Source organism: Polaribacter ponticola (genome assembly GCF_026191475.2).
Taxonomy (GTDB): Bacteria; Bacteroidota; Bacteroidia; order Flavobacteriales; family Flavobacteriaceae; genus Polaribacter; species Polaribacter ponticola.
Window position 1 is genome coordinate 1,005,687 of sequence record NZ_JAOSLC020000003.1, and the last position, 57,671, is coordinate 1,063,357.

Genomic DNA, 57,671 nt, shown 5'->3' on the forward strand with positions numbered 1-57,671 from the left:
AAGGAAGTCACTTTGTCAAATTGATTCCTTTATTGGTAGCTACTAATGCTGAAGATAGTCTTGTTAATATAAATGAAGTATTAAAACACAACGAAGTTGCAAAATGTAATAAAAAAGGAATAAAAAAAGTATTGAAAGTTTTATTCAGAATCCCAAAGATAAAATTGATATTAAAATTTGGGAGAACTCAATATACAAACCAACTCCAACAATTATTGAATTTGCTCAATCATTATACAAAGGACATGATGTAAAAGAAATATCTAGGCATGATTCTGAAAAAATAAACCTAGCTAAAACTTCTAATTATATTAATGAAGTTATAGAAAGTTCTAAATTAAATAATAAAAAGTCAATTTGCTTTATAACTGGAGTTCCAGGAGCAGGAAAAACTCTAGCTGGGTTGAATATAGCAAACGAAAGAATGAGGGCTGATGAAGATGAACATGCTGTTTTTCTTTCAGGAAATGGACCTTTAGTAGAAGTATTAAGAGAAGCTTTAGCTAGGGATTTAGTTTTATCATCAAAAGAGAAAGAAGAAAGAGTAACAAAAGACGATGCAAAAAGAAGGACAAATACTTTTATTCAAAATATACATCACTTTAGAGACGAATATCTAACTCCTAATCTAATTCCAACAGAAAAAGTTGTTGTTTTCGATGAAGCTCAAAGAGCATGGAATAAAAAACAAGTTAGTTCTTTCATGAAAAGAAAAAGAGGTCTTGAAGATTTTGAAATGTCTGAACCCGAATTTTTGATGAGATGTTATGAATCGTCATCAAGACTGGTGCACAATTGTTTGTCTTATTGGAGGTGGTCAAGAAATAAATACAGGTGAAGCTGGATTAGAAGAATGGATTAATGCTTTTCAAAATGAATTTGAAGATTGGGAAATTCATTTTTCAAATTCAATTATTAACAGCACAAATTATATAAAAACAGAGACTCAACGAACTTGGTTATTAAAAAATGGAATTTCTGAAAAAGACTTACATTTATCCGTCTCTCTACGTTCTTATAGGTCTGAACAAGTGTCTGCATTTGTGCATGAATTATTAGAATTAAATTTAGATAATACTAAAAAACTATATTCTGAAATTAAAAACTCATTTCCGTTTTTCTTAACAAGAGATATAGATACAGCAAAAGATTGGTTAAGAAAAGAAAGTAAAGGTACAGAAAGGATAGGATTAGTAGCGTCTTCAGGTGCAAGAAGGTTAAAAGCTTTAGGCCTTGACGTAAAGAATGAAATATCAGCCCCTAACTGGTTTCTAAACTCAAGTGATGATATTAGGTCTTCATCTTTTCTAGAAGATATTGCAACTGAATTTGATATTCAAGGACTCGAAATTGAGAGAACTTGTTTAATATGGGGAGCAAATTTTCATATAGTAAATAATAAATGGAAATACCAAAGTTTCAAAGGCACAAAGTGGATGAATATTAATCAAGAAATAACTAAAAGCTATCTCAAAAACACTTATCGTGTTTTATTGACTAGAGCTAGACAAGGAATGATTATCTACATTCCTAAAGGCTCAAATATAGACCATACAAGACCAGATATATTTTATGATGAAACTTATAAATATTTAAAAAAATCGGCATAGAAGAATTATTCTAAACCAACCCTTCATCCACCAAAGGCAAACTTCTATAACGCTTCCCAGTTGCATTAAAAATAGCATTACAAATTGCAGGCGCCATAATAGGAACACCAGGTTCTCCAACACCGGTTGGAGGTTCAGTGCATTTTATCTAAAATATCTATATAAATGTTTGGTGCATCTTTCATTCTTGTCATTTGGTAATCGAAGAAATTATTTTGTTCTACAGCGCCTTCTTTGGCAGAAATTTTACCGTACAACGCTAAAGACATTCCAAAAATAGCAGCGCCTTCTAATTGATTTTTAACATTGTCTTTATTTAATGCCAAACCACAATCTATAGTAGTCCAAATATTTTCAACTTTTACTTTTTTATCGTTTACAGAAACCTCAACGATGGTTGCTACATAACTATAAAAGCTATAATGGATTGCAACACCAAAACCATGATTCTCTGGTAATTTTTTGCCCCAATTTGCATTTTTAGCTGTGGTTTTTAACACCTCTTTCATTCGTTTTGAGTTGTACGGATGTTCAGATTTACCATGAATAATTCTATCTTTTCCTAACAAATCTAAATGAAACTGTACAGGATCTTTTTTAGCAGCAAATGCCATTTCATCTACAAAAGAATTATTACCAAAACCACTATGTATATTTACCACAGAACGCATCCAACCAATTCTTAAATGTGCTTCTGCTTTTACATTTTCTAATCTAAAATTATCTAATTCGTACGGATTATTCGTAAACCCTTGGTTTAATTCTAAGCCAGAAGTATAATCAGACATTGGTTTAAAAGAAGACACAATTGATGGTACTGCAACTCTTTGTAACCAACCAGAAACATTTCCTTTTTTATCTAAACTTGCTTTTAAATATTGCGCACTAGTAGAATGATAAAAACTATGTTTTATATCGTCTTCACGCGTCCAAACAACCTGTACAGGCGCATTTATTTTTTTTGATAAAGCAACCGCTTCTACCACAAAATCTGATTTAGATTTACGCCCAAAACCGCCACCTAAAAAAGTAACATTTATTGTTACGTTTTCTAAAGGAATCTCAAAGAAATGTGCAATTTCTGCTCTTGCCGTTTGCGGATCTTGCAAAGGCGCCCAAACCTCAATTTTATCATTTTGAAACCAAGCGGTAGCATTTGGCACTTCCATTGGCGCATGTACCAAAAACGGAACATGATAGGTTGCTTCTACCACTTTTTCTGCATCGCTAAAAGCAGCCGATACATTACCTCTACTTCCAGGAACTACTTTTCCGTTTACTTGTAATCTCTCTGTTAAAGTCTCTTTAAATTTATCGGTATCAAAAGAATGATTATCGCCATAATCCCATTCTATATTTAAGTTTAGTTTTCCTTGAAAAGCAGACCATGTATTATTTGCAATTACTGCAACACCGCCCAATGCTCCAAAAAACTGACCTGTTGGTGGTACAATTCTATCTAAAGTAATTACTTTCTCTACACCTGCTGTTTTTTCTGCATCAGAACTATCAACACTTTTAACGGTTCCGAAAGTTACCGGACATCTTGCAATTGCTGCAAATTTCATATTCGGTATTCTAACATCTATTCCGTAAGTTGCAGTACCGTGTGTAAAATCTTTTAAATCGACACTTTTTAAAGTTTTACCTATAAATTTAAAATCTTCTACTTTTTTAAGTTTGATGGTTGCTTCATCCGGAATTGCAACTTTTAAAGCTTCAACAACTAAATCGCCAAAGAAAATTGTATCATTTGTTTTTTTATTGATAATAAAATGATTTTCTGCTTTACAAACTGCTTCATCAACATTCCATTTTTTTGCAGCAGCTGTAATTAACATCGCTTTTGCAGTTGCTCCCATTTTACGCATCGGTTCTAATAAAGTTCTTACACTTGCAGAACCATCTGTATTCTGATTGCCATATTTGGCATTTCCTGTTGCTTGTTTTACGGTAATGTATTTCCAATCGGCTTCTAATTCATCTGCAATTGCAGATGCTAAAGAAGTTCTAATACCTTGTCCCATTTCAGATCGAGAAGCTATTAAAATAATGTTACCACTTTGCTGCATTTGCACAAATAAATTAGGCGTAAAAATTCCATCTGTTTGTGGTAAAAATTCTTTTTTATCCGAAGATATTGTACAACCTAAAATAATTCCGCTAGAAGCTAAACCAAATAATTTTACAAAATCTCTACGGTTTATTTGTTGTATGTTGCTCATATTGCTTCGTTTTTAAGTTCAATGGCTTTATGAATCGCTTTTCTAATTCTCGTATAAGTTCCGCATCTACAAATATTATCGCTCATTGCTTTATCAATATCTTTGTCTGTAGGTTTTGCTATTTTATCTAACAAAGAAGTTGCGGCTATTAATTGCCCAGATTGACAATAACCACATTGTGGCACATTACCATCGTTCCAAGCTTTACGCAAAAATTCTAAATTATTAGAAGACCCTTCAATTGTAAAAATCTCTTTTCCTATTCCGTAAGAAACAGGCATACTACAAGATTTTGTTAAATTACCATCAATTAAAATAGAACATGCTCCACATTGTGCAACACCACAACCAAATTTAGTACCTGTTAAACCAATAATATCTCTAATTGCCCATAAAAGAGGCATATCTTCCTGCACCTCTATGGAATACGATTTTCCGTTAATTGAAAGTGAAATCATTTTATTTATAAATTTTGTGCTTACAAGGTAGTCAAATTTTAAAAAATATTTTAACTCATTCTTCTTAAATAAAATTTTACTTTTTTTACCTCTTAAAATTGGTTAACCAATTAAAAATCATATATATGAAGTTATTTTTTTTAATTAGTATTTTATATATTTTAAGCATAACAAATACAAGTTCGCAAGTTGTATTATCAGCTAATGGCGCTGGCGATACCTATAAATTAATAAATTCTGTTCTTGCACCAAACTATGATGTTGTTGAAGTGCCAGATTGTAATCATGCTAGTTTTGGAAGACATATAGATGAAGTTTTTGACACAGATTTAAACAAAAATGTATTTCGTTTTTTTATACATACAGAAAATGATAACGATCGTTGTAAAAATTTTGATAGACAACGTAATGAAATTAAAACGTATGATAAAAGTCCGGAAAATTTAAAAGGAATTGAAGGCGAAAAAGTGATTTATAAATGGAAAATGAAAATTGATGCTAATTTTAAAGCGTCCTCTAGCTTTACACATTTACATCAATTAAAATCTGTTGATGGCGATTACGCATCGATACCAATGTATACTTTAACTGCTAGAAAAGGTACACCAGATAAATTAGAATTAAGACAAACAAATACCAACGACCAAGAGACTTTAATAAAAGTAGATTTATCTTTATTAAAAGGACATTGGGTAGAAATTACCGAAAAAATAGCGTTTGGAAACAACGAAACTTATTCTATAAAAATAGAAAGAATAGATAACCAAAAAGTTGTTTTAGAATATAAAAATACTAATATTGGAAATTGGCAACAAGGTGCAGAATTTGTAAGACCTAAATGGGGAATTTATAGAAGCTTAAATAATGTTGCCGACTTAAGATACGAAGAGGTTTTGTTTGCAGATTTTAGTGTAGAAGAAGTAAGCACATTAAGTTTAAATAATTTAAAAGCAAATAATCAGCTGATTAAAACATACCCGAATCCTGCAAAAGACACATTACATTTAACCGAAAACGCGAGTAATAATTATGATACTATTTTAATTTTTAACGTTTTAGGGAAACAAATAGATAGAAAACAAAACAATAATAAGTCTACAGTAGATGTATCTAATTTAAAAAAAGGATCTTATTATTTTATCTTTAAAAAGGATGAAAAAATTGTGAGTAAAAACACAGTTATTATAAAATAACACAATTTTAAAACAAAATACAAACTGGCATTGAGATAGAAATCTCATCCACAAAAGTTAATTTACCTGTTTTAAAATTTCTTTTAAAAGAAACGATATTGTCTGTATCTTGATTTGCTACTAACAAAAAATCTTCATTTGGTGAAAATGAAAAACTTCTTGGACTTTTACCTAAAACAGATTGATATCCTATTGTTTTTAGCGTTCCGTTTTCTGAATTTACTTTATAAATAGCAATAGAATTATCTCCGCGATTAGAAGCATATAAAAACTTACCGTCTTTTGTGATATGAATATCTGCTGCTTTACTAAATGCCGTAAATCCTTTTGGAAGTGTGGAAATTGAAGAATCTATATAATAATTTTCTTCTTTTTCTTTTACCAGTGAAACCGTATTGTTAAGTTCATTTAAAACATAAATCCATTTATTATTTGGATGAAAAGTTAAATGTCTTGGACCAGCTCCTTCAGCCAGTTTTAATGTTTTCTGATTGGTAAAAAAACTCGTTTTTACTTGTATCAATTGTAGAAAACCATAATTGATTTGTGCCTAAATCTACAGAAATCACTTCGTTTTTTGAGGGATGAAACCACGTAGAATGTGCATGCGGTGCTTCTTGTCTTTTGGTTGTTCCTTTTCCTGTATGTTGTTGTACAGCTACTAAATCTGATAATTCACCTGTATTTTTTGCGTTTAATAAGCCTACATTTCCGCCAGAATAATTAGCTACTAAAACCTGATTTTTATTGTTTACGGTTACAAAACAAGGATGTGCTCCTCCAGATTTGGAAGTGCTAATTAAAATTAACGAGTCGTTTTCAATTTTATAAGATTTTACAAAACCGGTTCCGTTTTTATCCGTTTCATCAACTGTAAAAAGTGTTTTAGAATCTTTACTTTTTGCTAAAAAAGAAGGATTATTGGTTGCTGCAACTAATCCTATTTTGTTTAATTTTCCTTCTTTAGAAATACTAATTTTATAAATTCCTTTGCTTTCTTTTTTTGTATAGGTTCCTACATAAAAAGTATTATTTTCTTCTAAAGTAGAAGTACAACTACTTATTAAAACTACGGCAATTAACATTGTAAATACTATTGATAATTTATTCATGCTTAAAATTTATCTGTGGAGTTTTCCAGGTTATTGAGTCTCCTAAAAGCTGATGTTTTTCGCTAACTACATTGGCTTTTTTAGGAACAAATTTTATTAAAGTATAATCTGTATCTCTATTTTTATAAAAGTTTTCCCAATCTGATTTCCAGAAATTGTCTTTGGCTTTTTTCGTATTTACAATACTTGCAACTCCTTGTAAAGTAACATAACTAACACTTTCTTTATCAAAATAATAAAGAGATACATTTTTGTTTTTTCTAATTTGCTTTACTTTTAAACTATGTGTATTTGTACCCAACCAAACTGTAAAATCTGCTTCTGGTAAAAAAGGATCCATGGTTCTTACATTTGCTACTCCTAAAGAATCTACTGTAATTAATGCGCAGTTTTTTGCGGTAATCATAATTTCTTTTGCGACTTCTTTAATGTCTTTTTTAACAACATTATTTGTATTGGTGCAACTCATAAAAAAGATTAGTAATAAAGTATTCAGAAAATATTTCATCAAAAATTACAATTTAAAAAACTTTAAAAATAGGTAAGCGTAAATGTGCTTTTTCATAATAAGGTGAATTCTTATAAATGAAATCTAGTTGCAATCTTGGGTTTTTAGCAAATTTTTCATCCGAAGTTAACTTTTCTTCAAAAGCTGTTTTTAAAGCTGTGTTTTCTTTTAATAACTTTTCTGCAACTTCTTCAAACACATAACCAGAATAGCCTTCTTTTTGTTGTAAAATAGTATCGAAAAAATTCCAATTAAAAAAGAATCTGTTGCTTCTGCTTCTAAGGTTTCTAGTAAATAACGTACGCCATTTTGGTTTGTAGTGATTAGTAAATCTCCTGCTTTAAAAGTAATTTCTTGTAATGATTTTTCTACAACTGTATTATAATGTAAATAATGACCTTCATAAGGTGCTTTTCTACTTTTAAAATCTTTAATATGGTTTACCTCTACATTAATTACTGTATCGTTTTCAAAATACGTGTATTCTATAGCGTTATTATTTAACCTATCAATAACGTTATGCCAGCCGCTTTGTAAAATATAAGCTTTTGGAATTGTAACTTCTTTGGTTACCGCAAATTCATCAAAGTATTTAACCTCTTTATCAAAAGGTAAACTTCTATCATAAAATAATCTTTTACCGTTGGTTACTTTACTATCGATTTCTTCACCTTCATATCCTTTAAAATTTAAGGTTCTAAACTTTTCTTTGTCAACTTTATAATGAATAGGATATGTTTTTTTTGCTAAAATTTCATCCGTTGCTTTAGCACGTAAATCTTTTATAACTTCTGAGTTCTCTTCTGTAAAATCGAAAGCAGAAAAAAGCAGCTCATAAGTTTGTTCTACTCTTGTTTTATAAGGTTTTAGCATGTGTGTTTCTACCATTAAACCGAGTGTATGAAACAATGTTGTGTAGCCTGTAGAATATCTTGGAGAATCGAAAAACTGAGAAAAACCTGCTTCTGGTGTTGTACCCCAAACATTTACATAAGGTGTAATATTTATATTTTTTTCTTTTAAAGACGCTTCTAATTCTGGTCGCATTTCGTTCTGTAAAAACGCACCTAAATTACCGCCTAATTTATTATGTTGTGTAAATAAATGAGTAATTGCATATTGATAATCGGCGCCATTACTTACATGATTGTCTATAAAAACATCCGGATTTACAGTATGAAAAATTTCTGCAAAAGTGGCTGCATTTTTAGTGCCTTGTTTTATAAAATCTCTGTTTAAATCGTAATTTCTAGCATTTCCTCTAAAACCGTATTCTAAAGGTCCGTTTTGGTTTGCTCTCGAATGCGAATTTCTATTTAAAGAACCGCCAACATTATACACAGGAATAACACAAATAATAGAATTTTTATATTTTTCGATTAAAGAATCATTTTGAACAATGTCTCTTAATAACAACATAGAAGCATCAATTCCATCTGATTCTCCTGGATGAATTCCGTTGTTAATTAAAATTCTATTTTTTGTCGAATTATTAATTTCATCAACATTATAAATTCCTTCTCGGTTAAAAGTTACCAAATGCAAAGGTTCGCCAGCATCTGTTTGCCCAAAAGAAAATAATGAAATCTGACTATATTCTTCGGATAGTTTGGTGTAATAAGAAATTACATCTTTGTATTCTGGTGTTTCCGTTCCTTTTGAAGTTTCGAAAAGGGTTGTAAAATCTGTATTTTCTTTAGATGATGAATCGCAAGAAATTATTAGAATACATAGTGTAATAAGAAATACTATTTTTTTCATTTTAATGAATAATTAAAAATAAATGAAATATAAATTATTTAACTCTAACAGAAGCAGGAACTAATTTTGTGTAATCTCCATCGTTTCTTATTACATCTCTTACAATTGAAGAAGAAATGTAAGAAGTACTTGCTGCTGTTAATAAAAACACGGTTTCTATTGGCGCTAAATCTCTATTTGTATGTGCAATTGCTTTTTCAAACTCAAAATCTGCAGGGTTTCTTAATCCTCTAAAAATAAAATCTACGTTATTCTCCTGACAAAAATGAACTGTTAACCCTTTATAAGTAACTACTTTAATTTTAGGTTCGTGTTTAAAGCAATCTTCAATAAATTTTTTGCGTTCTTCTAACGAAAACATATACTTTTTATCGGCATTTACACCAATAGCAATAATTAATTCATCAAACAACTTTACGCCTCTTTCTATAATATCTACATGTCCTAATGTTAAAGGATCAAACGACCCTGGAAAAATTGCTCTTTTCATATGTTTACCTATTATTTGCCACTAATTCATAAATTATCTTTACTATAAACGAACTTTAAATTTCACGAATTTATAACTATTAATTCGTGTATTTATTTCTATCCACAAGCACTAACAATTGCACTTTCAAATAACTCACTTAAACTTATATCTGCTGCTTTTGCTTGTTGCGGCAAAATACTTTCTTCCGTCATTCCTGGAACGGTATTCATTTCTAAAAAATAAGGTTCTCCATCCACAAAAATATATTCAGATCTAGAAAAACCAGACATATTTAAAATATTATACACTTTTTCTGCAACAACTTCTACCCTATTTTGTTCTTCTGCGGATATTCTTGCAGGTGTAATTTCTTGCGATTTTCCTTCGTATTTTGCTTCATAATCAAAGAAATCATTTTCAGATACAATTTCTGTAATTGGCAAAACTTTGGTTGCTCCTTTATACTGTATAACACCAACTGAAACCTCTATTCCATCTAAAAAAGATTCAATTAAAATTTCTGAATCTTCTTTATAAGCAGTTTCTATTGCAGGTAAAATATCTTCTTTTGTATGTGCTTTTGAGATACCGTAGCTAGAACCTGCATTATTTGGTTTTACAAAACATGGCAAACCAACTTTGCTTATAATCTTATCTAAATTTACAACATCGCCTTTGTTTAAATAAATAGAAACGGCTGTTTTTATTCCGTATTCTTTAACAACACTTAAAGTATCTCTCTTATTAAACGTTAATGACATTTGATAAAATGGTGCAGACGTATGTTTAAGTCCTATTAAATTAAAATACGCTAATAATTCTCCATTTTCTCCTGGGTTTCCATGAATTGCATTAAAAACACAATCGAACGTAATTTTTGTTTTATTAAGTACAAACGAAAAATCGTTTTTATTAATAAAATATTCATTATTATCATCATCTAAAGCCACCCATTTTTCTTTTAAAATATGTACTCTAAAAGCTTGGTATTTATTTTTATTTAAATGATTGTAAACAACATTTCCGCTCTTTAAAGAAATATTAACTTCGGATGAAAAACCACCCATTACAATTGCTATATTTTTTTCATCAATTCTAAAATAATAAAACAAATTTATCAAAATATAAATAGAAACAACAACGTTTAGTTTTTATATCTTTGTACGTCTTAAAAACATACTATATGAGTATCTTTCAGTTTCTTAAAAGTAAAACTTTCTTTAAACAAATTGCATTTGCAATTATTGGTTTTATCATTGTTATTTTTTCATTAAAATTTTGGTTAAATAGTACTACAAATCACGATCAAAAAATACAAGTTCCAGAATTACATAAACTTACTATTTCTGAAGCAGAAAGAACTTTAAAAGAATTAGATTTAGACTTTAAAGTAATAGATAGCGCAAGTTATAACCCAACGTATCCTAAAAAATCGGTTATAGAACAAAGCCCAGAAGCTGGCGATTTTGTAAAAGAAAAGCGTAAGATTTATTTAACTTTAAATCCGTCTAAATATAGAGATATTACAATACCAGATTTAAACGGACGTACAAAAAGGCAAGCTGTTTCAGAATTACAAGCTATCGGTTTTATTGTTGGTACAAAGTTTTCTTATGTTAGAGATATTGGAAAAGATGTTGTTAGGGGTTTAAGACACAACGGAAAAATTATAAACCCTAATGATAAACTACCAAAAAACTCTATTATTCAGTTAGTTTTAGGTGACGGAAGAAGGTAATTAGAGTTTAAGTAAACAACAAAATAAAGTAAACGATTTGCAAGAAAACAATAATCAAGAAATAGAAAATGATGATTTATACGAACATCACAGATTTACAGCTAGTGAAGGACAAGAACCTTTAAGAGTTGATAAATTTTTAATGAACTTTGTTGAAAATGCTACAAGAAATAAAGTACAACAAGCTGCAAAAGCTGGTAATGTTTTGGTTAACGATGTTGCTGTAAAATCTAACCATAAAGTAAAACCTAATGATGTTGTAAGAGTTGTTTTATCTTATCCGCCAGCAGAACAATTATTAGTTGCAGAAGACATTCCGTTAGATATTGTTTATGAAGATGATACTGTAATGGTGGTAAATAAACCAGCAGGAATGGTTGTGCATCCAGGTCATGGAAATTATTCTGGTACTTTGGTTAATGGCTTAATACATCATATAGAAAGTTTACCAACAAATTCTAATGAAAGACCAGGTTTGGTGCATAGAATTGACAAAGATACAAGTGGTTTATTAGTAGTTGCAAAAACAGAATTTGCAATGGCACATTTGTCTAAACAGTTTTTTGACAGAACTACAGAGCGTTTATATTATGCTTTAGTTTGGGGAAATGTAGATGAAGATGAAGGCACAATTGAAGGAAATATTGGACGTAGCTTAAAAAACAGGTTACAAATGTCTGTTTTTCCTGATGGAGAATTCGGTAAACATGCGGTAACACATTATAAAGTTTTAGAACGTTTAACGTATGTTACGCTAGTACAATGTAAATTAGAAACAGGAAGAACACACCAAATTAGAGCTCATTTTAAATATATTGGACACACTCTTTTTAATGATGAACGTTATGGGGGTGATGATATTTTAAAAGGTACAACGTTTACAAAATACAAGCAATTTGTACACAACTGTTTTAAAGTTTTACCAAGACAAGCTTTACATGCAAAAACATTAGGTTTTACGCACCCAACAACGGGTGAATTTATGCGTTTTAACTCTGAAATACCTAAAGACATTACAGATTGTTTAGAGAAATGGAGAACCTATTCTGAGAATTCTAAAGATGTAGAATTAGATTAAACAATTTATAGTATAAAAAAACAGCTATTTAGATTCGAATCTAAATAGCTATTTTTTTTATGGAAAAGGATAAATTACTCTAACATCCAACGGAATAGATTTTCTTTATCTATGATAGACCAACTATGCGGATGTCTTTCTCCGTTTGCTCTAAATCCTTTATTTTGTGTAGCTATATAAGTTACATTTTTATATCCCTTACTTTTTAAAGATTTTGATAAATGCTTAATATAATATGCATTTGTATGCTCATAATCAGTTCTTCTATTTTCTTTCCACCAAGCAACATCTGGTTCTGTATATAATCTTATTTTGGTATTTTTAAGATTGTCTAAATTTTTAGTATAATCAGATTCCATCGTATAAACAGCATTCTTCTCATACATTGAAATTCCGTTTTTAGGACTTCCAAGTTTATCATTAAACATCTTAATAATCCAATTGCTTTCTGCTACAGAAACTTCTGAAAAATTTTTCTTAATATTTAATTCAGATGCTTTGTAAAGCGCCAAAAGATCTATTGGTGAATCTGCTATAAAAACCCCTTTAGGATCAATATAAAACTCCTTCATTCCGTTTATATAATTACTGATAAGCATACTCACAATTCCGCCACTAGAAAAACCTCCTATAAAAATATTTTTGTTTTGTAAATTATGATTTTCTAATGTTTTTTGTAAAAGAGTTGCTAAACCTTTCTTATCATCTTCTTCTAGCCAAAGCTTACTAGAGTAATTCATTAAAAGCAAACTAACATTGTTCTTCTTAGCAATATTTGTTATTTTAAATTCTCTTTTTATGTCTTCTGGTTTTTCACCAAAACCACCAAATAGTATTAAAACAGTTTTAGAATCTTTGCTTGCTTTTATCAATTCAAAATCATCAGTTTTAACAACTTCTGTTATGGTTTCTTTTTTTACAATTGTCTTTTTTTCTAATTTACAAGAAACAAACATTGCAATAAAAAATAGAATTGTAAGGTATTTATTCATTTAAAACTTATTATAAATTCTAAAATAATAAGATAGTATTTTAAGTTACACTCTTATTATTACGATCTGTATTATTATCTCTTTTTAACAAAAAGATAAAACTAGAAGAGATTAAAAACAATAGAATTGATACAACTATTATGATAACTCTCTTAGTTTTAAAAGTTTCTAAAACTTGATTATTTCTATCTTCAATAACTTTTACAAAAATATCTAATGGGTCAATAATTCGTTTTAATGAAGAATTATAACGCTCATCAAATAATGAATTACGTGCAGATTCTAGATTTGATTTTTCTTTAAGCTCACTAAAATTAACATTTTCTTTTAAATTGTCTTTCATTGTATTAAAAGCCATTTTCTCAACCAAAACTAATTGATCTGAAAGTTCTTGAGATGACTTTAATAAATCGAATTCTATTTTCTTTACACCTAAATTTCTTAAACTATCTAATATAGATATTGTTCTACCATCTGGTCTTGGTATTGCTCCATGTGCAACTTTTAAGCTCTTTTCATATTCTTGTTCATAAAAAGAATCACCTGTCATTACATATAGTCTTGCAAAGTCTGTTAATTCTTTAGAATGTGTTCTTAACTCACTAGCAAGCTTAAAAGATTTATATCTAACTTCTTGACTTTCGGCTAAATTATCTGTATTTTTTATTAAAAAATACACTGCAAACAACATCGAAAACATTAAGCATAAAACTAATTTTTTTAGTATTCTTATTTTTTTAAATCTTTCATTTTTTTGATGTTTTTTTATAAATATATTAATTTATAATGAAAATTTAAAAAAATTTACTAAAATCAACAACTAACAACATCCAGAACCAGGAGCACAACTAGAACCTTCCATTTCAGAAAATTGTAATTTTGGCTTTTCTGCAGGAATACCACAAGCATCTAACGCTAAACAAGCAGTAATTTTAGATGTTAATAAAAAATTGGTTCCGTCAAACTCTAAATTATATTTACCAATTGTTTCTTTACCTTGGTACTCTACTTCAATTTCTAAATCTTCAAACTTAAAAATCTTTTCTGATAACTCTATAATGTTTACTAATTTTTCTGGGTGTAATCTGTGATCGTAATCATTTTCTTCCCAAAGCTGAAAATTAATAACAGTTTCACTTCTTACTTTACCTCCGCAATCTATAAAGTCTTTGGTAATTTTACCAACTTCTGTTACGTGAAAATGAGCCGGAACTAATTCTCCGTTTGGTAATTGGAACGCTATTTTTTCTAAACCACTTAAATGACTTTTAATTTCTGATAATTTCATATTATTTATTTTTTAATTTGTGAGAATATGTACAACATTTCTGTTGCTATTTGTAAACTTCTTTCTTCATATTTTTCTGCTTGCTGCTCTGTATTGTCAAACAATTTAGGATCTTCATAAGTAATTGGTATCCTTTTTTCTGCACCAGCAATAAATGGGCAATTTCCGTCTGCGTGAGAACAGGTCATAATTGCTGCAAACTCAGAAACAGGATTAAACTCATCATCATATTTTTTAGAAAAAGCAATTATAGGATGAGAATTATCATCAAACTTAATAGCATAAATAGGATTTTTTGCATCAGCAATTTTCTGAATTTCGAATCCTTGTTTCGTTAATGTTTCACCAACTTTAGGAAACATAGCTGTTGCTTCTGTTCCTCCTGAATAGGTAGTTACATTATTTATATCAAAATAATTAGCCATAGTTTGAGCCCATATTTGACTTAAATGACTTCGTCTTGAATTATGTGTACAAATAAAATTTATGTTTGCTGTTTTATTTGCATCAACTTTATCTTGAACAAAATTAATTAATGGTAGTAAAACCAATTTTCTTTCTTCTGCAATTACATCAGTTTTTAATTCTGATATTACTTTTTTAATCTTTTGATTCATTTCTTCTTTATTTCTTTTATTTCTTAACAACAACTTCCTGTTGAATTTTTATTTAAAAACTGCCCCATTAAGTTTTGTATTTCTTCCCAATTTTCATCGTGAATACAATAACAAACACTTGTACCTTCAATAGTTCCTTTTATAATACCTACTTTTTTTAATTCTTTTAAATGCTGAGAAATAGTAGGTTGTGCTAAACCAATCTCTTTTACCAAATCTCCACAAACACAAGATTCTAATTTTATTAAAAACTCTAAAATTGCAACTCTAGCAGGATGTCCTAAAACTTTTGCAATAGCAGCTATCTTATTCTGCTCTTCTGTAAATATTTCTGACTTCGTTAAACCCATCTTAATTTGTTTATTGCAATATTACGATTAATGCTTTAAATAAAAAAGGTTTTCTATATATTTTTAGATAAATCAAACATATAACCTATAGATAAGTTAAAGAAACTTGTGTTAGATAAAGTGTCTTCTGTAATGGTAGCATTGGGTAAATTTAAGTTATAACCTAACTCAAAATCCCAAGAATTAATAGTTAAAGAAACCGGAAAATTAATTTGTGTGTTTAATAAATCAAAAATATCAAAACTTGTAGTTTGCAAAAACCTTTGCCCATTAGACAAAACAATTTGTTCTGTAAATAAAGTTTGTTTTGCAATAATAAAATTGATGCTTGGTTTAAAACGAATTCCTAATTTTTCCGTTCTTTTTAATGTAAAATTTACATAAGAGTTAGATACAATTTGATAAGAATTATCAGTTCCAAAAATATAAGAAGCAGCTATTGTGCTACCTAATGTTCTTGTTTTATTTCTAATACCAAGACTAACATCAAATGAATTTGTAAAATCATCGTACTCTTCAGAATAAAAATATTTGGTGTAACCTATATTGTAAAGTACGTTTTTCTTGCTGCCAATAGAATTAAAATAACCTAAAGAAACACTTGTAAAATCCCAACTTGGAGCAAAGTTTTCATAATAAATTCCGGAAACACTTGCATTAAAACCAGAGGAATGATAATAAGAAACTTGCGGTATTAAATTAAATTGATCTGTACCAGAATCTCTACCAGAAAAATAAGTATTACTATTATAAGATACTGATGTGTATAAGAAATTATAAGAGAAACCACTTTCTACAAGTTCATCTAAAAATTGCTGATCTTCAAAAAAAGTTCATCAATTAAACCATCTAAATCTTCTAAACTTTCTTCTTGTGCATAAGAACAAAAAGAGGTTGCCATTGAAAACAATAGCAACCCAAAAACCTTAATTGTGTTTTTAAATCTTATTAAAAGATGCTTCATAAATAGTTAAAAGCTAATTTCCTCTATTTCTTTTTTCTTACCATTATTAGCATTATTTTTTCTTGGACCATCTTTAAGTTCTCCTCTATCTTTAGAAGTTCTAATTTTATCAATTCGTTCTTTTAGCATTTTTCTTTGCTCGCCCGTTAACGTTTTTCTAAAATTATCTCTAGCTTTTCTTAAACTAACTTGCTGCTTCTTTACCAAACTTTTTTGTTCTCTAGAAAAAGTAGCAACTAGTTGTTTTCTTAATTCTGCTTTAGAAATTGTTCTATCTCTTAAAATAACTAATTGTTCTTTGGTAAGCGATGCTTTAAAAGCATCTCTATTTGTTTTCATTACCAATTTTTCTTTCTCTAACAAATCTCTTTGTTGTTTTGTTAACTCTTTTTTAATTACATTAAAATTAGAGTCTTGAGCAGAAATTACTGTATTAAATAGCATCAAACTAAAAAAGCTTAAGGTTAATATGATGTTTTTTAATTTCATTTTAATAGTTTATTTACGCTAGAAAATCTAAAGTACAAATTTATAATTAACAAGCGTCTTTTGCTGCATGTTTTTCTGTTTCATTATTTATAGTTGCTGTAGTACCATCTTTATACTCGATATCTACAGGGTAATTTAATGCTGGTTTTACAGTTGCATCTGGGTTTGCTTTTCTCCACTCTCTAAGCAACTTAAAATCTGATCTTTCATTAACTTCTATTACAGATGCGTCTTCCATTGTAAAACTTACTGGTAATACTAATTTAAAACATTTTCTTTTGTCTTTTCCTTTTTTGCAAGAATCTTTAACGGTATCCAATTCATCTCTATCAATTAAAGTTTGTGTTGTACCATCTTCTAAAGTTACATCTACAGGAAAAACTAAATCTGGTCTAGTAGTTTCATCTGGATTTGTATCATACCATTCTCTAATTAAAGTCCAATCATCTTTACTTGTTAAGGTAATAGAAGTTGCATCTGGCATTATAAAATCTATAGGATACACAAAATCAAAACATTTATGTCTTCTCTTTTTTCTTCGCTCATTTGTGTCTGTTAATTTTCTTCCATCTAAAGAGAAAAATATTTCACTCGTTTTTTCTTGTCTAGAGTCGTTATCTGTTGCTATAGAAACTTTATAGCCTAATCCGTTTGCTAAAAAAGCACTTTCTGCATAACTATCTGCTAAATCTTCTGTAAAAATAGTTGCTGTTGCTGTTGGCAAATCTGTAACCGCAACAGTTGTTTTTGCAGCAACATCTATACTTTCTATTAAAGAAGTATCGTCTGACATTTCTACACCTTCAGAATCTGAACAAGATGTAAATAATAAAGCTGATAAAATAAAAGCTGTAATAGTAAAAAATAAAATACTAGATTTAAAAATGCGCTCTTTTGAAATTGAAATTTTCATAATAAGTAAAGTTTTTAATTAATAATTGTTTCTATTTATTTAGAACTACATTTTTTAAAATAGTTTGAAAAAATTATAAAATAATTGTTTCAATCATTCCTTCATTTATATAATCATCTAATAATGTGTCTTCTACAAACAAAGAATTTAAAATTAAATTATCTAATTTTTGTTCAGAAAGTTCTGCTTTTACTAAAACCTCGTTAAATAAGGTTGCATCTTCAAACGCATCTATTTCAGATTCTTCTATTAGTAAAGAGTTGATTAAAACATCATCTGAAAAAACAAAAGACTCTATTGTATTAGTTTCTAAACTATTATAATTACTAGAACTTTGCAACCAAACTGTTAAGCTAAGTATAAAAACTAAAGAAGCCGCTGCTATATATTTAAATTGAGGTTGCATCCAAATGATGTTCCCTTTTTTAGAAATAACTTCTTCTGTTACCTGTTCTTCTTTTATTTTATCTAAAATAGACATCTTAGATTTCACAAAATATCCTTCAGGAATATCTGTTCCTAAATATTTTTTATGATGTTTAGAAATATCACCTTTTAAACCTTCTTTTAGAAAGCTTTGTTTGCTGTTATTTTCTGTCGATTTTTTCATAATATATTAGTTAGACCCTACTTTTTAAAAATAGTTTGGATTTATAAAAATATTTTTTCTTCAATAATTTTTACTGCTGTGTAATAAGTAGATTTTAATGTACTTTCTGATATTTCTAATATTTCAGAAATTTGCCTAAAACTCATGTCATCAAAATACTTCATATTAAAAACCAGTTTTTGCTTTTCTTTAAAACCGTTTATAATTTTATGCAGTTTTTGCTGAATTTCACCTCCATCTAAATAGGCGTCTTCAAACAAGGAGGCTAAATTAGATTCTGAAACCTCATCAATATTATCATATCTTTTTTTGTTATTTTTTTCGAGAAATCTAATAGATTCATTGTATGCAATTCTATACATCCAAGTATGCAAACTGCTTTTCCCTTCAAACTTTATAATACTTTTATAAATTCTGATAAAAGTGTTCTGTAAAACGTCATCTGCGTTTTCATGAGTAGTTACAATTCTTCTAATATGCCAATACAAACGTTCTTGATAAGCATCAAGAAGTTCACTAAAAGCGATATCTTTTAGTGCAGGATTTTTTAACTTAATTACAAGTTCTGCGTCTTTACTCAAGTATTGTTTGGTTGGTTACTATTCTTTAGACACAAGATAAAAGAAATAGTTTGAAAAAAACTCTAAATTATATTTTGATTGGCTAAACAAACTAATTACAATCAATCTCCATAAGGGCAAGATGCAAAATAATCTTGAATGTTAAATTTTCTATCTTCAAAAAAAGAATCTAAAATTTTAAAATGCTTTATTCTATCAATTCTAAAAGCTCTATACTCGATTCTTAAATGACACCAAGCAATTAAAATCCATTTATTGTTTGTAGAATACATAGCGCAAGGTTCTATCTTTCTGAAAGATATTGATGGATCATCTGCTTTTTGATAATTAATTTCTACATAATTAAAACTAGTAATTGCTAACTGAATTTCTGACAAAGCATTACTAGAAATCTCTTCATATTTCCAATTAAAAACATGAATTTTATCGTTTAAAAGCTCACTCTTCTGTTGAATAGAACTTTTAAAAACCGATTTTATTTTTGTTAAAGCGTCATTAAAATCATGCACAAAAGAAGCATCTTGAGACTGATTTATAACATGTTGTGCAGTAATTAAAGCATTTGCTTCTTTTTCGGAAAACTGTACAGGTGCAACCGTATAATTATCCATTAAACTATACCCTTTTCCTTCTATGGTAAACACAGGAATTCCTCCTTCTTCTAATTTTTTAATATCTCTGTAAATAGTTCTTATACTAACATCGTATTTTTTAGACAATTCTGTTGCTGTTAATAATCGTTTCGATTTTAACATGGTAAGAATTGATATTAATCTAGATAATTGCGACATAGAAAAACAAAGATAGCGAACCCAAAAGGATTCGCTAAATTAAAAATTATTGCATAGAATGTAATGCAACTCTATTACCTTCTGTATCTAAAAACTGAGCAATAAAGCCGTTTTCATCAATATCCATTTTTGGCATAAATATTTTTCCGCCAGCAGCTTCAACTTTGTTTAAAGCAACATTTAAATCTTCTCCACCATTTAAATAAACTGTAGATCCGTCTGTAGATGGTTTCATTTCTGCCATTTCTACAATTGCGCCTCCTACTCCACCGTTTTCCATATCATAAGGAAACATTCCGTATTTCATATTTTTTTCTGGCATATGAAAATCAGAAATTTCTAAATCTAAAATTGTAGAATAAAATTTTTTTGCTCTTTCGTAATCTAATACAGGAATCTCAAACCAATTAATTGCATTTTTCATTTTGTATGTTTTAAATTATTATACCACAAAAATACTTGATGCTTTGACAGATAATGTCAGAGGTATTTATAATAAAATTCTTTTAATTTTAGTAAAATGACTTTATCTTTTATTACTGTACAAATACTCTGCTGCTGCAACTCCCATTTTATTATATGAATGTCCAACACCTTTTACTATCTTTTTTTCCAATTAAATTTCATCTTAAATTTATCGGCTAATACTTCTGCTGTTTTGAAAAAAATATTCCTCTAGAAAATCTTCCATCTCCTTGTATATTTGCAAGTTTAGTTTTTCTTAAATCACCTCTTTTCTCATATTTATTATCTTTCTCTCCTAATAGAACTATAAGATTAGATTTGAATGATTTTCTTAAATGATTTTTTTTAATATTAAGATCTTTTAATCCATAAGGAAATTCTGTTTCAAAATTTGGTAAAGTATACCAGCCAGAATTTGCTGCTACAATTCTATTTACCTTAGTTTTAGGATTAAAAATAGCTAAACGATGTGCAATTTGTCCGCCAGCAGAATGCCCAAAAAGATCATACTTTTTTTGTGTAGAATTAACATCTGCAACAGCTGTGCTAAATATTCTATCAAAGTCATCAAAAATCCACTCCTCATTAGAGTTTCTCTTTTTAGTTGTTTTGTTTATAAATGAAGAATTTGATAATCTACCTATATTATAATTTTTAGATTTTGGGTATTTTGTTTTGGAATATGATGGAGACAATACTAAAAGGTTGTATTTATTTGCTAAATCTATCCAATTATCTCTATAATCATCACCATTTCTTCCTCCTCCTGGAACTACAATAATAACTGAAAAATTGGGTTTGTAATAAAATATTTTTATTGAATCTTTTTCATTATTAAAGCCTCCTTTAATAGTAAAACTCCCAGAACCTGACTTAATTTTATTCTTTTTTTCTTGCCCAAAAGAAATACCTTTTAATAATAATAAAAGTAAAACTGTAATTGTAAATCGTATCTTCATTTTTTATCTGTTTTAAGAAAAAGACTTCCTATTTATAAAATAGTGACAGTTCTTATTTAAGAAATTCTTAAATTATATCAATTATATTTATATCAATATTAATTTTAAAAATTTGAAAATTTGAAATTTCTATTTGGACATTGTATTTTTACTTTATAAAGAAAATAGTAAATGAAAATCATAATATCACCAGCAAAGTCTTTAGATTTTGAAAGTAAAGTGCCTACAAGTTTACATACACAACCTCGTTTTTTAGACAAGTCGGAAAAATTGAATAAAAAATTAAAAACACTTTCTAAGAAAAAATTATCTGAGTTAATGAAAATTTCTGATGATTTGTCTGCTTTAAATTATGACAGAAATCAAACTTGGCAAACGCCTTTTACACCAAAAAATGCAAAACAAGCAATCTATTCTTTTACTGGCGCTGTTTTTCAGGGGATTGATGTAAATTCTTTATCCGAAGAAAAAATACCTTTACTTCAAAATAACTTAAGAATTCTATCTGGCTTATATGGTTTGTTAAAACCTTTAGATTTAATACAACCTTATAGATTAGAAATGGGTACAAAGTTAAAAGTTGGTAGAACAGAAAACTTATATAAATTTTGGGATAACACTGTTGCAAATGCATTAAATGAAGAACTAAAAGACGATGAATTACTAGTTAACTTAGCTAGTTCAGAATATTTTAAAGTGATACCTAAAAAAGTTTTAAAAGTACCAATGATTACACCTGTTTTTAAAGATTTAAAAAATGGTGAATATAAAATTGTGATGACATATGCTAAAAAAGCCCGTGGCTTAATGGTGCGTTATATTATAGACAACAACGTTAAAACCATTGAAGATCTAAAAGGTTTTAATGTTGATAATTATCGTTATTCTGAAGAAATGTCTACAGAAACCGAATTATTATTTACTCGCTAAATGAATTTAAATTGGTTTAAAATAATAAAAAAAACAGCTCTTATAGGATTCATTCTATCGGCTATTACTATAATTTTATCCAACTTAGTTGTTAACCAAAATGCTAAGGAAAAAGTTTTTACAGATACTTCTAAAATACCCAAAAATAAAGTTGGTTTACTTTTAGGAACTTCTAAAATACTAGAAGGCGGCGAAGAGAATTTGTATTTTATTTATAGAGTTAACGCGGCAGTAAAGTTATTTAAATCAAAAAAAATAGATTTTATACTAATAAGCAGTAGTTACGAATCTAAATACAATGATAATCCGCAAGATTTTAAAATTGAATTATTAAAAAAAGGGATTCCAAAAAATAAAATTTTACTTGATTATGGTGGTAATAGAACTTTAAATTCTGTAATTAGAATAAAAGAAATATACAACCAACAATCTGTAACAATGATTTCTCAAGAATTCCATAATGAAAGAGCTATTTTCTTAGCCGAAAGTTATGGTATAAATGCAGTTGGTTTTAATGCCAAAGATGTTACAAATAGATTAGGCTTAAAAACACAGACCAGAGAATATTTTGCAAGAGTTAAAGTTTTTGTAGATATCTTTTTTAAGCTACAGCCTAAATTTCTTGGAGAAAAGGTTAAAATTAAATAACAGATTGCTTCGTAAAAACTCGTAATGACACTTATTAATTATTATTTAGCTTTACTGAAAACTGCCAACTAAACATCAACAATCTACAATTCTAACATTTACTGCCAAACCTCCTTCTGAAGTTTCTTTATAGTTTTTATTCATGTCTTTAGCGGTTTCCCACATGGTGTCAATCACCTTATCTAATGATACTAAAGAATCTTTAGGATCTGTTTCTAAAGCAATTTCTGCTGCATGTATTGCTTTTATTGCGCCCATAGAGTTACGCTCTATACAAGGTACTTGCACCAAACCTGCAATAGGATCGCAAGTTAAGCCTAAATGATGTTCCATAGCAATTTCTGCTGCAGATAAAGCTTGTGCTGCTGTACCACCTAACAACTCTGTTAAAGCTCCTGCTGCCATTGCAGATGAAACTCCAATTTCTGCCTGACAACCTCCCATTGCTGCAGAAATAGTTGCATTTTTCTTAAAAATACTTCCAATTTCGCCAGCAGTTAATAAAAACTTTTTTATTTCATTAAAATTGGCTTCGTGGTTTTCTATCACTAAATAGTACATTAAAACTGCCGGAATTACACCTGCACTTCCATTTGTTGGCGCTGTTACCACTCTTCCTAAAGCAGCATTCACTTCATTTACAGATAAAGCAAAACAACTAACCCATTTTAAAATTTCTCTAAACTTAACCTCATTACCTCTTATAGCTGTAATCCATTCTTTTTGATTAGAATATGTTGCGTCTTTTATCAATTTTACATGTGTATCAAACGCACGTCTTTTTACATTTAATCCTCCAGGAAGTCTACCTTCTGTATGGCAACCAATATACATGCACTCTAACATGGTTTCCCATATTCTATTCAATTCAAAATCAATTTCGTTTTCAGACCTTAACTCTAATTCGTTTTTAAGAACTATATCAGAAATTTGTAAATTTTCTTTTTCGCAATACTCTTCTAATTGAATTGCTCTATTAATTGGGTACGGAAAATTCTTTTTATTGATTTCAATTTCTTCTTCTAAATTATCATTCTCTTGTACAATAAATCCGCCACCAATAGAATAATACGTTTCAGATGATATTTCTTTTCCATCAGAAAAACCTTTAAAAGTCATTCCATTTGCATGAAATGGTAAAAAATCTCTATTAAATTTGATTGAATTTCTAAGAAAAGAAACTTTTTTCCGCCTTTAAAAAAAATTTCTTCTTGTGTATTTATTCTATCAACAATAATTACAATATCTTCAATAGGAATATATTCTGGGTCTGCTTCACTTAAACCTAATAACACAGCAACATCTGTTGCATGACCTTTACCCGTTAAAGACAAAGAGCCATATAAATTTACCTCAACTGTATCTAAACTTTCTAAAAGATTTTGCTCTCTTAATTTTTCTACCCAAGCTATTGCAGCTCTCCAAGGGCCTAATGTGTGTGAACTAGAAGGTCCAACACCAATCTTAAGCATATCAAAAACACTAATAAATTGCGACATTCGTAATATTAAATCTAAATTATGGTGTAAATGTAAAAAATCCAACTCAATGAGTTGGATTTTTTTATATTATTAAAAAAGAAGAATTTAGAAACCGTAAACAGATTCTTTATCAAATTTTTTCATTAACATGTAATAAACTACAGCTCTGTATTTTTTTCTTTCAGACTTTCCAATTCTCTCCATAACTTCCTCAATACCTGCATCTAATTCAGCACTATCTGCTAAGCCTAACTTTTTAATTAAAAAATTATTTTTAACAGTTGCTAATTCTTTAGCATCAGAACCAGAAACTGTTTCTGCATCTGCTTTATAAATAGAAGGCCCTAAACCTTTAGTTACCGCAGCTAATAATTCTGTATTAGAACGCAAATTTCTATCGTCCATAAATTGTTTGTACAAAGCAACTTTTTCGTCAAATTTACTCATGATTTTGTGTTTAATTTTTATAAAATGTTTTGATTCTTATAGAACAATCCAAATATAAGAAAATAATAATGGATTTCAAATCTCAATGATTGCTCTATACTTAAGATACATTTTGTGTCAATATGTCACAATTTATTTGTTTTTTTTTTTGCTGACATTTATTAGATAAAAAAGTAGTTGGCACACAGTTTGACTATTGTTAAAATGTAAAATTGAATTAAGAATTTTTTAAATTATAAATATATTAGTTATGAGTAAAATTATTGGAATCGATTTAGGAACAACAAACTCGTGTGTTTCTGTGATGGAAGGTAATGAGCCAGTTGTAATACCTAATGCAGAAGGAAAAAGAACAACTCCTTCTATTGTTGCATTTGTAGAAGGCGGTGAACGTAAAATTGGAGACCCTGCAAAAAGACAAGCAGTAACAAACCCAACAAAAACAGTTTATTCTATTAAACGTTTTATGGGTAATAAATTCTCTGAATCTTCTAAAGAAGTAAAAAGAGTACCTTATAAAGTAGTAAAAGGAGATAACGATACTCCAAGAGTAGATATTGATGGTCGTTTATACACGCCTCAAGAAATTTCTGCTATGGTATTACAGAAAATGAAAAAAACAGCAGAAGACTATTTAGGAACTGATGTAGCTGAAGCTGTAATTACAGTACCTGCTTATTTTAACGATGCACAAAGACAAGCTACAAAAGAAGCTGGTGAAATTGCTGGTTTAAAAGTAAGAAGAATTATAAATGAACCAACTGCAGCTGCTTTAGCTTATGGTTTAGATAAAGCAAATGATGATAAAAAAATCGTTGTTTTTGATTTTGGTGGTGGAACACATGATGTTTCTATCTTAGAATTAGGAGATGGGGTTTTTGAAGTATTAGCTACAGATGGTGATACGCATTTAGGTGGTGATGATGTTGATGAAAAAATCATTAACTGGTTAGCAGAAGAATTTATCGCTGATGAAAACATGGATTTAAGAAACGATCCAATGGCTTTACAACGTTTAAAAGAAGCTGCTGAAAAAGCGAAGATCGAGTTATCTTCTTCTGCACAAACAGAAATTAACTTACCTTATGTTACTGCAACTGCTAGTGGACCAAAACACTTAGTAAGAACTTTAACAAGAGCTAAATTTGAGCAATTAATAGACGATTTAGTTAAAAGAACAATAGAACCTTGTCAAACTGCATTAAGAAACGCTGATTTGTCAATCGATGAAATCGATGAAATTGTATTAGTTGGTGGTTCTACAAGAATACCTGCTGTACAAGAAGCTGTTGAGAAATTCTTCGGAAAATCTCCAAGTAAAGGTGTTAACCCTGATGAAGTTGTTGCTCTAGGAGCTGCAATACAAGGTGGTGTTTTATCTGGTGATGTTAAAGATGTATTATTATTAGACGTTACACCTTTATCTTTAGGTATTGAAACTATGGGGAATGTTTTCACAAAGTTAATTGATGCAAATACAACAATTCCTACAAAAAAATCTCAAGTATTCTCTACAGCAGTAGACAATCAACCATCAGTAGAAATTCATGTTTTACAAGGTGAAAGAGCGATGGTTGCAGATAATAATACAATTGGTCGTTTCCATTTAGATGGTTTACCACCAGCACAAAGAGGTGTACCTCAAATTGAAGTAACTTTTGATATTGATGCAAATGGTATTATTAAAGTTTCTGCTTTAGATAAAGGAACAAACAAATCTCACGAAATTAGAATTGAAGCTTCTTCTGGTTTATCTGAAGAAGAAATCGAAAAAATGAGACAAGATGCAGAAGCTAATGCTGATGCTGATAAAGCTGCAAAAGAAACTGCTGAAAAAATTAATGAAGCAGATTCTATGATTTTTCAAACAGAAAAGCAATTAAAAGAATTTGGTGAAAAATTATCTGATGATAAAAAAGGACCAATTGAAGCTGCTTTAGTTGAATTAAAAGCTGCTCATGAATCTAAAGATTTAGCATCAATTGATACTGCTTTAGCAACTATTAACGAGGCTTGGAAAGTTGCATCTGAAGAAATGTATGCTGCACAAGGTGGTGCTGAAGGAGCAAATCCTGGAGCAGAACAACAAGGTCAACCAGAAGCTAATGCAGATCAAGGAGACAATGTTGAAGATGTAGATTTCGAAGAAGTAAAGTAAGCAGAATGTTGAATTTGTTTTTACAAATTCTTACATATCGCTTATCCCAAAATTGATTTGGGATCTCTTAAAAGAAAAACATATTTTCTTATAATAACTAAAACGCAATCATTTATTTGATTGCGTTTTTTTTGTTTCTAAGAAATAATTAGATTTTTTATAAATAAAAATATATTTAAAAACTAAATTTACATCTAACTAAAAACATTATTTCTGTTTTAATAAAATGAATAAACTAAAAAAAACATTTAAGTCAATAATTGAAATTGGTTTACATCAAAATATAAATCAGAAAGAGCTAAAGAAAATTAAGATCTTAAATTTCTCTAGCTTTTTCATGGGAATCACACTTATAATCTCTTTAATTTTAAAACATATTACGAGTGACTTTTCTAACTTTTTAACTATTATTTTTTTAATTGAATCAATACTTTATTTTTCAATTCTTATCTTTAATTATTTTAAATATTATATCACAGCTAGGTATCTTTTCTTTATTTATTTTACTTCAATTTTATTTTTACACAATAACTTCTTGTTTATTGGTGAGTATACAGAGTATTATTATTTAGTAATTCCAATAGGGTCTTTACTCTTTTTTGACAGTAAATATGTTCATTATTCTTTATTAATCATAGTATTAATTTTGTTTTATCTACCAAATCATTTTTTAAATTTATATGAAGAAAATAATTTTGGTTTTTTTCATGTAGCTCCTTTTTTATTGGCGTTTTCATTGCTGTACAGTATTACAGAAATGAAAACTTAAAAAACGAAAGTAAACTTAAAGAAGCTTATATAGAATTACAAGAGCGTAAAAAAAGCGAATATGCAGACTTAAAATTAAAATCCTTGAGAGCACAAATGAATCCACATTTTATGTTTAATGCTCTAAATTCTATTCAAGACTTAATCTTAAAGCAAGATACAGACGCTTCTTATGATTATATTGTAATGTTTGCTCAATTAATAAGAGACTCATTAAATTATTCTAATCATGATTTTATTACGTTAGAAAAAGAATTGGGCTTCTTAAAAATATATTTGGAATTAGAGAAATTACGTATTGGAAATGATTTTAATTATACTATTGATCTTAAGGAAGATGAATCTATTGAAGTACCTTCTTTATTAATACAACCTTTTATTGAAAATGCTTTAGTACATGGTCTAATACATAAAAAAGGAATTAAAACTCTTAAGATTAATTTTAATATTATTAATAATATTTTAGAATGTACTATTACAGATAATGGTATAGGAAGAAAAAAAGCAAAAGAAATATTAAATAGACAAGGCAATCATCACCAATCTTTTGCTTTACAAGCAATAGAAAAACGATTAGAAGTTTTTTATAAAAAATACAATAAAAATGTAGGTTATAAAATTACTGATTTATATGAGAATGAAACTCCGATTGGCACAAAAGTAGTCTTAACAATACCATATAATGCTCGTTTTTAAATTAAAAAATGAAAACCTACAATCAAACCAATTTTTTTAAATATACTTTCTGTGAATTTACGCAAGACACCAGTTTTGAGTTTCCAGAAAACAGCAATTATAAAAGCAAGTCTGATAGCACTTATTTTTACACAAAAGAAGGTGTTTATAGAAAATCGAATCATTGGGGAAGAGTTGCTAATTGTAGATGGAAACTAATTTCTAACGAAGATTATAAAAATCAACAAATAGTTGTTGGTTTTGCAAAATGGAGCAACTTCTACCCTATTAATTCTACTGAAGAAATATTTTTTATTGAAGTCGATTTTGATAAAAAAAATGCCATTTTAAAAGCTAATGAAAAAGCAAACAATAAATTTTCGTTTTCTGAAGCACAAAAAAAATTAAAGATATAAATCAATTCTTTAAAAGTGATAAATGGGCTACATATTATGAAGAAGACATTAATATATTAAGAAGGAAAATTATATCAGAATATTTAACTTCTAATAAAACAATACAAGAGATTAAATTGGGTTTCAAATAAAAATCATTCTTATTTATTTCGTAAATTCGCTCTAGATTAAAATCATAAAAATCTAGATGAACATTCCACAAACTAGCTTTCCAAGAGTTGTTATTATTGGTGGTGGTTTTGCAGGTTTAGCAGCTGCAAAAGGACTAGAAGAACAAGAATTACAAGTTGTTTTAATAGACAAACACAATTACCACACTTTTCAACCTTTACTTTATCAAGTTGCAACTGGTGGTTTAGAACCAGATTCTATTGCTTTTCCACTTAGAAAACGTTTTAACGATGTAGAAAACTTCTACTTTAGATTAACAAATGTTTTAAAAATTAATTCTGAGAAACAAACAATTGAAACGACCATTGGAAATTTAGAATATGACGAATTAATTATTGCTACAGGTTCTACAACTAACTTTTTTGGTAATACAAATATCAAAAAACACACAATGGAGATGAAATCCATTCCGCAATCTTTAAACATTAGAAGTTTAATTTTAGAAAACTTTGAAGAAGCTCTTTTAACTTCTAATTTAGAAGAAAGAAAAGCTTTAATGAATTTTGTAATTGTTGGTGGCGGACCAACAGGGGTAGAATTGGCTGGTGCTTTGGCAGAAATGAAAAAAGGGATTTTACCTAAAGATTATCCAGATTTAGACATTAGGCAAATGCAAATAAACCTAATTCAAAGTTCGGAATGTATCTTAAAAGGAATGAGCGTAAAAGCTTCTGAAAAAGCAGAAGATTTTCTAATAAAATTAGGCGTAAATGTTTGGAAAAACCTACGTGTTTTAGATTATGATGGTAAAACAGTAACCACAAATGGAGAAGATCATTTTAGAGCTGAAACTGTTATTTGGGCTGCTGGTGTAAAAGGAGAATTAATTGATGGTTTAGATGCTGAATGCGTTATAGAAAGAGCTGCAAGAATAAAAGTAGACGAATATAACAAAGTCTTAAACCACAAAAACATATATGCAATTGGTGATATTGCTTGTATGTCATCAGAAAAAAACAAATATGGTCATCCAATGATGGCTCAACCTGCTATTCAACAAGGAAAATTACTCGCAAAAAATATTTTAGCAAAATTAGCTAACAAAAAACAGAAAGCATTTGTTTATAATGATAAAGGTTCTATGGCTACTATTGGTAGAAATAAAGCCGTTGTAGATTTACCTAAATGGAAATTTCAAGGAGTATTTGCTTGGTTTGTTTGGATGTTTGTGCATTTATTTTCTTTAATTGGATTTAGAAACAAAGCCATTGTTTTTCTTAATTGGGTTTATAATTACATTCGTTTTGATAGAGAAACTCGATTAATTATTAGGCCTTATAAAAACAGAAAAAAGTTTCTTAAATGAGTATTACCAGAATCATAAAATGTTCTAATTGTGGTGTTTTTAACACCAACAAAGAGTATTGTAAAAACTGTAATACCTTAATTTCTGATGCTAAAAAAAGAGAACTAAAAGCATCTCAAGTAAAACAAAAACAGATAGATGAAGTTATCTACGAATTAGAAAACCCTAGTTTAGCAGAAAGACTAAAAAAACATCCTTCTTTTTTATATAAAATTCTAGGTTGGATATTGTATTCAGCAATTTTGGTTGTCACAACAATTGGCGCTGGTTTAGCTTGGTTTATTGCAATGGTTGCAGCAGGTTAATATGAAAAAAATACTTTTATATTACTTTCTTTTTTCACTATTTACTGGTACAGCTGTTTATATTCTTCAATCTTTATCTATTCCTTTACCAAGAATTATTCGTTTTTATTTAAACGATTTTTTAATCATACCTATTATTCTTTTTATTTGTCTTCAAGTATTAAAATGGTCTAAAAATGATAAAAGCTACAACATCAGCTTGCCCATAATTTTATATTTATGTTTTTTATATAGTCTTTTATTCGAATTTATTTTCCCTACATATTTAGCAAGATATACCAAAGACTTTGTAGATGTTATTTTATACTTTGTAGGTGGTTTTGTATTCTATTATCTTCAAAAAATTAAAAAATGAATTCTAATAAAATTGCAAAAGAAAATATAGCTCGTTTAAACACTGCAATAGCATTTATAGAAAGCAATTTATCAGAAAAACTATCTTTAGAAATAATCGCAGAAAAAGCGCATTTTTCTCCTTTTCATTTTCATCGATTATTTAAAATTGTGGTTGGTGAAACGGTACATAATTTTATCAATAGAAAAAGAATAGAAAAATCTGCAGCTTATTTATTACATCAAAAAGAAATAAATAGTACAGAAATAGCAGAAAGAGTTGGTTTTAGCTCTCTATCTGCTTTCTCTAAATCATTTAAAAAATTCTACGGAATATCTCCTAATAATTTCAAGAAAGAAAGTACAGAAAAATATAGCAAGATTTGCAAAACAGATAGCAAGAATGGCAAAGTAACTATTACTTTTGAACAATATATTTGCAATATCAATAATGCTTTAAAGTGGTTACAAATGAATGCAAAAACAGAAATTAAAAAAGTACCAAGATTAGATTTAGGCTACATTTCTCATAAAGGTAAAATGGAAGCAATTGGAAGCGTCTATAATAAGTTAGTAAAATGGGCTACGCCCAAAGGTTTGATTAATGAAGAAACAAGAATGGTAACAATTTATCATGACAGTCCAAAAATTACAGATCCTAATAATTTAAGAATGAGTGCTTGTATTGTTCTTAATGATCCTATAGAACTTGATGGAGAAGTAAACTTAAAAATTTTAAGTCCCACAAAATGTATTGTATCAAGATTAGAAATTACACCTTTTGAGTTTCAACAAGCTTGGGAAGCTTCTTTTGCTTTTATGATAGAAAACGGTCACAAAAAATCTGAAGTTGATCCTTTTGAAGTTTATTACAACAATGCTGCAGAACATCCAGAAAACAAGTTTATTGTAGATTTATGTATTCCTATTTTGTAAAAGCTTAATGTTATTTGTCCGTTCGAGCGCAGTCGAGAACTCTATTAAAATCTCGACTGCTTTAACAAGACATAATTACATTATTAGAGCCATTCACCTTTTCCTAATTTATTTTTGTCAAATGAGGTATTAAAAACAACAGTTCAGTATTTGTTTTTATTCTAAGATTGAACAACACAGCATCTTTGTACTATCAAAAAACCAAACACAGATGAAACGTATTCTATTTTTCTTATTTACTATTTGTCAATTCTCATTAATTGCGCAAACTACAATTTCGGGTAAAGTAACAGACTCAAAAAACAACACTATTTTTGGTGCAAATATTTATTTAGACGGCACTTACGATGGAGCATCAACAGACGAAAATGGAGAGTTCTCTTTTAAAACTGAAGAAAAAGGAACACAAACGTTAGTAATATCATTTGTTTCTTTTGAAACGTATGTAAAAACAGCAGATGTTTCAACTCTTAAAAACTTAACAATAAAATTAAGAGACGATGTAAATTCTTTAGATGCAGTTGTAATAAATGCAGGAACTTTTGAAGCTGGAGAAAAAGCAAAAGTTACCGTTTTAAAACCTTTAGATATTGTAACAACAGCAAGTGCATTGGGCGATGTTTTTGGTGCTTTACAAACCTTACCAGGAACTACAACTGTAGACGAAGACGGACGTTTATTTGTAAGAGGTGGAGAAGCAGAAGAAACACAAATTTTTATAGACGGAATTCGTGTTTTTACACCTTATGCCGCGTCTGCAAATAATATACCTACTCGTGGTCGTTTTTCGCCATTTTTATTTAAAGGAATTTCTTTTTCAACAGGAGGTTATTCTGCAGAATACGGACAAGCGCTTTCTAGTGTTTTACAATTAAATACAGTTGATGAACCTACAGAAGAAAAAACCGATTTGTCTCTTATGACACTAGGTTTAGGTGTTGGTAACACTCAAATCTGGGGCAATAATTCTTTTAGCGTAAATACTTCTTACGTTAACTTAGCTCCTTACCAAGAAACTTTTCCTGATAGAAATGAATGGGAAAAACCAGTACAAGCTTTAAATGGAGAAATGGTTTTTAGACATAAATTTAAAAATGAATCATTATTAAAATTATATGGTGCTTTTAGTTACACAGATTTTGATGTAACACAAGATGATATTAATTATGAAGATGGATTAAGATTTGGATTAAAAAACAGAAATCTTTATTTTAATACTTCTTATAAAAACAAATTTGGAGATAATTGGAAAATTGAAACAGGTTTAAGTTTTACTAACGATCATTCTAACCTTAAAATTATAGATGATAAAATAGCAAGTAATGAAAACTCGGTACATTTAAAAGTAAAGCTTAAAAAACAATTTTCTAATCGTTTTAAAATTAGTTTTGGTTCTGAGTATTTTATAACCGATTTTAACGAAAGTTACACTCCAAATAATAGTAACAAATTCGATTACGGTTTTAACAATAACATCTTCGCTACTTTTGCAGAAACCGATATTTTCTTCTCTAAAAACCTAGCTACAAAAATAGGAGTTCGTGCAGAACATTCTCAGTTATTAAATGAATCTACAATTTCTCCTAGAGTTTCTTTAGCTTATAAAGCAGGAAAGAACTCACAATTTTCTTTGGCGTATGGTCAATTTTATCAGAACCCAAAAAATGATTATTTAAAATTTAATCAAAATTTTAAAGCAGAAAACACATCGCACCTAATTGCCAATTATCAATCTACAAAACAAGGTCAAATTTTTAGACTAGAAGCCTATTATAAAAATTATAAAAACTTAGTAATGTACGATAGTAATATACCAACTTACACAAGTAATTATAACAATAATGGAAATGGATTTGCAAAAGGTTTTGACGTTTTCTGGAGACAAAACGGAAAAATAAAAAATACAGATTATTGGGTTTCTTATTCATTTTTAGATACCGAAAGAGCATATAAAAACTATCCAACCTCAGCAACACCTAATTTTGCGTCTAAACATAATCTATCTGTAGTTGCAAAACATTTTATTACAGGTTTAAAAAGTCAAGTTGGTTTTAGTTATAATTTTGCCTCTGGTAGAAATTACACCAATCCAAACGAAATTGGTTTTTTAAATAATAAAACTAAAAACTATAATTCTGTAAGCTTAAATTGGGCGTATTTAATAGATCAACAAAAAATTCTATATTTATCTGTTAACAATGTTTTGGGCACACAAAATGTATTTGGTTACAACTATAAAAATACAGCAGAACCAAATGGAAACTTCAATAGACAAGCTATTATACCAAATGCAGACAGATTCTTTTTTGTAGGTTTCTTCTGGACAATCAGTGATAATAAAAAATCAAATCAATTAGATAATTTGTAATATTTTTAGAAGCTATTTCCTGCTTTTCGCACTCGCTTTTTTTATGCTTAATTTATTTCAGCATCTATTTATCTTATATAATTAATTTTATTTTTTAGATAAGGTATTTAATCTAGTTAAGCATAAAAAAAGAGCTCAAACAAACGCTACAATCAGGGCTAAGCATTTCTAATAACTAATTGTAAATACTAAAAATTAATAATTATTTACACACTAAATTACAACTCAGAAGCAAAAAATTACAATTGGGTATTGTTCTTGTGTAATTCACATAAAAACATCAGATATTTGAATCATCAATAAAATATAAAATAAGAATCATGAAAAATTTACTTTTATTATTTGTAATCCTTCTAAGCGGAATTCTAACAACAAGTGCACAAGAAGAAACAGTCGATTTAACGATACAAATTAGTGGTTTAAATTCCGACAAAGGAACCTTATTAATTGCTCTTTACAATAAAAAAGAAAATTTTTTAAAAAAAGCTTTTAAAGGAAACATTATAAAAATTAAAGATAAAAAATCTGAAGTTACTTTTCAAAAATTACCTAAAGGAGAATATGCTGTTTCTTTTGTTCATGACGAAAATGATAACAAAAAAATGGACACTAACTTTTTAGGAATTCCTAAAGAAGACTACGGTTGTTCTAATAATGCTAGAGGCTTTATGGGACCTCCAAAATATGATGATGCTAAGTTTAACTTAAACGCTAATAAAGAAATAACTATAAAAATAAACTAATGAACTTAAAAAAGATATCCTTTTCTCTAATTGCTATTTGTGGCGTATTAGTGGGTTTATACCCAATTGTATACTTTTTAGTACCAGACAGAAAGTTCGGTTTATTAGCAGGGAAATCTGCAGAACTTTTAGCCAATAACATTTGGAATACTATGTTTTATACACATATTATTCTTGGCGGAATTGCATTACTTATTGGTTGGTTACAATTCAATAAAAAATTAAGATTAAAAAACTTAGAATTACACAGAAAAATTGGCAAAATCTATGTGCTTTCTGTTTTATTAAGCGCAATCTCTGGTTTATATATTGGTTTTTATGCTTCTGGTGGAATCATTGCTAAATCTGGTTTTATTACAATGGCAATTGCTTGGTTTTTAACAACTTTATTTGCTTTTACAGCTATAAAAAAAGGGAATGTTCTTCTACATCAAAAATTAATGATCTATAGTTATGCTATATGTTTTGCTGCAGTTACTTTAAGAATTTACTTACCTATTTTCATTCCAATATTTGGTAGCTTTTTACCTGCTTATAAATTAATTGCTTGGTTATGCTGGATTCCAAATACCATAATAGCCTACTTTATTATTAAATCTCAAATAAAACAAACAACTTAAAATTATACATTATGAAAAAATCAATCTTAATTATCGCTTTATTATTTGCAGGTATTTCTACTGCACAATCTAAATACCAAGCGGGAATGAAAAAAGCATTCTCACTTTGGAGTGAAGGAAAAATGTCGGAAACCTCTCAACTTTTTGAAAGAATTTCTAAAGCTGAACCAACAAAATGGAAACCTGCATATTACGCTGCAACGGTAGAAATTATTGGTAGTTTTCAAATAAAAGATGAAGTAAAATTAAAAGCAAAATTAACAAAAGCACAAGAATTTTTAGATGCTGCAACTACTAACTCACCTAATAATCCAGAAATTTTAATTACACAAGCATTATTAAACACTGCTTACATTGTTTTTGACGGACAGAAATACGGAATGACAATGTCTATGAAAAATGGAGGTTTGTATGCAAAAGCATTAAAAATTGCACCAAACAATCCTAGAGTTATTTTTAGCAAAGCACAATCAGATATTGGAGGCGCTCGTTTCTTTAGTAAATCTACTAAACCTTACTGTGCAGAAATTAAAAGAGCAATTAAACTAAGTAAAGAGGAAAATATTGAGGAAGAATTTTATCCGAAATTTATGTTAGAAAGAGCTGAACAAGCTTTAAAAGATTGCGAAAAATAGGTTCAAATTATCAGTAGCAGTTTTCAAAATTTATTGTAAACTGCTACTTTATTAAAACTTAAACCTTTTTTATTAAGTTAGAAACCGGATCTACATATAGTTTTTTCTTACCATATGGTAGAGCTACTCTAGCATCATGCAAAGTTCCGAAAGTTATTCCATCTTCAAAAACTACGGTTTTACTTGGCTCTAAATAATAAAAAATACAGTTTCTATATTCGTCTAAATATTTTGGCTGAATTCTAGTTAAGAATTCAGAGTAAACAGTATCAAAGTTTTCGCCAACCTTAGACTGTAACCATCTATATACAAGTCCTGTATCTAAAAAAGTGTTTTTAGCGTTTTTACCCTGCATAGATTCTCTTTTAGGTAAGTATTCAAGATCATCAGATTTACCATTTCTATTGTTAGAAAAATCACCTTTAGTTTTATGTTTAGCTCTTGATCCAGAAGTTTTTCTTAGCAACCATTTAGACATTATTGTAAAATTTTTTTATAAAATCTTGCTTCGCTTTTTCATCATCTCCAAACAACCATTGCAATACATTATCCTCCCAAATCTGACTTTTTTCGGTTTCAGTAATAAGATTTTCTTCTATAGCTAAATCTAATAACTTGCCAGGATAAGACGATTGTGCATCACTTTCCATTTCACCTAAAGGATAAGGATCATCAAGTCCCATTAATACTTGTTTTGTTCCTTGTCTTTCTATCATTAACTTTAAAGAGTCAGTATCGTGTACAAGCGTATCAAAGAAAATATTTTTATGCCCAACAGCTTTTCTAGGGTGCGTTTTACCTTCAAACAAATCTGGACGACCATCAAAACCCTGAATACGTCTACCTAAATTCATTTGCGCCAATTGACCTCCATGAGCAAAACAAGTTCTAATATTTTTAAAACGCTCTTGCATACCGTTTAACGTATAAAAATGATACGCATCGCCACACTGTGCTAGCATCCAAATTAAATGAAAACGCCAATTGGTATTTTCTAATTTTATCATTTTATCTCCATCATACGGATGAATTTCAATAGCCAATTTGTATTTGTCTGCTAACTCAAAAATTCGATCATTCTCTTCATCAAAAACACAACGCCATTGCCCTATAGAATCCATAAAATGTGTTGGTAAACACAATACTTTTAACCCTAATTCTTCTACACAACGTTTCATTTCATCTAAAGCCCCATAAATAAAACCTGGATGCACAACAAATCCGCATGTAAATTTAGAAGGATGCTCTTTTTGCACTTTCGCGTTAAAATCGTTCTGAAAACGCAATGCTTTTTTCATTTCTTCCAAACGCAAACCGTTACCATATAATTGAGAAAGATTTAAAACCACAGCGTGATCTAGCTTATTTTTTTCCATCCAGAGTAATTTCTCATCAAGAAAAAAACTAGAATCCGTTACTGGTCGTTTCCATCCTTTTTGCAACATGTGCTTTCGCTCATTATCTACCCAAAAAATTTCTTTATCCTTCATAAATTGAGGAATTTCTTCTGGATAAGGTAATAAATGTGAATGTCCGTTAATTCTTAATTTTCTATTTTTCATTTGTCATTGCGAGTTTACGAAGCAATCTTTTGATTGATTAACAGATTACTTCATTCGTTCCTCATTTGTAATGACGAACTATTTATTTTTTACTGCTTAATGCAACTGATTAACAATTTACTTTACTGGGTTTTTCCATTATTGTTCCGCAATTATCACAAGAACATTTTTGCTTGTCTGAATAATATTTATCGAAAATTACTGGCATATCTGTTTCTATATTATCTAATGCAAATTCTTCTCTATATAAAGGATTCCCACAGTTTTCACAATACCATTCTAAAGCATCTAACATACCTTCAGAACGTGGATATTCGATAACTAAACCAACTGTATTTTCTTTTCTTTGAGGTGAGTGAGGTACTTTTGCTGGTAGCAAATAAATATCGCCTTCGTTGATTTCTACATCAATCATTTCTCCTTTATCGTCTATGATTTTTAAAATCATATCTCCTTCTACTTGATAAAAAAACTCTGGTGTTTCGTTATAATGATAATCTTTTCTAGAATTTGGTCCACCTACAACCATAACAATATACTCGCCATTATCCCAAACTTGCTTGTTACCAACTGGTGGTTTTAATAAATGACGATGTTCATCAATCCACTTTTTAAAATTTAAAGGTTGTACTAAATTACTCATTTCTTTTAGATTTTTAGATTGTTGGATGTATAGATTGTTAGACTTTAAAATTACTGTTTTTTTATCACTTAAGTTGGCAAACAAGTTTAGCCCAGATTGAAACGGCATCCTTTTTTCTTTTTCAGAAAAAAGAAATAGTGGAAAGCTGGAAATTGCTTCTAATAAAATTACAAACTTTTTGTTCTTCCACCATCAACAGGAACATTAATTCCGTTAATAAAACTTGCTTTTTCACTTGTTAAAAATACAATTGCGTTTGCAATTTCTTCTGGTTTTCCAAAACGATTTGCTGGTGAAGCCTTCATCATAATATCAGAAACTTTTTCTATAGTAAATCCTGTTTTTTTAGATTTATTTTTAATAATCTCAGTTAATCGCTCAGTATTTGTTGCACCTGGTAAAACATTGTTTACTGTAATACTAAATTGCCCCAATTCATTTGCTAATGTTTTAGACCAATTTGCAACTGCACCTCTAATAGTATTACTAACCCCTAAACCATCTAAAGGTTGTTTTACTGAAGTAGAAATTACATTTATTATTCTACCATAACCACAATCTTTCATATAAGGAACTAAAGCCTGAACTAAAACGTGATTACATTTTAGATGCAGAGTAAAAGCTTTTTCAAATTCACCTATTTCTGCATTAAAAATTGAACCTCCTGCTGGTCCACCAGTATTATTTATTAAGATATGAAAGTTTAATTTTGAATTTTCTAAAACTTCTTTTAATTCATCTGGCTTAGAAAAATCTGCAACTAAATAACTATGTTTTTGATTGTTGTTTGGCAACTCTGCTAAAACAGATTTTAATTTTTCTTCATTTCTAGCAATTAAAGTTACGTTTGCACCTTCTTCTGCAAGTAAAATTGCTGTTGCTTTTCCTATGCCTTGTGTGCTTCCGCAAACTAAGGCGTTTTTGTTTTGTAATTTTAAATTCATATTTTATAGATGAGAGAAAAAAGAAGTTAGAAACAAGACTTTTTGGTCTCTTTTTTTGATTCTTTTATCTTAATTCTTATTTATTCTCTAATATCATTTTTTTAATTTTCACTGCTTTTTCAAAGTGATCTAATTTGTGAGTTTCAATCCACCAAGTTGCTGCTTCCATTAACAACTTCGGATTGTCATTTTTATTTTTGAAAAATGCATAAAAAGACAAACCTACGTTTGTTCCTTTCTTGTCAATTTTATCATCACAAACTTGTATGATTTTTTCTCTTAATTCTTTATTCATTTTTTTATTTAAAGATTAAATAATTCAAAAATTGAAAATAATTATATTTTCAGCTTCCAAATTAGTTCTCGATACAATTTTTCGATCCTCAAAATCACTCGAACTGACACTAACATTTTGCAATTATTGTAGTTTAAAACGAACAATGGAATCCTTTAATATTTTAATTCTTAAATCTTTTAATACTTAATACAAATATTCTTTGGTTCTGTAAAGAAACGTAGTGCTTCAAATCCGCCTTCGCGTCCTACTCCACTTTCTTTTTGTCCGCCAAAAGGAGTTCTTAAATCTCTCATTAGCCATGTATTGACCCAAACAATTCCGCAATGTAATTGTTTAGAAAATTGCATGGTTCGGTTTAAGTTATTTGTCCATAAAGTAGCTGATAATCCGTATTTTACGTCATTTGCTAATTGTAAAGCTCCTCCATCTGTTTTAAATGACATTAAAGTTACAACAGGACCAAAAATTTCTTCTTGATTCAATCTACACGTATTGCTTTCTACCTCTACAATTGTTGGTTGTAAATAGTAGCCATTTTCACAATTTTCAACCTCAACTTTCTTTCCTCCAAAAAGTATTTTTCCGCCTTCATTTTCTGCTATATCAATATACGATTTCACTTTTTCTAAATGTTGTTTAGAAACCAAAGCGCCAATATTTGTACTTTCTTCTGACGGATTTCCAACTTTTAATTGTGATACTTTCTGAACAAAATCTTTTTTGAATTGCTCATAGATTTTTTCTTCTACAAAAATTCTACTTCCACATAAACAAATCTGACCTTGATTTGCAAACGAAGAGCGAACCGTAGTTTCTAACATCTTCTCATAATCGCAATCTGCAAAAATGATATTCGGATTTTTACCGCCTAATTCCAACGATAATTTTTTAAACATTGGTGCGGCAACTCGTGCAATATGCGCGCCTGTTGTTGTTCCTCCTGTAAAAGAAATTGCTTTAATCTTTTTATGTTCAACAATTGCTTGCCCTGTTGAAGTTCCTAATCCGTGAACAATATTCAACACGCCTTTTGGCAAACCAGCTTCTGTACAAATTTCTCCTAATAAATAAGCTGTCATTGGTGTTACTTCGCTTGGTTTTGCAATCACACAATTTCCTGATGCAATTGCTGGCGCAATTTTCCAAGTAAATAAATACAAAGGTAAATTCCACGGAGAAATGCAACCGACAACTCCAATTGGTTGGCGTAAGGTAAAATTAACAGCATTTAAACCTACGCTTTCGTGTGCTTCCGAAGAAAACTGGGTAATGGCATTTGCAAAAAACTGAAAGTTAGACGACGCTCTTGGAATATCTATTGCTTTGGCTAAACTCAACGGTTTGCCGTTATCTTTTGATTCTGCTGCCGCAAGTTTGTCTAAATTTTTGGTGATTAAATCTGCTATTTTTGATAGGATTTTATGGCGTTCATCTAAAGTTGTATTGCTCCAACTTGGAAAAACTTTTGCTGCAGATTGAAATGCCAACTCAACATCTTCTTTGGTTGAGTTTGGTATTTGTCCGCAAACTTCTCCTATTGCTGGATTGTAGTTATCAATAAACTCGCCGTTTATTGGGTTTATGAATTCTCCGTTTATGTAGTTTTTTATGTTCATTATTTATAATGCTGAACAAACTGAAATTAAAAGATAATTTTTATCTAAAAATTCTTTTTGTAGTTTACTATAGTATTTAAAATAAGGTTCTTCTTTTTGACCTTTAATGGTTCTTAATTCTTTGACCTTTTTTACAAGTAAAGGCTTAATTTTTTCTTTTTCCTGGTTTAATTGTGTTATTTCATCTGTTGTTATTAAAATGTCAGAGCAATTTTCAGAAAAAATATCTTCTTCACCTTCTTTATTGATAAAAATGTAATTAATCCCCTTTTGATTGATAATTCTAAATTCCTTTTCATTTAATTTTATCAATCTATAACTCGGTGTAAAACTCAAATATTCAGAAATTCTAATAGATTTATTTTTTAAAAAGTTGATTTTCACCTCTGAATCTTTAACAGTAAAATCATAATTAATACCAAAACTTAAAGTTTTAATATTTTTGTAAATATTAATTTCATTTTTGGAACTTGTTCTTTTTAAATAACTATAAAAATCTTCATTTTGCTGAAACTTCTCATAACTATAATGATAAACATAACCGATTAAGTTTTCTCCGGCAACATCTACATTAATAAAAAAACGATAAGCATAACCTGCGTCAGCAAATAAATTTGTTGAAATAGAAATTAATATTATTAAAATTATTTTCTTCATCTTAAATTATAGATTCCTGCCTTCACAGGAATGACAAAACTGTCTTGGTTCTTATTTCTTAATAACTCTAATCATTCTTTTTATAAGCCGTCACTTTAATTTCCACCACCAAATCTGGATGCGGTAATTGATGCACTGCAACTGTGGTTCTTGTTGGCCCAGTTTCTTTATCAAAAAACTCTGCGTAGGCTTTGTTATAACCTGCAAAATCGTTCATATTTACCAAGAACGAAGAAACATCTACGACATCTTTTATGGATGCTCCAACGGTTTTTAAAGTTTTATCGATGTTGTTTAAAACTTCACGTGTTTGTGTTTCGGCATTTAAACGCTTTGTACCCATTTCGTCAATAATGTCTACTCCAGCAATTGAATTATCTGAACGTCTTGAACTTGTTCCTGAAACAAATATAAAATCTCCCACAACTTTTACGTGTGGATATGCGCCTCTTGGTGTTACTTTTTTTTGACATATTTATGCGGTTGCTAAAGTTAATAACTTTACTGTTGTGTTATAATTTCTTGTGGTTGCCGTTATGTTTAACTTTCGTTCAAACAAATTGTTAGACAGTTTTGTTTTTGCAAATGTTGACGGACAATAAATATACACCATATCATCGTGAATTTTATATTCATCGTCATTAATTCCTTTTGCTTCAATTTTAGTTTCCGTTGTCTTTTTATCTAAAAATACAAAAGCTACTATTTTTGGATTTTCTGTCGGAAAAGGATAATTCTTAATCGCTTTTTTCCATTCTGAAACGGTTTTTGCAATTACCGGAACATCATACCCAAATTTAATTGTAATTCCGTCTTTTATCTTTTTACAGATAATGGTTTTACTCTCTTCGGAAGTTAAAATAATATTTCCACTTTGGATATATGTTTTTACATTTTGAAAACCCAACTCATTTAATAAATCACGTAAATCTGCCATCGGAAGTTTATTTTTTCCTGACACGTTGATTCCGCGAAGTAAGATGATGTATGTTTTCATTTATAATCCTGCGATTTTATCTTCTTGTAAAATTTCGTTAGTTTCTTGTTGCACCTTTTTTAATACTGATTTTAAATCAGAAATATCTTCTAAATCATTATCTGCAACCATATTTAACAATGCTTTATCTTGAGCTCTTCCTCTTTTCATTGCTTCTGCATATGGAATATCTTCGTTAAAAGTCACCATCGAGTATTTCGAGAAATACTCATTTGGAAATTTTTTTCTAATGTCATTTCTAATTTTCGTTTTTCTTTAAAAATAGGATTTGCAACGTGATCTTTCATCTCGTGAAAGTTATCAATCGCTAAATCAGCAATGGCATCTGTATCTTCTTTTCTTGAATTTTGATACGTTTTAAAAACTGCTTCCCAACTCCCTAAATCTTGATTTAAAATCGAGTCAAAAACCGTAACATCTTCAAACGAAGCATTCATTCCTTGTCCATAAAACGGAACAATAGCATGTGCAGCATCGCCCATTAAAATGGTTTTATTTTGGTACATCCAAGGCGAACATTTTACAGTTCCTAACGCTCCTGTTGGATTGTTAAAAAATTCATCTTTTATACTTGGAATCAATTCTAATGCATCAGGAAATTGCTCTTCAAAAAAGGCGGTTATTTTTTCTTCGGAAGTTAAATTATTGAAATTATATTTTCCTTCATCATAACTTAAAAAGAGCGTTACTGTAAAACTTCCGTCCATATTTGGTAAGGCAATTAACATATATTCTCCACGAGGCCAAATGTGTAAATGTCCATCACTTATTTGATGTTTTCCATTTTTATCGGCTGGAATTTCTAATTCTTTATAACCGTGCGTTAAATAATTTTGCGAATAACTAAATAAAAACTTACGCTCTAAATAGTAACTTTTACGCAACACTGAACCTGCACCATCAGTTCCGAAGATAACATCGGCATCAATCGAAAACTCCTCTTTTGTTGTATAATTTTTAAAATGTGCAACTGTGTTTTCTATATCTACCGAAGTACATTTTGAATTGAAATGTATATTTACATTTTTGTGCTTTTCAGCTTCTGTAAGTAGAATTCCGTTTAAATCGCCACGAGAAATTGAATTGATATACTCATTTTCTCTACCAGAATAATTAGACGCAAAAGTATTTCCTTCTTTGTCATGCATTAAGCGTCCATACATCGGAATGCATATTTCTCTTGCCTTTTCTTCTACTCCGCATAAACGTAAGGCTTTAAATCCGCGGTCTGACAATGCTAAATTTATACTTCTTCCTGCGGAAATATCTGTAGTTCGTAAATCTGGACGACTTTCATACACCTCAACTTTATAACCTCTTTGGGCTAAACGCAATGCTAATAAACTTCCGCAAAGTCCAGCTCCTAATATTAGTATTTTATCTTTTTTGTTCATTATTTAATATTGATTGGAAATAAAAGTCATAAGCTACATATAACTTAACAAATTCTAAATTTTCTAATTGTGAAAAATTAAGTGCAGTTACTTTTGTTCTTGGTGATGCATTACAAACAGATTCTAAAGCCTCTATATATTGATTGAACTTCTTACTTTCATTTTGACTTTTAATACACTGAAAAAAATCTTCATAAGGATAAAAGATATATGAACTTTTGAGTTGTTCATCAGACATTATACTATCATTATTTATTAATAGAACAACCTCTTCATTTTCACCTTCACCAATTCTTTCTTCATAATTTTTATTTAAGTCATAAAGATTAATATATATAGATTCAAAAACTTTAGATTGTTTTAATTCTTTTATAAAAGATAAAGATGCTTTTGAATGTAACTTTATCTGTGAATTTAAGGGTTCTACAAAATCTTTCAAATATTTTTTATAGAGTTCATTTATCGTCAATTTTTCATCTGAATAAAATTCTTTAAGCTCATTTTCAAAAACAGAAACCCCTTCATTTAAAAACTTAACTTCATCTTTTGAAAAACAACTTGATAAATTATTTGCATAATTTACAGTCACTTTTACCGTATTCGAACAAGTAAACAGAAAAAAACAACTAAAAATAATAAATATCTTTTTCATTTATAACAATCCTTTTAAAATCGAAACCATTCTGTAAACATCTTCAAAACTATTATACATTGGCACAGGTGCGCAACGAATAACGTCTGGTTCTCGCCAATCTGTAATAATATTGTTTTCGGTTAGTTTTTTATGTAAACTTTTATTCGCATTTTTTACTTGAATAGATAATTGACAACCTCTTTCTTTTGGATTACTTGGTGTAATAATTTTTATATCATCAGAATCAATTTGATTGATTAAAAACTCAAAATATCCTGTTAGTTTTTCTGATTTTTTTCGCAATGCTTCCATTCCAACTTCATCAAACATATCTAATGAAGCTTTAATTGCCGCCATTGATAATATTGGCGGATTTGATAATTGCCAACCTTCTGCTCCAGCCATAACATCAAATGGTTGACGCATATTAAATCGGGTTTCTTTGTTATGATTCCACCAACCCGCAAAACGCGGTAAATCTTTATTGTGTGCGTGTTTTTCGTGAACGAATAATCCACCTAAACTTCCTGGTCCGGAATTTAAATATTTGTAGGTACACCAAGCTGCAAAATCCACACCTGAATTGTGTAATTCTGGTGAAATATTTCCTGCTCCGTGTGCTAAATCGATTCCGACGACGCAATCTTTTGAATGACCAATTTCTGCAATTCTTTTTAAATTTAAATATTGACCTGTGTAATAATTTACGCCACCAATTAACAATAAAGCTATTTCATCTCCTTGTTCAGAAACGATGGTTTCTAAATCATCTATATTTAATAATTCTTCTCCTTTTCTTGGTTTCCATTCAATTACATCTTCTTCAGAAAAACCATGAAATTTTAATTGCGATTGTACCGCATATCTATCTGAAGGAAAAGCATCCGACTCAATAACAATTTTATATTTTGTTTTTGTTGGTCTGTAAAACGAAACCATTAACAAATGAAGATTGGTTGTAAGTGTATTCATAACCACAACTTCAATTGGTTTTGCGCCTACAATTTTAGCCATATTTCCAGTAAGAAACTCATGATAAGGCATCCAAGGGTTTTTGGCTTCAAAATGACCTTCTACTCCGTAATTTGCCCAATCATCTAATTCTTGTTGAATATATTCTTTGGTAGCTTTTGGTTGTAACCCTAAAGAGTTTCCTGTAAAATAAAGCCAATTATTCCCCTTTTTGTCTTTAGGAATATGAAATCGATTTCGTAAATAAGATAGTTTATCTTCCTTATCTTGTTGTTGCGCGAATTGTAAAGTGTTTTGATATTTCATTAAATAAAAAAATGATTGTCTTCAAATATAAAACAATCATTTTTAGATTTCAATTTTAAGCAACATATTTAACAGAAAAAACACCCTCTTTTTTCGTCTCAATTTACAAATAACAAAAGCTTTAGTTTTGTATTTTAGCAAAAAACATTTCAATGAAAATAATAAAATATTTTTCTCTATTATTATTTATTGGTTTTATTTCTTGTGAAAAAGAAACAATAAATATTTCCGAATTAGAAAATATTCATGCTACTATAAAAGCTGAATTCGCACCTGATAAGAGAGTTGAGTTATTTGATGTTAATTTTGAATTATCAGATAATCAATTAATTTTAGAAGGAGAAACAACTTCTAAAAAAGCTTTTTCTATTCTCATAGATAGTTTGAATCATAGAAAATTAAAGCTTACAAATAATGTACGTGTTTTACCAGATTCTGCTGTTGGTGATTTAAAGTATGCAATTGCTAGAAATTCTGTAATAAACATACGTTCTAAACCTAAACATTCTGCGGAATTAGGCACACAAGGTATACTAGGAATGCCTTTAAAAGTACTAGATAAAAAAGGAGATTTCTATCGAGTACAAACTCCTGACAATTATATTTCTTGGGTTGATAAAGGCGGAATTACAAGAATGAATAAAGAAGATTTTGATACTTGGAATTACCGAAAGAAAATAATATTTACCAAAAATTTTGGATATGTTTACGCTAAAAGGGATGAAAATTCTCAAATTATTTCTGATATTACTTTAGGAGGAGTATTAAAATATATAGCTTTCCATAAAGATTTTATAGAAGTTAAATATCCTGATGAAAGAAAAGGTTTTGTAAAAAGAAACGAAGCTACCTTATTCGAATCTTGGCTTACTAACTTAGAAGTAACACAAAACAATATAGAAAATGTTGCAAAAAAAATGGATGGTTTCCCTTATTTATGGGGAGGAACTTCTAGCAAAGGAATAGATTGTAGTGGTTTTACTAAAATGGTCTATTTAATGAATGGTTTTATAATACCAAGAGATGCATCACAACAAGTTAATGCTGGTAAAACCGTAGATTCTGATTTAGAATTTAATGATTTAGAAAAAGGAGATTTATTATTCTTTGGTACAAAAGCAACTAAAGAAAAGAAACAACGTGTTGTGCATGTTGGTATTTGGTTAGGAAACGATAAAATGGAATTTATTCACGCTTCTGGGAACGTTCATTTAAGTTCTATGGATAAAAATCATACTAAGTATGATGAATTTAATAAGAATAGATATTTAGGAAGTAAACGCTACTTAGGTGTAAAAGATGAAATGATTATTAATTTGAAAGAGAAAATTAAGCTCTAAGATATCTTTACAATAAAGACTGTTAAAATAATCTTTTTTTAATAATGTGGGATTGCCATTGTTTACAAAAAAGTAAACTTTGCAATAACAAAATGTTTGCAAACATGTTTAGCCCTGATTGAAGTGGCATCCCTTTTTATTACTAAAATAAATAAGCGTCATTGCTAGGAACGAAGCAATCTGTTTTTAATTATGAGATTGCCACAGTTTACAAAAAAGTAAACTTCGCAATGACAGAAAATAAAAAGATATAACGAAAAGCAGGAAATAGCTTCAAAAAAATATCCTTCAATTTAAAAACTGAAGGATATTTATAATATTTAATTTTAATAAAAAGATTGCTTCGTTCCTCGCAATGACGTATATTAAGGTTAATACAAAACTCTAAACTTAATTGTTCCTTCTATTTTTCTTAATTCATCTAAAACCTCTGTGTTATATTCTTTGTCTAAATCTGTAATTACATAACCAACTTTAGGATCTGTAGATAAAAACTGACCGTTAATATTTAAATCATATTCAGCTAAAACCTTATTAATTTTTGCCATAACGCCAGGAACATTTTTATGAATGTGTAAGAATCTGTGCGCTTTTGTTTGTCTTGGTAATCGAATATTTGGGAAGTTTACAGCATCTACTGTATTCCCAGAATTAATATAAGCCATAATTTTACTTGGAACAAAATCTGCAATATCTCTTTGCGCTTCTTCTGTACTTCCACCAACGTGTGGTGTTAAAATTACGTTTGGCAATCCTTTTAATTCGGTAAAAAACTCACCATTTTTCCTTGGTTCTTCAGGATAAACATCTACTGCTGTTCCTGCAATTTTACCTGATTTTAAAGCTGCTACTAAAGCAGGAATATCAACCACAAAACCACGAGAAAGATTTACTAAATGTGCACCGTCTTTCATTTGAGAAATTTCTTTTTCTCCGAAGAAATTTTTATTTGCAGCATTATCATCAACATGTAAAGTTACTACATCTGAAAGTGCTAATAAATCTGATAATTCATCTACTTTAGTTGCGTTTCCTAATGCTAATTTGTCTTCAACATCATAATAATATACGTCCATTCCTAGCGCTTCTGCTAAAATTGATAATTGCTTACCAATATTACCATAACCAACAATACCTAGTTTTTTACCACGAACTTCTCTAGAACCTTCTGCTGTTTTATTCCATTGACCGTTATGAATTTCTGTGCTTCGTTGAAAAACAGAACGCATTAACATAATGATTTCTCCAATAGCTAATTCTACTACAGAACGTGTATTACTATATGGTGCATTAAAAACTACAATTCCGTTTTCTTTACACGCTTCTAAATCTATTTGCTTTGTACCGATACAAAATGCTGAAACCACCATTAATTTTTCAGCTGCATTAACTACTTTTTGAGTAACATGTGTTTTAGATCGAATTCCTAAAACGTGTACATCTTTTATTTTTTCAATTAATTCGTCTTCAGACAAACTTTTTGAAACTGTTTCTACTGTAAAACCATCTTTAGACAACTTCTTAAAAGCGTCTGAATGTACGTTTTCTAACAATAAAATTTTAATTCTGTTCTTTGGGTATGAGATATTTCTTGGCAAATCGTTTACGTATAAAAATTCATCTAAATTAGGAGCAATATGGTCTGCATTTTCTGTCGTTTTTTCTCTTGATACATTTTCTGTGTAGGCAAAAAACTTATCTGCTACACCAGCTTCTCGAGTTACATAATCGCTATAACCATCTCCAATAACTTGTATTTCTCCGTCTAAATTCATGTCTTTTAAACATTGTATTTTTCCGTTGTGTTGAGAAAGTGGGTTATTAGCATCAAAGCTAATAATTTTCCCTTCATTATCAAATTCAAAAGTATTTGCAAATACTCTTTCTGTAGGAATATTGTATGCCGCAACAATTGGATCTATAAACTCTTTAAATCCACAGGAAATCACATAAATATCTTCTGCAAATTCTTCAAAAAACTCTTTGTTACTTTCTATAGATTTTGAAACCTGCTTCTTTAAAGCTTCTACTAAACCATCTAAATCAGACTTATTAGCTTCTAATAAATTAATTCTACGTTCTAAAGATTCTGTAAAAGAGATTTCCCCGTCAATTCCTAAATTAGTAATATCAATTATTTCTTGAATAATTTCTTCTTTTTTAGGATTATTTTGCAAAGTAATTTCAGCTAAAACATCTAGTGCTTCTACACGCGTTAATGTACTATCAAAATCAAAAATATAATTTCTTTTTGTGCTAATCATTTTTTTAAAATCTTAGATCATTTATAGACTGTAAATCTACAAATATAGTAGAAATTAAGGAAGCTATTTTATAGTTTTGCGATATCTGTTTTATTTGGCATTATAATTAAAACACATTACCAAAATAAAATATTTTGTGCTTAAAAATTATGAAATCCTAAAGAAATAACCACCAAACAATTGGCAACGCTTCAACAAAAAAAGAACTATAGTATTTAGACTGGTCTATTTTGGCTCTCATTAAGAGTAATATCACTAAAAAAAGAACATCATAAAAGGTGTTTTTACAATACTTAAAGGAGAGAACAAATATTCTAAAACAAGTGCAAAAATCATTAATGTTAAACCTAATTTCTTCGTTTTTTCTACGCCTATTTTTTTGGGAATTGTTTGCAGAGAAATAGCATCGTATTTTACATCTCTAATATCAAAAGGAAGTATTAAAACCACCACAATTAAAAAGCGTTGCATTGCCAAGAAAATTACATTTAATGTAATTTCAACATCAGAATTCACAACAGGAATCAATACAGTAAAACCAGCCCAAACCAAAGCAACAACAACTATTTTAAGAAAACTAACTTGTCTTAAATTTTTATGGAATCCGCTTAAAAACGGAACCGCATACAACAAAGTTAATATTTCTAAAGGAATACAATACAACAGTGTTTTTAGAGAAATTTGAGAAACAAAATAACACATGGCTAAAAAGCAGAAAAAAGAAAATATTTGAATAATTTTTAATCCGTTTGTTAAACTTCTGTGATGCAATTTTGCCACACCTGCAAACTTTACAAAATTATAACCCGTAATTGTGCTAAAAAAATAAAAAAATTTAGATTTTCGTTATACGGTAATCCTAAATAAAACTCGGTAACTCTAACCAAAGCATACACAGCTAAAGCTACGTGAATACTAGCATTTAAGTAAAAATCTAACACCGATTTTAAGATCTTCATTTCACAAAAATAACCTTTCTGTTCATAACCTTTATAATTCGTTAATAATTAACTGCTTTTATCTTCTTTTTTGGACATAAATTATCTATAAAAATTCCTATTTTTGAGACCTGTAAAAAGCAGAACTATAACGATTGAAATTAGCAACAATTAACAACTAAAAAATGAATACAAATTCGTTTCAATTAAGGCATATTGGTCCTAACCAAGATGAACAAAAAAATGTTAGCTACCATTAAGGCTAATGATATAGATCAATTAATTTTAGAAACCATACCTGATGATATTCGTTTAAAAAACGAATTAGATTTAGAACCGGCAATGAGCGAATATGAGTATTTAGCACATATTAAAGCATTGTCTGAAAAAAATTCTGTGTTTAAATCTTACATTGGTCTTGGATATCACGAAGCTATTGTGCCTAGTGTTATACAACGTAATATTTTAGAAAACCCAGGTTGGTATACAGCTTATACGCCTTACCAAGCAGAAATTGCACAAGGTAGATTAGAAGCTTTGTTAAATTACCAAACAATGGTTTGCGATTTAACAGGAATGGAACTTGCAAACGCCTCTTTATTAGACGAAAGTACTGCTACTGCAGAAGCAATGGCACTATTATTTAATGTTAGAGAAAGAGCAAAGAAAAAAGCAGGAGCAAATAAATTCTTTGTTTCCGAAGAAATATTGCCTCAAAATCTATCTGTTTTACAAACACGTTCTACACCTATTGGAATTGAATTAGTTGTTGGAAACCACGAAGAATTTGATTTTGCTGATGATTTTTTCGGAGCAATTTTACAATATCCTGGTAAACATGGTCAAGTTAACGACTATACAAGTTTCGTTGCAAAAGCAAATGAAAACAATATAAAAGTAGCAGTTGCAGCTGATATTTTATCATTAGTAAAGTTAAAAGCACCTGCAGAATTTGGTGTAGATGTTGTAGTTGGTACAACGCAACGTTTCGGAATTCCGTTAGGTTACGGTGGTCCTCACGCAGGATATTTTGCTACTAAAGAAGCTTACAAAAGAAGTATTCCTGGTCGTATTATTGGTGTTACTAAATGTAAAAACGGTAAACGTGCTTTAAGAATGGCTTTACAAACTAGAGAGCAACATATTAAACGTGAAAAAGCAACTTCTAACATTTGTACTGCTCAAGTTTTATTAGCTGTTATGGCAGGAATGTATGCTGTGTATCATGGTAAAGATGGATTAAAATATATTGCTGATAGAGTTCACTCTTCAACAGTTACTATAGCAAATGCTTTAACTAGTTTAGGGTTTGAGCAAACAAACACATCGTTTTTTGATACGATTACTGTAAATGTTGATGCTAAAAAATTAAAAGCAATTGCTGAAGAAAATAACATTAACTTTAATTATATTGATGATAATACGGTTTCTATTTCTATAAATGAAACAGTTTCTTTAAAAGAAATTAATGAAATTGTAGATTGTTTTAAATTGGCTTTTAATGTTGATGAAACGCCTGTTACCACACTTTCTACTTCAGAAAAAATTACAGATAACCTTTTAAGAAACACATCGTTTTTAGACAACGAAATTTTTAACACATTCAGATCTGAAACAGATATGATGCGTTATATAAAGAAATTAGAGCGTAAAGATTTAGCATTAAATCATTCTATGATTTCTTTAGGATCTTGTACTATGAAACTAAATGCAGCTTCAGAGATGTTGCCATTAAGTAATCCTCAATGGGGAAATATACACCCTTTTGTGCCTTTAAATCAAGCAGAAGGATATCAAGAAGTTCTTAAAAAATTAGAGCATCAGTTAAATATTATTACTGGTTTTGCTGGTACTTCTTTACAACCAAATTCTGGTGCACAAGGTGAGTTTGCTGGGTTGATGACTATTAGAGCGTATCATGAAGCTAATGGAGATACTAACAGAAACATTTGTTTAATTCCTGCTTCTGCACACGGTACAAATCCGGCTTCTGCAGTTATGGCTGGTATGAAGGTTGTAGTTACCAAAACAGACGAAAAAGGAAATATTGATGTAGAAGATTTACGTGCAAAAGCACTTTTACATAAAGACAACCTATCTGCTTTAATGGTTACATATCCTTCTACACACGGAGTGTATGAAAAAGCTATTATGGAAATCACACAGATTATTCATGATAATGGCGGACAAGTATATATGGATGGCGCAAACATGAACGCGCAAGTTGGTTTAACAAACCCTGCAACTATTGGTGCAGATGTTTGTCACTTAAACTTACACAAAACATTTGCCATTCCGCATGGTGGTGGTGGTCCTGGAGTTGGCCCAATTTGTGTGGCTCCACAATTAGTACCATTTTTACCTACAAATCCTATAATTGCAACCGGAGGAGAAAACGCAATTACAGCTATTTCTGCAGCGCCTTGGGGTTCTGCTTTGGCTTGCTTAATTTCTTACGGATATATTACAATGTTGGGTGCAGACGGATTGACAAATTCTACCAAAAACGCCATCTTAAACGCCAACTATATTAAAGAGCGCTTAAACGGACATTACCCAACTTTATATACGGGAGAAATGAACAGAGCTGCGCACGAAATGATTATTGATTGCCGTGATTTTAAACAAAAAGGAATTGAAGTTGTAGATATTGCAAAGCGTTTAATGGACTATGGTTTTCATGCTCCAACCGTTTCTTTTCCTGTAGGTGGAACGATGATGATTGAGCCTACAGAATCTGAATCTTTAGCCGAATTAGATCGTTTTTGTGATGCCATGATTTCTATTAGAAAAGAAATTTCTGAAGCTACAAAAGAAGACATAAACAACCCTTTAAAGAACGCACCACATACTCAAGAAATGTTAACTGCCGATGATTGGCAATTACCATATTCTAGAAAACAGGCTGCATTTCCTTTAGAATATATTGCCGATAATAAATTTTGGCCTTCTGTTCGTAGAGTTGATGATGCTTTTGGAGATAGAAACCTAATTTGTTCTTGTAATCCAATTGAAGATTATATGTAAACACTCAGTGTTTTTAAGTATTTTAAAACCGTTTCTTTGTGAAGCGGTTTTTTTTGTTTTAAAATCAGGTGTTTCCTCAATTGATTTTTTAATTCAAAAAAACTAACTTCGCTAACTACGAATATAAGTCACTTGTGCTGAACTTGATTCAGTATTAAAACTGACGTCATATTCGTGTTGACGTTGCCAAACATATGAGGAAGATACTTATACTATTCATTTTTTTAGGTCTTATTAATTGTAAAAATAATTCTGAAAACCCAATAATTGAAAATCTAAATAAAGATATAACATCAAAACAAGTTATTAAAAGAACTTTTTTTACCCATCTAAAGAATCATTTGAAAGAAAAAGATTAGTTAAAATTAACTTAACTAACATTAATATAAGTTTTAAAGAGTTAACCCAATTAATTGAGGAAATTCGAAATAAAGATTCAATTCCATATTTGGAACTGAATAAAAATGATACAATACGAAAAATTATTCCTTTTCATTACAATGCTATTGGATTAGTTAAATTAAACAACATATTTCGAATAAATAAAGATTCAATTCTTATTGACAATCATTATTCAATTAATAACTTACCTAAATTATTAAAAACATTTTATGAAAATAATGGCAAAAAACCAAACTATTCTGACAACCCTGAATCTCCAATAATCGAAATAAAAATTGATTCAAATAATAACACTTCTAACTTGAATGAAATATTATTTAAATTAACCGAATTAATTGACAAATTAAATATTAAAAACCCAAGCACTATAAAAGCACGAATATTCTTGAATAATGAAATACTCATTCCTAGACCTGCTTCACCTAAACCTGAAATTTGCATATTTAATTAGGTAAAAAAACGTTTAGCAACAAAGAACTGAGTTAAAAACCAAACAAATTCTTCATTAAATTTAGGCAATAGTCTTCTAGCATTGTTGAAGTAGAATAAATCTCCTTTGGTCGATTTATTTCCAATTCAACAAGCTAAAATTATCATTATAATTTTTATTTTTTTATTTCACTTTTAAGACTGAAACGTGAGCTTCATCATAAGGAATTCCTGATTTAACTATCGAAAAACATTGTTTTAATAGTTTATTGGAAACTGCGATTAATGCTAGTTTTTTACTCTTTCCTTTGTTGGTTATTCGTTCAAATATTGCTGCACAACCCTTATTATGTTTATAGGCGCTAAAAGAACATAAGAAAAGTAAATTCCGTAATTTTCTATTACCAACTTTGCTTATTCTGGCTCTACCTCTTACACTGCTTCCACTTTCTCTAATTGTGGGTGTTATTCCTGCATAACTACACAATTGTGATGACGTCTCAAACTTCTTAAAACCATCTGTAACTACTATTAAAAACAACGCTGTCTTCAAACCAATACCAGGAATACTTTGCAATAGCGTCAACTGTTTTTGATGTTCTTTCTTTACTAAAGACAACAATTTATGCTCTATTCCTTTTAACTCTTTATCTAAATATTTAAGCGTTCGTTTTAGTGAACGATACACATAAGGTGATGGGATTCCTAAAACTTTTTCGCCGTGAATTTTGTTTTTTGTAGCCGTTCTTATTTTTAATTGATTATCCATCAAGCGAAACAACTGCAAACATTCACTTTGAACATCTGTAAGTGCAGTATAAAAAGGTACTTCTTGGGTTAATCCATAATTACAAATCGCTTTTGCATCAGCCTTATCCGTTTTTATCTTTGCTAATTTCATCTGTACAAATCGCTTGATAGACAAAGGATTTACAACTGAAACACAAATACCTTGCTTGTACAAAAACTGAGCAAACCTGTAATGATAATAACCTGTAGCCTCCATAACTACTAAACTATTTTTGGGTAGTAATTTGCGAAACTTTTTAAAGCCTAATTCATCATTCTTGAATTGTAAATGACCTTGTATACTACCATAACAATCGAAGACATTTTTACTAATGTCAATTCCAAAAATTTCACTATATTTATTCATAAGAAAATGTTTTATGAAAGAATAACCTACTGGAATCACAACAACTTAAAATCGAGATCTAAAGTCTCACAGAACTGAACGTAATTTTAGTAGAAAAGAGAGAGGATTATCAGTGTTGTCTGAGTCTAAACTCAACCGTATATAGTAACCTTAATTCTCTCTTTTATTCTTTCTGATTAAGTATCAAATTTATTAAAAGACAAACTTAAGACGTATAAAATTAATGGCTATTTTTACATCACTTGGTAAATTCCTCCGGAATTTCGCCGTTCGTGTTTTATTTACTAAATTCACTGCTTAAACAACGCAACAAAGCTTATACAACAATGTTAGCGAATCTGAAAATCGCCCCCAAAAAACAAGTGTTTTACAAGTTCATTTAACTCTCGAAATCAAAAAACCTGATACCATTTGCAAACAAATGATATCAGGTTTTATATTAAAAATAACTAAAGTTATTTACTTATTTAATTTCAACAACTTCAAGGTCAAAAATAAGATCTCTTCCTGCTAAAGGGTGGTTACCATCTATAACAACCGTGTCTTCTTTTACCTCAACAACTACTAAATTTATTTCTTGTCCGTCTGGTGTTTTAGAAATTAAACCCATACCAACTTCTGGTGCCATATCTTGTGGCAATTGTGCTTTTTTAATTTCTTGAATTAAATCTTGGTTTACATCGCCATAAGCATCTGCCTTTGCAATTTCTATGGTTTTCTTTTCATTCAATTTCATATCTAACAAACCTTTCTCAAAACCAGGAATTAATCTTCCTTCTCCTAAAGTAAATTCAATTGGTTCTTTTCCTTCAGAAGTATCAAAAACCTCTCCACTAGATAATTTCCCTGTGTAATTTACTTTTACTGTATTATTTTCTTTTACTTGACTCATACTATATTATTAATTTAAAAAATACGCTTTGCATAATTCTTACACAAAACCTATTTTAATTTCAATTTTACAATAATTTACCTTCTAAAATCAGGCCAAAGTATAAAAGGTAAATTAATCAGCAACTATGTCAGTTATACTAAAATAAATGTCAGAAAAACTGCTAAAATACTTGATATAAAGTAGTAACAATAACACCTTTATTATCCTCCAATTTAATAGAAGACAGTTCTTTTTCTGCAATAACTTTAAAATTAAAAGGAGCTGCTAATAAGTTAATGCCACTTTGTTTTTTAATCCTTATTCCTTGTCCGGATATAATATCTTTATTCGGTGTAAAATCTCCTGTTGGTAAATGTTCAGTTAAAATTACATACTTAAAAGCTAATAATTTAGCCACAATAGCAATTACTTCTGCATTGGATAAATGTTGTAAAACCTGTCTTACTAAAACACAATCTGCTTTTGGTAATTTATCTTTTGCAATATCCAAACAATGAAATTCAAGATTTTCTTCTTGAAAATTCATATTATTATAGTTGATTAGATCTGATACAATATCTACCGAAATGTATTTTTGTGTGTATTTTACAAGTTGATTTCCTACATTAAAATCTCCACATCCTAAATCGCAAACCGTAATAGGAATCTTAAACGAAGTTAAAAAAAATGTTATTGCATTAATATACGGCGCTACAATTTCTGGTTGATGAGATCCATTTCCTGAATAAAATTTTGATGAGTTTTCTCCCCAGAGTTTTAACTCATAAATCTGTTCCATAGCATCTTTAGTGGGCCAAGGTTTTTTTATTGGCTTCATACTTTTTTCTTTACAACAAAAAACTTATTACTTTTAAGATTACTTATAAACTTCCTCTAAACTTACAACTTCTTCATCTTTTCTTCTCCTAAAGATTTGATTCGATTTTACATCCGCAATAGAATCAACTCCCATAGCTGCAATCATTTCTTTAACAGCTGTAATCGTTTTATTGTGATAATTTTTTACTCGTACATTTTTCTTTTCAACTACTAAAGCTTTTACCAAATCTGGATCTTGAGTAGCAACACCTACAGGACAAGTAT

At 29.4% G+C, this 57,671-nt stretch carries 59 protein-coding genes and 4 pseudogenes (2 of these 63 cut by a window edge); 22 read left to right on the plus strand and 41 right to left on the minus strand.

Annotation, left to right across the window (positions count from 1 at the left end; all coding sequences use genetic code 11):
• The 3 genes from N5A56_RS09525 to N5A56_RS09535 form a co-directional block, all read left to right on the plus strand.
• Positions 1-254 carry the 3' end of a hypothetical protein gene (locus N5A56_RS09525; protein ID WP_274270371.1) on the plus strand. It extends 343 nt beyond the left edge of the window, so the window shows 254 of its 597 coding nt (coding positions 344-597); its start codon lies beyond the left edge, outside the window; the stop codon is at positions 252-254.
• Positions 255-364: 110 nt separating this feature from the next.
• Entirely contained in the window at positions 365-838 is a 474-nt protein-coding gene (locus N5A56_RS09530) for a DNA/RNA helicase domain-containing protein (protein WP_274270577.1), read from the plus strand.
• On the plus strand, positions 768-1,610 hold the full coding sequence (locus N5A56_RS09535; RefSeq protein ID WP_274270372.1) for a DNA/RNA helicase domain-containing protein: 843 nt from the start codon (positions 768-770) through the stop codon (positions 1,608-1,610). The genes N5A56_RS09530 and N5A56_RS09535 overlap by 71 nt, the downstream gene beginning before the upstream one ends.
• 134 nt (positions 1,611-1,744) lie before the next feature.
• Here the strand turns inward: N5A56_RS09535 and N5A56_RS09540 are convergent, their stop codons facing one another.
• Positions 1,745-3,835, minus strand: coding sequence for a xanthine dehydrogenase family protein molybdopterin-binding subunit (locus tag N5A56_RS09540; RefSeq protein WP_274270373.1), 2,091 nt, complete (start codon positions 3,833-3,835; stop codon positions 1,745-1,747).
• Positions 3,832-4,293 (minus strand): (2Fe-2S)-binding protein, encoded by a 462-nt coding sequence (locus N5A56_RS09545; RefSeq protein WP_265725251.1) that lies wholly within the window; start codon positions 4,291-4,293, stop codon positions 3,832-3,834. Before N5A56_RS09545 ends, N5A56_RS09540 begins: the two co-directional genes overlap by 4 nt.
• 125 nt (positions 4,294-4,418) lie before the next feature.
• Between N5A56_RS09545 and N5A56_RS09550 the strand changes: the two genes are divergently transcribed.
• Complete coding sequence (locus N5A56_RS09550; protein ID WP_265725252.1) at positions 4,419-5,486, plus strand: T9SS type A sorting domain-containing protein; 1,068 nt, start codon at positions 4,419-4,421, stop codon at positions 5,484-5,486.
• A gap of 7 nt (positions 5,487-5,493) precedes the next feature.
• Here N5A56_RS09550 and N5A56_RS09555 read toward each other — a convergent pair whose 3' ends face one another.
• The 6 genes and pseudogenes from N5A56_RS09555 to N5A56_RS09580 all read right to left on the minus strand — a co-directional run bounded on the left by N5A56_RS09555 (position 5,494) and on the right by N5A56_RS09580 (position 10,460).
• Positions 5,494-6,009 carry a lactonase family protein gene (locus N5A56_RS09555; RefSeq protein ID WP_274270374.1) on the minus strand — a complete coding sequence of 172 codons (516 nt, stop codon included), beginning with the start codon at positions 6,007-6,009 and terminating at the stop codon, positions 5,494-5,496.
• Entirely contained in the window at positions 5,954-6,598 is a 645-nt protein-coding gene (locus N5A56_RS09560; RefSeq protein ID WP_274270375.1) for a lactonase family protein, read from the minus strand. Before N5A56_RS09560 ends, N5A56_RS09555 begins: the two co-directional genes overlap by 56 nt.
• Positions 6,591-7,106: a pyridoxamine 5'-phosphate oxidase family protein gene (locus tag N5A56_RS09565; RefSeq protein WP_265725254.1), complete on the minus strand. Its 516-nt coding sequence runs from the start codon at positions 7,104-7,106 to the stop codon at positions 6,591-6,593. Before N5A56_RS09565 ends, N5A56_RS09560 begins: the two co-directional genes overlap by 8 nt.
• A 13-nt stretch (positions 7,107-7,119) precedes the next feature.
• A pseudogene (locus N5A56_RS09570) lies at positions 7,120-8,867 on the minus strand (M14 family metallopeptidase).
• Between the two features lie 34 nt (positions 8,868-8,901).
• Positions 8,902-9,357, minus strand: a complete 456-nt coding sequence (coaD, locus tag N5A56_RS09575; RefSeq protein ID WP_265725256.1) for a pantetheine-phosphate adenylyltransferase — start codon at positions 9,355-9,357, stop codon at positions 8,902-8,904.
• A 98-nt stretch (positions 9,358-9,455) separates the two neighbouring features.
• Positions 9,456-10,460: a D-alanine--D-alanine ligase gene (locus N5A56_RS09580; RefSeq protein ID WP_274270376.1), complete on the minus strand. Its 1,005-nt coding sequence runs from the start codon at positions 10,458-10,460 to the stop codon at positions 9,456-9,458.
• A gap of 62 nt (positions 10,461-10,522) precedes the next feature.
• Here N5A56_RS09580 and N5A56_RS09585 point away from each other — a divergent pair, with 62 nt between their 5' ends.
• Together N5A56_RS09585 and N5A56_RS09590 are read left to right on the plus strand one after the other, a co-directional pair.
• On the plus strand, positions 10,523-11,077 hold the full coding sequence (locus N5A56_RS09585; RefSeq protein WP_265725258.1) for a PASTA domain-containing protein: 555 nt from the start codon (positions 10,523-10,525) through the stop codon (positions 11,075-11,077).
• Positions 11,078-11,114: 37 nt separating this feature from the next.
• A complete protein-coding gene (locus N5A56_RS09590) occupies positions 11,115-12,155 on the plus strand; it encodes an RluA family pseudouridine synthase (RefSeq protein ID WP_265725259.1) in 1,041 nt (346 codons plus the stop codon).
• A gap of 74 nt (positions 12,156-12,229) precedes the next feature.
• On the opposite strand, the gene N5A56_RS09595 is transcribed toward N5A56_RS09590, so the two are convergent.
• The 13 genes from N5A56_RS09595 to N5A56_RS09655 form a co-directional block, all read right to left on the minus strand.
• Positions 12,230-13,147 (minus strand): hypothetical protein, encoded by a 918-nt coding sequence (locus N5A56_RS09595; RefSeq protein ID WP_265725260.1) that lies wholly within the window; start codon positions 13,145-13,147, stop codon positions 12,230-12,232.
• A gap of 40 nt (positions 13,148-13,187) precedes the next feature.
• Positions 13,188-13,826 carry a hypothetical protein gene (locus N5A56_RS09600; RefSeq protein WP_265725261.1) on the minus strand — a complete coding sequence of 213 codons (639 nt, stop codon included), beginning with the start codon at positions 13,824-13,826 and terminating at the stop codon, positions 13,188-13,190.
• Between the two features lie 141 nt (positions 13,827-13,967).
• Entirely contained in the window at positions 13,968-14,435 is a 468-nt protein-coding gene (locus N5A56_RS09605) for a DUF6428 family protein (RefSeq protein ID WP_265725262.1), read from the minus strand.
• Between the two features lie 5 nt (positions 14,436-14,440).
• Complete coding sequence (locus N5A56_RS09610; protein WP_265725263.1) at positions 14,441-15,052, minus strand: arsenate-mycothiol transferase ArsC; 612 nt, start codon at positions 15,050-15,052, stop codon at positions 14,441-14,443.
• A gap of 23 nt (positions 15,053-15,075) precedes the next feature.
• Positions 15,076-15,402: an ArsR/SmtB family transcription factor gene (locus N5A56_RS09615; protein ID WP_265725264.1), complete on the minus strand. Its 327-nt coding sequence runs from the start codon at positions 15,400-15,402 to the stop codon at positions 15,076-15,078.
• Between the two features lie 53 nt (positions 15,403-15,455).
• Positions 15,456-15,680, minus strand: a complete 225-nt coding sequence (locus N5A56_RS09620) for a hypothetical protein (protein ID WP_265725265.1) — start codon at positions 15,678-15,680, stop codon at positions 15,456-15,458.
• Positions 15,681-16,372: 692 nt separating this feature from the next.
• Positions 16,373-16,855: a hypothetical protein gene (locus N5A56_RS09625; protein WP_265725266.1), complete on the minus strand. Its 483-nt coding sequence runs from the start codon at positions 16,853-16,855 to the stop codon at positions 16,373-16,375.
• Positions 16,856-16,901: 46 nt separating this feature from the next.
• On the minus strand, positions 16,902-17,768 hold the full coding sequence (locus N5A56_RS09630; protein WP_265725267.1) for a hypothetical protein: 867 nt from the start codon (positions 17,766-17,768) through the stop codon (positions 16,902-16,904).
• A gap of 73 nt (positions 17,769-17,841) precedes the next feature.
• On the minus strand, positions 17,842-18,378 hold the full coding sequence (locus N5A56_RS09635; protein ID WP_265725268.1) for a hypothetical protein: 537 nt from the start codon (positions 18,376-18,378) through the stop codon (positions 17,842-17,844).
• A gap of 41 nt (positions 18,379-18,419) precedes the next feature.
• Positions 18,420-18,959, minus strand: coding sequence for an RNA polymerase sigma factor (locus tag N5A56_RS09640; RefSeq protein WP_265725269.1), 540 nt, complete (start codon positions 18,957-18,959; stop codon positions 18,420-18,422).
• 101 nt (positions 18,960-19,060) lie between these two features.
• Complete coding sequence (locus N5A56_RS09645) at positions 19,061-19,750, minus strand: helix-turn-helix transcriptional regulator (RefSeq protein ID WP_265725270.1); 690 nt, start codon at positions 19,748-19,750, stop codon at positions 19,061-19,063.
• Between the two features lie 46 nt (positions 19,751-19,796).
• Positions 19,797-20,174: a VOC family protein gene (locus N5A56_RS09650; protein ID WP_265725271.1), complete on the minus strand. Its 378-nt coding sequence runs from the start codon at positions 20,172-20,174 to the stop codon at positions 19,797-19,799.
• A 217-nt stretch (positions 20,175-20,391) separates the two neighbouring features.
• Positions 20,392-21,174, minus strand: a complete 783-nt coding sequence (locus N5A56_RS09655) for an alpha/beta fold hydrolase (protein WP_274270377.1) — start codon at positions 21,172-21,174, stop codon at positions 20,392-20,394.
• Positions 21,175-21,345: 171 nt separating this feature from the next.
• Between N5A56_RS09655 and yaaA the strand changes: the two genes are divergently transcribed.
• Positions 21,346-22,104 (plus strand): peroxide stress protein YaaA, encoded by a 759-nt coding sequence (gene yaaA, locus N5A56_RS09660; RefSeq protein ID WP_265725273.1) that lies wholly within the window; start codon positions 21,346-21,348, stop codon positions 22,102-22,104.
• Entirely contained in the window at positions 22,105-22,752 is a 648-nt protein-coding gene (locus tag N5A56_RS09665) for a SanA/YdcF family protein (protein WP_265725274.1), read from the plus strand.
• 75 nt (positions 22,753-22,827) lie between these two features.
• On the opposite strand, the pseudogene N5A56_RS09670 reads toward N5A56_RS09665, so the two are convergent.
• Positions 22,828-24,251 (minus strand): annotated as a pseudogene (locus tag N5A56_RS09670) (L-serine ammonia-lyase).
• A gap of 87 nt (positions 24,252-24,338) precedes the next feature.
• Positions 24,339-24,680 carry a DUF2853 family protein gene (locus tag N5A56_RS09675; RefSeq protein WP_265725276.1) on the minus strand — a complete coding sequence of 114 codons (342 nt, stop codon included), beginning with the start codon at positions 24,678-24,680 and terminating at the stop codon, positions 24,339-24,341.
• A gap of 250 nt (positions 24,681-24,930) precedes the next feature.
• On the opposite strand from N5A56_RS09675, the gene dnaK reads away from it, so the two are divergent.
• The 11 genes from dnaK (at position 24,931) to N5A56_RS09730 (ending at position 36,114) form a co-directional block, all read left to right on the plus strand.
• Positions 24,931-26,838: a molecular chaperone DnaK gene (dnaK, locus tag N5A56_RS09680; RefSeq protein WP_265725277.1), complete on the plus strand. Its 1,908-nt coding sequence runs from the start codon at positions 24,931-24,933 to the stop codon at positions 26,836-26,838.
• A gap of 852 nt (positions 26,839-27,690) precedes the next feature.
• On the plus strand, positions 27,691-28,302 hold the full coding sequence (locus N5A56_RS09685) for a sensor histidine kinase (RefSeq protein ID WP_274270378.1): 612 nt from the start codon (positions 27,691-27,693) through the stop codon (positions 28,300-28,302).
• Between the two features lie 8 nt (positions 28,303-28,310).
• Positions 28,311-28,697 (plus strand): hypothetical protein, encoded by a 387-nt coding sequence (locus tag N5A56_RS09690; protein ID WP_265725279.1) that lies wholly within the window; start codon positions 28,311-28,313, stop codon positions 28,695-28,697.
• A gap of 187 nt (positions 28,698-28,884) precedes the next feature.
• The gene (locus N5A56_RS09695; RefSeq protein ID WP_265725280.1) at positions 28,885-30,174 is read left to right on the plus strand and encodes an NAD(P)/FAD-dependent oxidoreductase; all 1,290 of its coding nucleotides are present in this window, start codon (positions 28,885-28,887) and stop codon (positions 30,172-30,174) included.
• On the plus strand, positions 30,171-30,479 hold the full coding sequence (locus N5A56_RS09700) for a glutathione S-transferase family protein (RefSeq protein WP_265725281.1): 309 nt from the start codon (positions 30,171-30,173) through the stop codon (positions 30,477-30,479). The genes N5A56_RS09695 and N5A56_RS09700 overlap by 4 nt, the downstream gene beginning before the upstream one ends.
• Before the next feature lies 1 nt (position 30,480).
• On the plus strand, positions 30,481-30,834 hold the full coding sequence (locus N5A56_RS09705; protein ID WP_265725282.1) for a hypothetical protein: 354 nt from the start codon (positions 30,481-30,483) through the stop codon (positions 30,832-30,834).
• Complete coding sequence (locus N5A56_RS09710) at positions 30,831-31,748, plus strand: AraC family transcriptional regulator (RefSeq protein ID WP_265725283.1); 918 nt, start codon at positions 30,831-30,833, stop codon at positions 31,746-31,748. The genes N5A56_RS09705 and N5A56_RS09710 overlap by 4 nt, the downstream gene beginning before the upstream one ends.
• A gap of 211 nt (positions 31,749-31,959) precedes the next feature.
• Positions 31,960-34,116 (plus strand): TonB-dependent receptor, encoded by a 2,157-nt coding sequence (locus N5A56_RS09715; protein ID WP_265725284.1) that lies wholly within the window; start codon positions 31,960-31,962, stop codon positions 34,114-34,116.
• A 320-nt stretch (positions 34,117-34,436) separates the two neighbouring features.
• The gene (locus tag N5A56_RS09720; RefSeq protein WP_265725285.1) at positions 34,437-34,859 is read left to right on the plus strand and encodes a DUF2141 domain-containing protein; all 423 of its coding nucleotides are present in this window, start codon (positions 34,437-34,439) and stop codon (positions 34,857-34,859) included.
• Positions 34,859-35,479, plus strand: coding sequence for a DUF2306 domain-containing protein (locus N5A56_RS09725; protein ID WP_265725286.1), 621 nt, complete (start codon positions 34,859-34,861; stop codon positions 35,477-35,479). The genes N5A56_RS09720 and N5A56_RS09725 overlap by 1 nt, the downstream gene beginning before the upstream one ends.
• An 11-nt stretch (positions 35,480-35,490) precedes the next feature.
• Positions 35,491-36,114, plus strand: coding sequence for a hypothetical protein (locus N5A56_RS09730; protein ID WP_265725287.1), 624 nt, complete (start codon positions 35,491-35,493; stop codon positions 36,112-36,114).
• A gap of 58 nt (positions 36,115-36,172) precedes the next feature.
• Here N5A56_RS09730 and N5A56_RS09735 read toward each other — a convergent pair whose 3' ends face one another.
• From N5A56_RS09735 to kynU, 12 genes and pseudogenes are all read right to left on the minus strand, one after another.
• Positions 36,173-36,592 carry a hypothetical protein gene (locus tag N5A56_RS09735; RefSeq protein WP_265725288.1) on the minus strand — a complete coding sequence of 140 codons (420 nt, stop codon included), beginning with the start codon at positions 36,590-36,592 and terminating at the stop codon, positions 36,173-36,175.
• The gene (locus tag N5A56_RS09740) at positions 36,585-37,676 is read right to left on the minus strand and encodes an amidohydrolase family protein (RefSeq protein WP_265725289.1); all 1,092 of its coding nucleotides are present in this window, start codon (positions 37,674-37,676) and stop codon (positions 36,585-36,587) included. Before N5A56_RS09740 ends, N5A56_RS09735 begins: the two co-directional genes overlap by 8 nt.
• A gap of 109 nt (positions 37,677-37,785) precedes the next feature.
• Positions 37,786-38,319 (minus strand): 3-hydroxyanthranilate 3,4-dioxygenase, encoded by a 534-nt coding sequence (locus N5A56_RS09745; RefSeq protein WP_265726125.1) that lies wholly within the window; start codon positions 38,317-38,319, stop codon positions 37,786-37,788.
• 167 nt (positions 38,320-38,486) lie between these two features.
• A complete protein-coding gene (locus N5A56_RS09750) occupies positions 38,487-39,263 on the minus strand; it encodes an SDR family oxidoreductase (protein WP_265725290.1) in 777 nt (258 codons plus the stop codon).
• Positions 39,264-39,339: 76 nt separating this feature from the next.
• Positions 39,340-39,558 carry a DUF6500 family protein gene (locus tag N5A56_RS09755; RefSeq protein WP_265725291.1) on the minus strand — a complete coding sequence of 73 codons (219 nt, stop codon included), beginning with the start codon at positions 39,556-39,558 and terminating at the stop codon, positions 39,340-39,342.
• Positions 39,559-39,737: 179 nt separating this feature from the next.
• Positions 39,738-41,177, minus strand: coding sequence for an aldehyde dehydrogenase (locus tag N5A56_RS09760; RefSeq protein WP_265725292.1), 1,440 nt, complete (start codon positions 41,175-41,177; stop codon positions 39,738-39,740).
• A 3-nt stretch (positions 41,178-41,180) separates the two neighbouring features.
• A complete protein-coding gene (locus tag N5A56_RS09765) occupies positions 41,181-41,834 on the minus strand; it encodes a hypothetical protein (protein WP_265725293.1) in 654 nt (217 codons plus the stop codon).
• Between the two features lie 67 nt (positions 41,835-41,901).
• Positions 41,902-42,309, minus strand: a complete 408-nt coding sequence (locus tag N5A56_RS09770; protein WP_274270578.1) for a RidA family protein — start codon at positions 42,307-42,309, stop codon at positions 41,902-41,904.
• The gene (locus tag N5A56_RS09775; protein WP_265725294.1) at positions 42,310-42,831 is read right to left on the minus strand and encodes a DUF1697 domain-containing protein; all 522 of its coding nucleotides are present in this window, start codon (positions 42,829-42,831) and stop codon (positions 42,310-42,312) included. It lies immediately after the preceding gene.
• Positions 42,832-44,225, minus strand: a pseudogene (locus N5A56_RS09780) (FAD-dependent oxidoreductase).
• Positions 44,209-44,814, minus strand: a complete 606-nt coding sequence (locus N5A56_RS09785; protein WP_265725295.1) for a hypothetical protein — start codon at positions 44,812-44,814, stop codon at positions 44,209-44,211. Before N5A56_RS09785 ends, N5A56_RS09780 begins: the two are co-directional and overlap by 17 nt.
• A 63-nt stretch (positions 44,815-44,877) precedes the next feature.
• Positions 44,878-46,137 (minus strand): kynureninase, encoded by a 1,260-nt coding sequence (gene kynU / locus N5A56_RS09790; protein ID WP_265725296.1) that lies wholly within the window; start codon positions 46,135-46,137, stop codon positions 44,878-44,880.
• A 152-nt stretch (positions 46,138-46,289) separates the two neighbouring features.
• Here kynU and N5A56_RS09795 point away from each other — a divergent pair, with 152 nt between their 5' ends.
• A complete protein-coding gene (locus tag N5A56_RS09795) occupies positions 46,290-47,477 on the plus strand; it encodes a C40 family peptidase (protein WP_265725297.1) in 1,188 nt (395 codons plus the stop codon).
• Positions 47,478-47,848: 371 nt separating this feature from the next.
• On the opposite strand, the gene serA is transcribed toward N5A56_RS09795, so the two are convergent.
• Positions 47,849-49,741 carry a phosphoglycerate dehydrogenase gene (gene serA, locus N5A56_RS09800; RefSeq protein ID WP_265725298.1) on the minus strand — a complete coding sequence of 631 codons (1,893 nt, stop codon included), beginning with the start codon at positions 49,739-49,741 and terminating at the stop codon, positions 47,849-47,851.
• Positions 49,742-49,996: 255 nt separating this feature from the next.
• Positions 49,997-50,521, minus strand: coding sequence for a UbiA prenyltransferase family protein (locus N5A56_RS09805; protein ID WP_265725299.1), 525 nt, complete (start codon positions 50,519-50,521; stop codon positions 49,997-49,999).
• Between the two features lie 343 nt (positions 50,522-50,864).
• On the opposite strand from N5A56_RS09805, the pseudogene gcvP reads away from it, so the two are divergent.
• Positions 50,865-53,706, plus strand: a pseudogene (gene gcvP, locus N5A56_RS09810) (aminomethyl-transferring glycine dehydrogenase).
• A 448-nt stretch (positions 53,707-54,154) separates the two neighbouring features.
• Positions 54,155-54,559: a hypothetical protein gene (locus N5A56_RS09815; protein WP_274270379.1), complete on the plus strand. Its 405-nt coding sequence runs from the start codon at positions 54,155-54,157 to the stop codon at positions 54,557-54,559.
• 162 nt (positions 54,560-54,721) lie between these two features.
• Here the strand turns inward: N5A56_RS09815 and N5A56_RS09820 are convergent, their stop codons facing one another.
• From N5A56_RS09820 to N5A56_RS09835, 4 genes are all read right to left on the minus strand, one after another.
• The gene (locus N5A56_RS09820) at positions 54,722-55,693 is read right to left on the minus strand and encodes a transposase (protein WP_265724304.1); all 972 of its coding nucleotides are present in this window, start codon (positions 55,691-55,693) and stop codon (positions 54,722-54,724) included.
• 463 nt (positions 55,694-56,156) lie between these two features.
• Positions 56,157-56,585, minus strand: a complete 429-nt coding sequence (locus tag N5A56_RS09825; RefSeq protein WP_265725302.1) for an FKBP-type peptidyl-prolyl cis-trans isomerase — start codon at positions 56,583-56,585, stop codon at positions 56,157-56,159.
• A 163-nt stretch (positions 56,586-56,748) separates the two neighbouring features.
• The gene (locus N5A56_RS09830) at positions 56,749-57,405 is read right to left on the minus strand and encodes a class I SAM-dependent methyltransferase (protein ID WP_265725303.1); all 657 of its coding nucleotides are present in this window, start codon (positions 57,403-57,405) and stop codon (positions 56,749-56,751) included.
• 39 nt (positions 57,406-57,444) lie between these two features.
• A protein-coding gene (locus N5A56_RS09835; protein ID WP_265725304.1) for an FMN-binding glutamate synthase family protein crosses the window boundary here: on the minus strand, positions 57,445-57,671 show its 3' portion. It continues 1,279 nt past the right edge of the window; only the last 227 of its 1,506 coding nucleotides appear in the window; its start codon lies off the right edge, out of view; it ends in the stop codon at positions 57,445-57,447.

Excerpts from the sequence above, each read along its gene's own strand:
- N5A56_RS09630 (WP_265725267.1), bottom strand. The coding sequence starts at position 17,768 with ATGAAAATTTCAATTTCAAAAGAGCGCATTTTTAAATCTAGTATTTTA.
- N5A56_RS09725 (WP_265725286.1), top strand. The coding sequence starts at position 34,859 with ATGAACTTAAAAAAGATATCCTTTTCTCTAATTGCTATTTGTGGCGTA.
- N5A56_RS09750 (WP_265725290.1), bottom strand. The coding sequence starts at position 39,263 with ATGAATTTAAAATTACAAAACAAAAACGCCTTAGTTTGCGGAAGCACA.
- N5A56_RS09705 (WP_265725282.1), top strand. The coding sequence starts at position 30,481 with ATGAAAAAAATACTTTTATATTACTTTCTTTTTTCACTATTTACTGGT.
- N5A56_RS09625 (WP_265725266.1), bottom strand. The coding sequence starts at position 16,855 with ATGAAATTAAAAAACATCATATTAACCTTAAGCTTTTTTAGTTTGATG.
- N5A56_RS09690 (WP_265725279.1), top strand. The coding sequence starts at position 28,311 with ATGAAAACCTACAATCAAACCAATTTTTTTAAATATACTTTCTGTGAA.
- N5A56_RS09545 (WP_265725251.1), bottom strand. The coding sequence starts at position 4,293 with ATGATTTCACTTTCAATTAACGGAAAATCGTATTCCATAGAGGTGCAG.
- N5A56_RS09645 (WP_265725270.1), bottom strand. The coding sequence starts at position 19,750 with ATGTCGCAATTATCTAGATTAATATCAATTCTTACCATGTTAAAATCG.
- N5A56_RS09550 (WP_265725252.1), top strand. The coding sequence starts at position 4,419 with ATGAAGTTATTTTTTTTAATTAGTATTTTATATATTTTAAGCATAACA.
- N5A56_RS09700 (WP_265725281.1), top strand. The coding sequence starts at position 30,171 with ATGAGTATTACCAGAATCATAAAATGTTCTAATTGTGGTGTTTTTAAC.
- N5A56_RS09720 (WP_265725285.1), top strand. The coding sequence starts at position 34,437 with ATGAAAAATTTACTTTTATTATTTGTAATCCTTCTAAGCGGAATTCTA.
- N5A56_RS09730 (WP_265725287.1), top strand. The coding sequence starts at position 35,491 with ATGAAAAAATCAATCTTAATTATCGCTTTATTATTTGCAGGTATTTCT.
- N5A56_RS09650 (WP_265725271.1), bottom strand. The coding sequence starts at position 20,174 with ATGAAAAATGCAATTAATTGGTTTGAGATTCCTGTATTAGATTACGAA.
- N5A56_RS09540 (WP_274270373.1), bottom strand. The coding sequence starts at position 3,835 with ATGAGCAACATACAACAAATAAACCGTAGAGATTTTGTAAAATTATTT.
- N5A56_RS09595 (WP_265725260.1), bottom strand. The coding sequence starts at position 13,147 with ATGAATAAATACCTTACAATTCTATTTTTTATTGCAATGTTTGTTTCT.
- N5A56_RS09825 (WP_265725302.1), bottom strand. The coding sequence starts at position 56,585 with ATGAGTCAAGTAAAAGAAAATAATACAGTAAAAGTAAATTACACAGGG.
- yaaA (WP_265725273.1), top strand. The coding sequence starts at position 21,346 with ATGAAAATCATAATATCACCAGCAAAGTCTTTAGATTTTGAAAGTAAA.
- N5A56_RS09610 (WP_265725263.1), bottom strand. The coding sequence starts at position 15,052 with ATGAATCAAAAGATTAAAAAAGTAATATCAGAATTAAAAACTGATGTA.
- N5A56_RS09605 (WP_265725262.1), bottom strand. The coding sequence starts at position 14,435 with ATGAAATTATCAGAAATTAAAAGTCATTTAAGTGGTTTAGAAAAAATA.
- N5A56_RS09745 (WP_265726125.1), bottom strand. The coding sequence starts at position 38,319 with ATGAGTAATTTAGTACAACCTTTAAATTTTAAAAAGTGGATTGATGAA.
- N5A56_RS09695 (WP_265725280.1), top strand. The coding sequence starts at position 28,885 with ATGAACATTCCACAAACTAGCTTTCCAAGAGTTGTTATTATTGGTGGT.
- N5A56_RS09665 (WP_265725274.1), top strand. The coding sequence starts at position 22,105 with ATGAATTTAAATTGGTTTAAAATAATAAAAAAAACAGCTCTTATAGGA.
- N5A56_RS09565 (WP_265725254.1), bottom strand. The coding sequence starts at position 7,106 with ATGAAATATTTTCTGAATACTTTATTACTAATCTTTTTTATGAGTTGC.
- N5A56_RS09635 (WP_265725268.1), bottom strand. The coding sequence starts at position 18,378 with ATGAAAAAATCGACAGAAAATAACAGCAAACAAAGCTTTCTAAAAGAA.
- N5A56_RS09655 (WP_274270377.1), bottom strand. The coding sequence starts at position 21,174 with ATGAAGATACGATTTACAATTACAGTTTTACTTTTATTATTATTAAAA.
- N5A56_RS09765 (WP_265725293.1), bottom strand. The coding sequence starts at position 41,834 with ATGAAGAAAATAATTTTAATAATATTAATTTCTATTTCAACAAATTTA.
- N5A56_RS09585 (WP_265725258.1), top strand. The coding sequence starts at position 10,523 with ATGAGTATCTTTCAGTTTCTTAAAAGTAAAACTTTCTTTAAACAAATT.
- dnaK (WP_265725277.1), top strand. The coding sequence starts at position 24,931 with ATGAGTAAAATTATTGGAATCGATTTAGGAACAACAAACTCGTGTGTT.
- coaD (WP_265725256.1), bottom strand. The coding sequence starts at position 9,357 with ATGAAAAGAGCAATTTTTCCAGGGTCGTTTGATCCTTTAACATTAGGA.
- N5A56_RS09675 (WP_265725276.1), bottom strand. The coding sequence starts at position 24,680 with ATGAGTAAATTTGACGAAAAAGTTGCTTTGTACAAACAATTTATGGAC.
- N5A56_RS09535 (WP_274270372.1), top strand. The coding sequence starts at position 768 with ATGAATCGTCATCAAGACTGGTGCACAATTGTTTGTCTTATTGGAGGT.
- N5A56_RS09615 (WP_265725264.1), bottom strand. The coding sequence starts at position 15,402 with ATGGGTTTAACGAAGTCAGAAATATTTACAGAAGAGCAGAATAAGATA.
- N5A56_RS09830 (WP_265725303.1), bottom strand. The coding sequence starts at position 57,405 with ATGAAGCCAATAAAAAAACCTTGGCCCACTAAAGATGCTATGGAACAG.
- N5A56_RS09560 (WP_274270375.1), bottom strand. The coding sequence starts at position 6,598 with ATGAATAAATTATCAATAGTATTTACAATGTTAATTGCCGTAGTTTTA.
- serA (WP_265725298.1), bottom strand. The coding sequence starts at position 49,741 with ATGATTAGCACAAAAAGAAATTATATTTTTGATTTTGATAGTACATTA.
- N5A56_RS09710 (WP_265725283.1), top strand. The coding sequence starts at position 30,831 with ATGAATTCTAATAAAATTGCAAAAGAAAATATAGCTCGTTTAAACACT.
- N5A56_RS09820 (WP_265724304.1), bottom strand. The coding sequence starts at position 55,693 with ATGAATAAATATAGTGAAATTTTTGGAATTGACATTAGTAAAAATGTC.
- N5A56_RS09775 (WP_265725294.1), bottom strand. The coding sequence starts at position 42,831 with ATGAAAACATACATCATCTTACTTCGCGGAATCAACGTGTCAGGAAAA.
- N5A56_RS09760 (WP_265725292.1), bottom strand. The coding sequence starts at position 41,177 with ATGAACATAAAAAACTACATAAACGGAGAATTCATAAACCCAATAAAC.
- N5A56_RS09755 (WP_265725291.1), bottom strand. The coding sequence starts at position 39,558 with ATGAATAAAGAATTAAGAGAAAAAATCATACAAGTTTGTGATGATAAA.
- N5A56_RS09735 (WP_265725288.1), bottom strand. The coding sequence starts at position 36,592 with ATGTCTAAATGGTTGCTAAGAAAAACTTCTGGATCAAGAGCTAAACAT.
- kynU (WP_265725296.1), bottom strand. The coding sequence starts at position 46,137 with ATGAAATATCAAAACACTTTACAATTCGCGCAACAACAAGATAAGGAA.
- N5A56_RS09740 (WP_265725289.1), bottom strand. The coding sequence starts at position 37,676 with ATGAAAAATAGAAAATTAAGAATTAACGGACATTCACATTTATTACCT.
- N5A56_RS09715 (WP_265725284.1), top strand. The coding sequence starts at position 31,960 with ATGAAACGTATTCTATTTTTCTTATTTACTATTTGTCAATTCTCATTA.
- N5A56_RS09795 (WP_265725297.1), top strand. The coding sequence starts at position 46,290 with ATGAAAATAATAAAATATTTTTCTCTATTATTATTTATTGGTTTTATT.